This is a genomic window from Curtobacterium sp. MCPF17_031 (assembly GCF_003234035.1).
GTDB lineage: Bacteria > Actinomycetota > Actinomycetes > Actinomycetales > Microbacteriaceae > Curtobacterium.
In genome coordinates this window covers 1-56,234 of record NZ_QKSG01000008.1, presented here as the reverse complement: position 1 = coordinate 56,234, position 56,234 = coordinate 1, and the positions used below count along the sequence as shown (strand labels likewise).

The window sequence follows — 56,234 nt, the reverse complement described above, 5'->3', positions numbered from 1 at the left end:
TTCCAGACGAGCGTCACCGGCAGCGCTCCCGCAAGGGCCTCGTGCACGGCGCGGCTCTGCTCCTCGACCTGGCGGAGGGTCTCCTCGCCGTAGAGGCCCTGTGAGCCGGTGAGGAACCAGACCTCGTAACCGTCGAGCGTGGCCTGGGGGTCGACGTTGTCCTGCGTCATCGCATGGCTCCTTCGGGGTTCTGTCCGTAGACGTTCTGGTATCGGTCGAACAGGCGGTCGATGTCCTCGGGCGCGATCGGCACGAGGTCACCGCCCTGCTTCGCGATGTGGACCGTGCGTGCGACGTCCTCGCACATCACGGCGGCCTTGACCGCGTCCTTCGCGTCCTTGCCGATCGTGAAGACGCCGTGGTTCTGCATGAGGACTGCCCGGGAACGATGTCCGCCGAGGGTGTCGACGATGCCGCGGCCGATCGAGTCGTCGCCGATGATCGCGAACGGGCCGACCGGGATCGGCCCGCCGAACTCGTCCGCCATCGCGGTGATCACGCACGGGATCTCCTCAGCGCGGGCGGCCCACGCCGTGGCGTACGTCGAGTGGGTGTGCACGACGCCGTTCACCTCGGGCATGTTCCGGTACACGAAGGCGTGCGCGGCCGTGTCGGAGGACGGGCCGTGCTCGTTGCCCCAGCCCTCGGCCGGAACGCCGTCGAGGGTGCAGACGACCTGGTTCTCCGGGGTCAGGTCCTCGCTGACGACGCCGCTCGGCTTGATGACGAACAGGTCGGTGCCGGGCACGCGCTCGGAGACGTTGCCGCCGGTCCAGATGACCAGGCCGTAGCGGACGAGTTCGCCGTGCAGTCGGGCCACGCGCTCACGCGCTGCGGCGACGGCCGCTCGGGTGGTGTCGTCGGTCATGAGTTCACGTCCTGTTCCTGCTGGTGTTCGGTCGGGAGGCCTGGGCCGGCTGCCGTCGTCGGCTCGCCGCTCGACGTCGCCGCGTCTCGGGCGCCGGGGACCGCGGCGGCGATCGCCTGGATCGGCAGCGCCGCGCGGAAGCGGTCGAGGTACACCGTGAACCCGTCGACGTCGCGCTGGTCCGGGTCGACGACGTCCGAGGCCGCCGTCCCGAACACGGTCGTGTCGAGGTACTCGGCGAGGGAGGTGCCGGCGGCGTGCTCGAGGTAGGCGGCGAGGACGGCGATGCCCCACGCCCCGCCCTCGCTGGCGGTCGCCTCGAGGGCCACGGGCACGCGGAGTGCGGCGGCGAGCTGGCGCTGCGGCAGCCCGGGCGTCCGGAAGAGCCCGCCGTGCGCGGTCATCCGGTCGACGGTGACGCCCTCGCCGTGCAGGACCTCTATACCGATGGCGAGCGTCGCGAAGGCACCCATCAGTTCGGCGCGGACGAGGTTGCCGAGCGTGAAGCGGGCGTCGGGCGCGCGGAGGAGCAGCGGGCGACCGTCCTCGACACCGGTGACCGGTTCGCCGGCCAGGTAGTTGACCGCGAGCAGGCCGCCGGCGTCCGGGTCGGCGGTGGCGGCCTCGTCGAGGAGCGTGCGGAACACGGAGTCGGCGTCCGCCGGGCTGCCGGCGGCCTCCGCGAAGCGGCCGAACACGCGGGCCCAGCTGCCGATCTCGCTGGCGCCGTTGTTGCAGTGCACCATCGCGACGGCGTCGCCGGCGGGGGTGGTGACGACGTCGAGCTCCTCGTGCGGGGTGTCGAGCGGGCGCTCGAGCACGACCATCGCGAAGATGCTCGTGCCGACGCTGACGTTGCCGGTGCGCTGGGCGACCGCGTTCGTGGCGACCATGCCGGTGCCGGCGTCACCCTCGGGCGGGCAGAGCGGTGCACCCGGCTGCAACGTGCCGGTGGGATCGAGCCAGGCGGCGCCCGCCGGGGTCAGGGTGCCGGCGTCCTGGCCGGCGACGCGGACCTCGGGCAGGAGTGCGCGGAGGTCGGGGACGCCGATCAGGTCCTGCGCGGTGCTGAGCATCCCGGCGTCGTAGTCGCCGGTGGCGGGGTCGATCGGGAACATGCCCGATGCGTCGCCGACCCCGAGGACGTCCTGCCCGGTGAGCTGGCGGTGCACGTACCCGGCGAGCGTCGTGATGCCCGTGGTCTGCGCGACGTGCTGCTCGTCGTCGAGGACTGCCTGGTACAGGTGCGCGATCGACCAGCGGAGCGGGATGTTGAAGCCGAGGGCGTCGCTCAGTGCAGCCGCAGCGGGGCCGGTCGAGGTGTTCCGCCAGGTACGGAACGGCACGAGCAGCTCACCGTCGGCGTCGAACGGCAGGTAGCCGTGCATCATCGCCGAGACGCCGACGGCGCGGAAGGTCGTCGGCACCGAGCCGTGCTGCTCCTGCAGGTCGGAGACGAGTGCGGCGTACGCGGCGCGGACGCCGGTCTCGACGGCGGCCAACGGGTACGTCCAGCGGCCGTCGACGAACTCGTTCTCCCACTCGTGGGAGCCCGCGGCGATGACCGTCAGGTCCTCGCCCACCAGACACGCCTTGATCCGGGTCGACCCGAGTTCGATGCCGAGGGTCGTGCGGCCGTCCGCGATCTCGCGGGTCCGGTCGTCGCTCATGGTGGGCCTCCTGCTCTCGCCGTCGAGTGAGCGCTCACACCGTAGCGCGTGAGCGCTCACCCGACAACTCGTCCGGCCGTGTCGCGGCGGGAGCGACCCGGGTCAGGCGACGGGCAGGAACACCCGCATCGTGGACGGCCCGCGGTTGCCCCACGTCGCGTACGGCACGAGCCGGACCGTCTCCGGCTCGGTCTCCTGCACGTCGGGGTCGCCGTACGGCAGCGGCCCGACACGGTGCACCGTGCGCTGGCGCACCCGCATGCGCACCGCGTCCGGTCCGTCGTCGAGCGGGTCCGACCCGGGCTGCACCACGACGTCGCCGACGTCCCGACCGAGGTCCGTGGACTCCAGGGCGTACACGAGCGGGCCGCGCTCGACCGCGACCGTGCCGCGGACCGCATCGATCCGCGGGTCCGGCACCGTGAGCCGAGCGGCGACCGGCACCGTGAGGGTCACGCGGTCCCCGACGGCGAAGGTCCGCACGACGGTGACGGTGTCCTCCCCGTGGACGGACCGGGTGCCGTCGACCGACCGGGTGCCGTCGGGGGTCTCGAGGACGGCCTCCGACGCCCAGGACGGCACCCGGAGGCGCAGCGCCACCGGGGTCCCGCTCGCCGCGGTCACCTCGACCGAGACCGTGCCCGCGGCCGGCCACCCCGAGCGCACCCGGAACGCGGCCGTGGCGCCGCCCGGCAGGGTGGTGTCGACGTCGTAGTCGCCGTACTGGTGCAGCTGCAGGCCGTCGTCGGTCATCGTCGCGAAGACCGACTCGACGCTGGCCAGCGTCCGGGCCAGGTTCGTCGGGCAGCACGAGACCTCGAACCAGGGCGCCCGGAGGCTCGACAGTGCCCGCGCGCTGAGGTCGTCCTCCGGCGGGACCGCACCCTCGACCCGCTGGTGCATGGTGTTGGCGTAGAAGAACGCCCGCCCGTCCTCGCGCGGTGCGACCATCATCGCGTTGTACAGGGTCCGCTCGATCAGGTCCGCGTACTTGGACTCCCCCGTCTCGAGCAGCAGGCGCCAGGACACCATGTTCGATGCGATCGCCGCGCAGGTTTCGCCGTACTCACGGTCCGGCGGCAGCTCGAAGTCGGTGCCGAACGACTCGTCCTGGTGGTGCGACCCCATCGCCCCGGTCAGGTAGGTGCGGGTCGCCACGGTGTTCGCCCACTGCCGCTCGACGGCCGCGACGAGTTCCGCGTCGCCGGTCTCCACAGCGACGTCGACCGCGCCGGCCGCCAGGTACATCGCCCGGACGGCGTGCCCGCGCCAGACGTCCGCCTGGCGCACCGGCAGGTCGTCCTGGAAGTACTCCGGTCCGAACGCGATCGGGCGGAGCAGCCCGTTTCCCCGGCGGTCGATGAACAACTGCGCCAGCCGGACGTACCGGTGGTCGCCGGTCGCCCGACCCAGCTCGACGAGCGCCGGTTCGATCTCCGGGTGGCCGCACACCGCCTCCCGTCCGCCGTCCCCGAACACCTCGACCAGGTGGTCGGCGACGCGGACGGCCACGTTGACCAGCCGGCCGCTGCCGGCGGTGCGCAGCCGCGCGACGGCGGCCTGGATGAGGTGCCCCATGCAGTAGAGCTCGTGGCCCCATTCGAGGTCGGACCAGCGCGGACGCTGCCAGGGGCGACCGAACGCGGTGTGCAGGTAGCCGTCGTCGTCCTGTGCGGCAGCGACCCGGTCGACGAGCCGCTCGTACCGCTCCGCGAGCTCCGGGTCCCCGGTGCGCCCGAGCTCCCACGCCATCGCCTCGAGCAGCTTGTAGACCTCGGAGTCGACGAACTCGATACCGGCGTGCGTGAACTCCTCGCCGGTCGCGGCACCGTCGAAGTTGCCGGCCCAGCCGATCCGCTCGATCCAGTCCTCGCAGTGCCGCAGGACGACGCTGCCGTTCCGCTCCTGCCACTCGCCCCAGTAGCCGCCGGTGAGCCGCAGCGCACCGTGCGGCAGCGGGCGGAGCCGGGAGGTCGAGGGCGATACCGGGCCGGTCGAGGGAGACGTCGTCGTCATGGCGAGAGGCTACGCCGGGCGGCGCTGTCCGACGCCGGACAGCGTGGCCACGCGCGCAGGCGACTTGCCGGATCACCGGTCATCACCCGCGCCACGGGGTTGCACTTGTAAGTGCAACCCCGTAGCGTCAAGGGGAGTTCCAGCACTCGGGAGGCACCATGACACCGTCGACGACGCTCGCGATGACGCAGGGCCTCGCTGCCGACCCCACCGTCCGACGCGATGCGGTCCAGGTCATGGAGGACACCGCAGACCGCGTGGTCGAAGCGGTCCTCCTACAGCTTGACGACGGGACGAGCCCACGGGTGCCGGCGTCCCTCACCGGAGCCCTGGTCGCGTTCATGCAGGCCGCAGCCGATGGATCCGAGATCAGCATCCGCCTGATCGCATCGGAACTCACCACGACCGGCGCGGCGCAACTCCTGGGCGTCTCGCGGCCGACGGTGATGAAGATGGTCACCCGAGGGGACCTCGCCGCGCATCGCGTCGGCACCCACACACGGCTTCGTCGTGACGACGTCCTGGCACTCCGGGACCGGCGCCAGGCGGACCGAGCGGCCGCGGCGGACGAACTGCTCGCGGCAGGCGAACCCTTCGACTGACATGTGACATGGGGGTATCGTGGGAAGATGCCCAAACGCGTGTTCGTCGACGCCAACGTGCTGGTCAGCAGGACGCTCCGCGACTGGGTGTGCCTGCTCCGCGCCGAGATCCCGTGGATGTTCCAACTCCACACCACAGAGGACGTCCTCGCCGAGACGATCGCCACGCTCCGAGCCCTCCATCCGCAGCGGGACGGCGGCGCCACCACTCGCCTCCGGGCAGCGATCCTCGGGAGCATCGACGAACTCGTCGCCGACTTCCCGGGAGACGTGCCGTGGAGCGGAACGGACCCGAAGGACCGCCATGTGCACGCCGCGGCGCTCTCCGCCCGAGCAGAGGTGTTGCTGACGGAGGACCGCGGATTCCATGCCCTCGACGACCTCCCGTACGAGGTCATGTGCTGCGACCACTTCTTCGTCCTCGTGGACGACACGTTGCCGTGGGGCGTCCGCGCGACCGTTCGCCGGATGAACGGGTACTGGGCGAGCCGACCCGGACCGCACGCCGGTCTGGTCACGGCGCTCGTCCGGGCGGGTTGCCCGGCCTTCGCCCTCAGGGTGGCGGACCATCTCCGAGCAGACGACGGCGTGCCAGGTGGACGATCGGATGTCGTCGTCATCGACTGACGCCGATCACGCCGAGCGCCGCACCACCAGCTCGGGCTGCAGGAGCGCGTCGTCGTGCAGCCCGCCCTCGAGCAGCGCCCGCGCCGAGGCCAGCACCCGCTCCCCCATCGCCTGGAAGTCCTGCCGCACGGTGGTGAGCGGCGGCGTGAAGTGCGCGGCCTCCGGCACGTCGTCGAAGCCGATGACGGCGATGTCGTCCGGCACGCGGAGCCCTTCTTCCGCGAAGGCGTGCAGGACCCCGAGCGCCATCTGGTCGTTGCCCGCGAACACGGCGTCGACCGTCGCGCCGTCCATCGCCCGGCCGGCCGCGAACCCGCTGGCCGGCGTCCAGTCCCCCTCGTACACGACCGGCGTCAGGCCCCGGGCGCGCATGGTCCGCTCGTAGGTCGCGCGGCGGACCTCGGCCTCCTGCGAGACCGTCGGCCCGGCGATGTGCACGATCCGACGGTGGCCGAGGTCGAACAGGTGCTGCAGCGCCAGGGTCGCACCGGCCGCCTGGTCGATCGCGACCGCGGAGATCGTCGCCCCGCCGCTCCCGGGCACGACCAGATCGGTCGGCAAGGCGTCCCGTTGCACCGCGTTCGCGACGACGACGGGCACCGTGACCGGAAGCGTCAGCGACGCGAGGGCGTCGAGCACCCGGTTGTCGGCGGCGACGAGGACCACGGCGGCGACGTCCTGCGCCAGCAGCGTGGACAGCGCCTCGGACAGGTCGAGGGGCTTCGGGTCGTCGGGCAGCGTCGAGAGCAGCACGTGGTAGCCCGCGGTCCGGGCAGCACGCTCGAAGCCGATGGCGGTGCTCGACGGTCCGTAGAGCGCATCGCCCGCGCTGACCAGGCCGAGGGCGCGGCTCCGTCCGCCGGCGAGTGCCCGCGCAGCAGCCCGGGGCCGGTACCCGAGGGCGGCGACGGCGTCGGTGACCTTCGTCCGGAACTGCTCCCGGACCGTCGGGTCCCCGTTGATCACCCGGGAGACGGTCTGGTGGGAGACGCCCGCCCGCTCGGCGACGTCGAAGATCGTCGGGGCCTTGCGTCCCCTGCCGTTCGGCGTCGCGGTCGTCGTCATCCGGTCACCGTACCGCGACACCAGTTCGGGGACGCGACATCCCGATCTGGTCTCGACGAGTTGACACCACCCCACCGAGCCCACATGATGTGAGCGCTCACTTGGAGCATCACATCCCCAGCGGGACACAGCAGCCCCGCACCTGAACGCGTCGATGCCGACGCGAGAGGAACAGAGGTACTTCGATGAAGAAGCGCAGGATCGTCGCGGGCGCAGCAGCTCTCGGTCTCGCCCTCTCCCTGGCCGCCTGCTCTGCCGGCGGCCGTGCCTCCACCGACAACGGTGGCGGCAGCACGGACAACAAGGGTGCCCTCGTCGGCGTCGCGATGCCCACCAAGGTGTCCGAGCGCTGGATCAAGGACGGCAACGCCGTCAAGAGCGACCTCGAGAAGGCCGGCTACAAGGTCGACCTCGAGTACGCGGACAACAAGATCCCGCAGCAGGTCCAGCAGGTGAGCAACATGATCACCAAGGGCGCGAAGGTCCTCATCGTCGCCTCGATCGACGGCGGCTCGCTCTCCGACCAGCTCGACGCCGCCGCCAAGGCCGGCATCAAGGTGATCTCCTACGACCGCCTGCTCACGGGCAACAAGAACGTCGACTACTACGTCTCGTTCGACAACTACAAGGTGGGCGTCGACCAGGCGAACTCGCTCCTCACTGGTCTCGGCCTCCTCGACGAGGACGGCAAGAAGACCGACGAGAAGGGTCCGTTCAACATCGAGGTCTTCGCCGGCTCGCCCGACGACAACAACGCCACGTTCTTCTTCAACGGCGCGATGGACACCCTCAAGCCCTACCTCGAGGACGGCACGCTGAAGATCGGCTCCGGCCAGGACGGCTTCACCCAGGCCGCGACGCAGCAGTGGGACCCGGCGAAGGCCCAGTCCCGCATGCAGAACCTGGTCGCCAAGTCGTACTCCGGCGGCACCAAGCTCGACGGCGTCCTCTCGCCCTACGACGGCATGTCGATCGGCATCATCTCGGCCCTCCAGGGCGCCGGTTTCGGTTCCGGCGACCGCCCGCTCCCGACCATCACCGGTCAGGACGCCGAGGCCGCCTCGGTGAAGTCGATCGTCGACGGTCAGCAGTACTCGACCATCTACAAGGACACGCGTCAGCTGGCCGAGAAGTCGGCGAGCATGGCCGAGGACCTGCTGTCGGGCAAGAAGCCCGAGGTCAACGACACCAAGACCTACGACAACAAGGTCAAGGTCGTCCCGACGTACCTGTTCCAGCCGACGGTCGTCACGAAGGACAACTACGAGAAGGTCCTGATCGACTCGGGCTACTACACCGAGGCCGACCTCAAGTAGTCGCAACCCCCTGACGGACCGGGAGGCGCGGTGCACGCCCGCACCGCGCCTCCCGTCCTGTCTCCCCTCCACTCGCGCGCCGTCCCGGCGCCCCAACGGAAGGCGGTCCCGTGGCGGACACCATCCTCGAGATGCGCGACATCACCAAGACGTTCCCCGGCGTCAAGGCCCTGCAGAACGTCTCGCTCCAGGTCGAACGGGGCCAGGTCCACGCGATCTGCGGTGAGAACGGCGCGGGCAAGTCCACGCTCATGAAGGTCCTGTCGGGCGTCTACCCGACCGGCACCTTCGACGGCGAGATCCTGCTCGACGGCGAACCGGTCCGCTTCTCGAACATCAACGACTCCGAGGCAGCCGGCGTCGTCATCATCCACCAGGAGCTCGCACTGAGCCCCTACCTGTCGATCGCCGAGAACATCTTCCTCGGCAACGAGCGCTCCAAGGGCGGCTTCATCGACTGGAACAAGACGAACCTCGAAGCCGCCAAGCTCCTGCAGCGCGTCGGCCTCAAGGACAACCCGATCACGAAGATCGTGGACATCGGCGTCGGCAAGCAGCAGCTCGTCGAGATCGCGAAGGCGCTGTCGAAGAAGGTGAAGCTCCTCATCCTCGACGAGCCCACCGCAGCGCTGAACGACGACGACTCCGCGCACCTGCTCGAGCTCATCCGCTCGCTGCAGGACGAGGGCATGACGGCGATCATCATCAGCCACAAGCTCAACGAGATCAAGGCGATCGCCGACAAGGTCACGATCATCCGCGACGGCCAGACCATCGAGACGCTCGACATGCACGCCGGCGAGGTGTCCGAGGACCGCATCATCCGCGGCATGGTCGGCCGTGACCTCTCCACGCGGTACCCGGAGCACGAGTCGAAGATCGGCGAAGAGCTCCTGCGCATCGAGGACTGGACTGTCCACCACCCGCTGGACGCCTCCCGGGAGATCATCCACCAGGCGAACCTCAACGTCCGTGCCGGTGAGATCGTCGGCATCGCCGGCCTGATGGGCGCCGGCCGCACCGAGCTGGCGATGAGCGTCTTCGGGCACTCGTACGGCACCGGCATCAGCGGCACCGTCTACAAGCGCGGGACGCCGATCAAGACGAACACGGTCACGGCCGCCATCGACAACGGCCTGGCCTACGCGACCGAGGACCGGAAGCGCTACGGCCTCAACCTGATCGACGACATCAAGCGGAACGTCTCCGGCTCGGCGCTCGGCAAGCTCGCCAACTGGGGCTTCGTCAACGGTTCCGAGGAGACCACGATCGCGCGCAAGTTCCTCAAGGACCTGAACATCAAGGCCCCGACGGTCAACGCGATCACCGGCAAGCTCTCCGGCGGCAACCAGCAGAAGGTCGTCCTGTCGAAGTGGATGTACTCCGACCCGGACGTGCTCATCCTCGACGAACCGACCCGAGGCATCGACGTCGGCGCGAAGTACGAGATCTACACGATCATCAACGCGCTCGCCGACCAGGGGAAGGGGATCATCGTGATCTCGTCCGAACTCCCCGAGCTGCTCGGCATCTGCGACCGCATCTACACGCTCTCCGAGGGCACCATCACCGCCGACGTCCCGCGCGCCGAGGCGTCGCCGGAAGTCCTCATGCAGTACATGACCCAGGAACGGGAGACCCCAGTCAATGAACGCGCTTAAGTCCGCCGCCAGCTACCTCACCGGGCAGCTCCGACAGATCGGCCTGTTCATCGCGCTGATCGTCATCGTCATCTTCTTCCAGGTGACGACGAACGGCATCACGCTGGCCCCGATCAACGTCTCGAACCTGATCGTCCAGAACAGCTACATCCTGATCCTCGCGATCGGCATGGTCATGGTGATCATCGCCGGCCACATCGACCTCTCCGTCGGTTCGGTCGTCGCGTTCACCGGCGCCATGGCCGGTGTCATGATCACCCAGTGGGGCATCCCCTGGCCGATCGCCGTCGTCCTCTGCCTGGTCCTCGGCGCGCTGGTCGGTGCGTGGCAGGGCTTCTGGATCGCCTACTTCGGGATCCCGGCGTTCATCGTGACCCTGGCGGGCATGCTCGCCTTCCGCGGTGCCGCCCAGATCGCCCTGCAGAACCAGCAGATCTCGCCGTTCCCGGACGGCTTCCGCTCGCTCGGCTCCGGCTTCCTGCCCTCCTTCGGTACCTCGGGCTACGAGCCGCTGACGATGGTCCTGGGGCTCGCCGCCGCGGCGATCCTCGTCATCACCGGCTTCCGTGGTCGTGCGACCCGTCGCAAGTACCAGCTCGAGGACGAGCCCTTCGCCTGGTTCATCACCAAGATGGTGTTCACCGTCGCGCTGGTCATCTTCATCGCGCTGCTGCTCGCCAGCTACAACGGCACCCCGATCGTCCTCGTGATCCTCGGCGTCCTGGTCATCGTGTACTCGATGGTCATGCGCAGCGCGGTGTTCGGTCGACACATCTACGCGATCGGCGGCAACCCGCTCGCCGCGCAGCTGTCCGGCGTCAAGACGAAGCGCGTCACCTTCCTGCTCTTCGTCAACATGGGTGTCATCTCGGCCCTGGCCGGCGTGGTGTTCACGGGGCAGCTCAACCTGGCCTCCCCGAGCGCGGGCAACGGCTTCGAGCTCGACGCCATCGCGGCCGTGTTCATCGGTGGCGCTGCGGTCACCGGCGGCATCGGCACGGTGCCGGGTGCGATCGTCGGTGGTCTCATCATCGGTCTGCTCAACAACGGCATGTCGATCCTCGGTGTCGGGTCCGAGTTCCAGCAGCTCATCAAGGGCCTGGTGCTCCTGGCCGCCGTCGCGTTCGACGTCTTCAACAAGCGCCGCGCGGCCAGCAGCCGCAAGTAGGACGGGGTCGGTCGTACGACCGCTCCCCGAAAGCGACAGATCGCCGTCGGAACTCGACGGAGATCTGTCGCTTTTGCGGTCGCGGGCTGCGGCTGGGGCGCTGCGGGCTGCGGGCTGCGGGCTGCGGTCGCGGGCTGCGTCAGCGGGACAGGACGGCCCAACCGGCGGCCGGGAGGCGCAGGGTCCCGTCGCGCAGTTCCCCCGCGCCCGCCTCGAGCCGCGTCGCGTCGGCTGCGGGCAGGACCACCGGTTCGGGCGAGAGGTTCAGGGCGGTGACCACGGCCTCCCGATCGGTCGCCGTGCGGAGGACGAGCGCCGTGTTGTCCAGGTGTACCACGTCGGTGTGGGCGCGGTGCAGCCACGGGTGCCGTCGGCGGAGTGCGACGAGCGCCTGGTGGGCGTGCAGCACGTCGGCCGCCGTGCCGGTGACCTCCGGCGGACCGGCGGGGAAGGCGGGCCGCACGGCGTCGTCGCCGCCCTCGCGGTCCTCCTTGACCCCGGCCCAGGCGAACTCGTCGCCGGCGTAGACCGACGGGGTGCCGGCCACCGTGAAGAGGACCGCGATCGCGTGTCCGACGAACTCCTCCCCCACCGCCGAGGCGATCCGCGTCACGTCGTGGTTGCCGACGAACGTGCTCGGGGCGAACGTGGCCAGCAGTTCGTCGTGCCGTTCGATCGCGTGCGCCAGCTCGTAGCAGTTGCGGTCCGCGATGCCGTGCCAGATGCCCTGCCAGAGCTCGTACTGGGTGGTGGAGTCCATCGTCGACGCGCGGACGATCGCGGCGGTGTCGCCGTGGATGACCTCGCCGGAGAACCACGCCTCGGGGAAGCGCTCCCGCACGCGCGGCAGCACGCGCGCCCAGAACGCCGGCGGGACCGCGTAGGCGGCATCGAGCCGCCACCCGTCGATGCCACGCTCGAGCCAGTGCGTCATGACCTGGACGACCAGGTCCTCGGCCGCCGACGAGGAGTGGTCGAGCGCCACCAGGATGTCGTGCCCCTCGAACGAACCGACCGGCACCGGCTGCCCGGGCTGCCAGCCGTCCCAGTCGACGGCGAACAGCGGAGCGGTCTCGGCGTCCGGGCCCTGCTCGGCGAGTGCCCGGAAGGCCGGGTGCTGGCGCCCGACGTGGTTGAAGACGCCGTCGAGCAGGACCCGGATGCCGCGTCCTCGAGCTGCAGCCACCAGACGGTCGAAGTCGGCGTCGTCGCCCAGGCGCGGGTCGATCCGGAAGTGGTCGACGGTGTCGTAGCCGTGCGTCGAGCTCGCGAACACCGGCCCGAGCAGCAGCCCGTTGAGCCCGAGGTCGACGACGTGGTCGAGCCAGGCTTCCAGGCGCCCCAGGCGGTGCTCGACCGGGCGGTGCTCCACAGCGCTGTCGGGGCTGCTGCTCGGTCGGATCTCCGCACCGACGAAGCCGAGCGGGTAGACGTGCCACCACATCACGTGCTCGACCCAGGCGGGCTCGCCTGTCCTGGTCGTCGGCTCCGGGGTGCGGTCGGCGTCGTGGTCCATCCCTGCATGCTGCCAGCCGGCCCTGGTCGGAACCGCCGATCGGGGTACCGCCAGCCTGGATGCGCGTCGGTGGCGCGGACGATCATGAGCCCATGGGACGAGCCATCCGCACCGAGGACGACGCACGCCGACTCGACGCCGCACACGCTGAACGCACCTGCGCATCCTGCGGGCGGCGCATGCCCGCGTCGGCGGACACGGACACGGACACGAAGTGGTGCTCCGACGCCTGCCGTCGGCACAAGCTCGATGACACCGACCGGACGCTCGAGCGCACCATCGACGAGCTGCTCGACGCCCGGGCCACCACGTCGAGCATCTGCCCCTCCGACGCTGCCCGGGCGATCGGCGGCGAGGACTGGCGTGACCTGATGGAACCCGCCCGACGTGCTGCCCGACGCATGGTCGCCCGTGGCGAGGTCGAGATCACCCAGGGCGGGAACGTCATCGACCCGTCCACCGCCAAGGGGCCGATCCGGATCCGACGCCCGCACTGAGCGACCTGTCTGGACCGCCGCTCGGGATCGTCGGGGTACAGCACGATCGACCCTGCCGTGAGCCCGACCGACGCCATCGTGGATCGGTCAGCGGCTCGGGTCGGTCTTCTGCCGCATCGCTGCGATGAGGCGTTCGAGCGCGAGCACGAGACGACTCGTCTGCTCGCGGGTCACGCGAGCAGACGAGTACTGGAAGTTCGTCTTCTCGTCGGTCAGACGTTTGTGTTGGTTGCCTGGCTGTCGGTCAGGTGAGCAAGCCGTGTCGAGCAGGCGTCGGGCCTGCGCGTGGTCCTCGCCGACGTGGTGCTGCCCGAGGACGGCCCCGCAGATCGCGTCGGCCGCCGCGATCCCGCCGAGGACGGCGTTCGAACCGGCGGCCTTCCAGTCGGCATGCGAAGTCGAGCCGGCACAGAGAACCGCTACCTCGTAGTACGCCTCAGCCTCGTCTCGTCGCATCCGGACTGCTGTCGCATCCATCACGCGCGTCCGGAGGGGCATCAGACGAGCGATCGGATGTCGGACCCGTACACGGTGTGCGCGTCGGTGCGCCACGAGCCCACGAGTGGATCCCCTTCGGTGGCGTACCGTTCGAGGTCAGCACGAGTGACGTCGAAGACCTGGCAGTCGTTGCCGGTCCAGCGCTGCACGAGATCGCCGAGACGGACGACCACATCGACGTTCGTCTCCGCAGCGAACACCACGAGCAGGTCGACGTCCGATTCGTCAGTGGCCGTTCCCCGGGCGAGCGATCCGAAGATCGACACGGACAACACGTCGACTTCGCTCCCCGCGATGAAGTCGTGGATGCGGCGCTCCAGTTCCGTTCGCGCGCCGAGCACGAGCTCGACTGCTGGCCACAGCAGGTGCTCGCGGTTGACCTGGTAGGCGGAGTGCTGCAGACCGCGCTCCACACGCACGAGTCCGGAGTGCTCGAGTTTGTCGAGTGCGCGCTTGATGCCGGTGTGCTGTGCCGCCCCAGCGACCCTGGCGACCTGGCGTCCGGTCATGGCCGCGTCAGTCCGAGCGAGGACGCGGAGTGCGTCGGCCTGCGTGGGGCCGACGAGCGTGGCGAGGGGAGCGGCGAGTTGCATTCACCGAGTGTACCGCAGATCGGTACACGTGTACACAGACCGTGTACACGTCAGAAGGCATACCGGATCCGGCAGGACGGCAGGTCGTCGGCCACGAGCTGTCGGAAGCGCTCGATGTGCTGCGCTTTCATCGCTGCGCGGTACCGGATGTTGACGGCACCGTTCTGGGAGAGCTTCTGCTCCTGCAACTCGGGCCGCCACAGCAGGTCCTCCGCCTTCGGGTGCCAGCCCAGGTTCACCTCGTGCAGCTGCTCGTTGTGGGTGAGGAAGATGACCTCGGCTGCGAGCTGCGCCTTCGCGGCCGGGGACAGCACGTCGTCGACCTCCCGCAGCATCGCGGCCCAGTCCGCTTCCCACGTCGGGGTGAGGATCACGGGCGAGAAGTTCAGGTGCACTTCGTACCCGGCCTCGACGAAGTCGTTGACCGCCGCGATCCGTTCGGCGATCGGCGAGGTGCGGATGTCGGTCACCTTCGCCGTCTCGTGCGGCATGAGCGAGAACCGGATCCGGGTGCGGCCCATCGGGTCCCAGTCGAGCAGGTCGCGGTTGACGTACTTCGTGGCGAACGACGCCTTCGCCGTCGGCGTCATCCGGAAGAGATCGCAGAGGTCGCGCACGTTGTCGCTGAGCATCGCGTCGACCGAGCAGTCGCTGTTCTCGCCGATGTCGTAGACCCATGCGTCCGGGTCGCACTGGTTCGGTTCGGTCTTCGGACCCTGCTTGTGGATGTTCCGGGCGAGGTGCTTCGTGATCTGCTCGATGTTCGCGAAGACCGTGATCGGGTTGCTGTAGCCCTTGCGTCTGGGGACGTAGCAGTACGCGCACGCCATCGCACAGCCGTTCGCGGTCGAGGGAGCAATGAAGTCCGCCGAGCGACCGTTCGGGCGCGTCACGATCGACTTCTTGACGCCGAGCACGAGCGCCTCGGTCTTGATCCGGACCCACCGGGCGACGTTGCGCTCGTCGCCGTGCACCTCGGGAATCTGCCAGTGCGACGCGACCGGGACGATCTCGGCGTCCGGCCAGCGCCCGATGATCTCCTGTCCGCGCGGCAGTTCGAGCGCCGCGGCCTCGGCGTAGATACGCGTGACGTCGAGCAGGGGGCGCACGCGGGAGTCGGTCATCGCCCTCCGTTCTACCCGTCACCACCGACACCTCGGACGTCGCTCGGGCAGACTCGGAGCATGACCGCCGGTGTGGAGGACGACCACTTCTTCGTCGTGGGCGGTCGGCGGTGGCGGCGGACCGACCCGGCGCTCCCCGAGGACCTCGCCGCTCGGCTCCGGTCCCACCTCGGCCGCGGCCGGAACGGGGTGCGGCAGGCGAAGCAGGCCGGGGACGAGGACGCCGTCGCCCGGACCCGACACCGGAACGGCCTCGCCAAGCACGGACTCGGCGAGCGTGGGCCCGAGTGGTGGTCCCGACCAGTGCCCGAGCGGATCGCGCAGGCCGAGCAGGCCCTCGCCGACCTCGACCGGCTCGACGAGTCGCCGTGACCGACGACACCCGTCAGCCGAAGTCGCACGACGGCCGGCGGAAGGTGCGACCGCCGGTCACCCGTCCGATGGACGTGGCTCGGACGGTTCCCCACCTTCCGGATGAGGCGCGAGGGATCCTCGCGGCCGTAGGCTCGTCGCGGCGAGGACGCCGAGGAACGAGGGGGACCATGAACGACATCGTCACGCACACGGGCGCACTGGTGGGGCTGCGCACCGGCACGAGCACGGCCGGCGGCCCGGCCGGCGCCAGGGTCGGCGTCCTGCTGGAACTCTGCTCCGAGGACAGCGCCGGGGTCCGCCGCCCGTGGGAGTTGCTCGTCACGCCGGCCCAGGCGGCCGCGCTCGTCGAGGCCGAGCGGACCGAGCCCGGCGTGCTCGTCCGGTTCGCCGGCGAACGACAGGGCGACCGCGGCGGTGTCCCGGTCGTGCGGGTCGGCCGGATCGCGGTGCTCGTGCCGGAGCCGACCTGCTGACCGACATCGGCTGACCACGACGTGACGAACGGCCCCGGGCACCCCCGGGGCCGTTCGCGGTGCAGGCGGGTCAGGCCTCGGTGTGCCCGAGCGCCGGCTCGACGCACATGCAGACGGTCCGGGACGCCGATGCGTGCACCTCGAAGACGACGACCTCGTTCCGTCCGGGCCGGAGCACGGGGCCGGGGACGGCGAGCGTCGCCTGTGGGCCTCGTGACCAGTACCGGCCGAGACAGAACCCGTTGACCCAGGCGACGCCCTTCCGGAACCCGTCGAGCGCGAGGTAGCGGTCGAGGTCCGCGCCGCTCTCGGCCAGGTCGAACGACCCCATGGCGTACGCCGGACCGGCCAGGGTCTCCCCCGCCGACGTCGCCGCGGTCCGCAGGGCGTCGAGCGCGTCCTCCGGCACCGGGTCGAGTGCCAGGGGCGAGACGGTCCAGCGGGACAGGACGTCGTCGTCGATCCGGACCGCTCCGATCAGTCCCTTCGGCTCGCCGATGCGCGGCCCGTAGTCGACGCGTCCCTGGTCCTCGACGAGCAGTTCCAGGAGGCCCGTCACCGGTGGCAGGGCGATGGCACGGTCGTGGTGCTCCCGCTCCAGGACGCCGACGGTCCGACCGTCGACGCGGACGAGGGCACGGTCGCGGACCTCTTCGGCGACGGTCAGCACGCCACCCTCGGGCAGGTCGACCTCCGTCCGGTACAGGACGAACCCGGAGGCGGCGCCCAACTCGTCGAACGTCGGCGGCGTCTCGTGCGTGGTCCAGGACGTGATCGTCGGCAGGAGGCCAGCGAGCGGGAGGACGCGGTCCAGGCGGACGGCGACGTCCCAGGCGGGGGTGGGGCGTGCCTCCAGGCCGGCGACGGCGTCCGTCGTGAGCCGACCGGACCCGCCGGGCTGCATCGACGCGGGCAGGTCGGGGACCGGAGCGTGACGGGCGATGACCTGCCGGAAGGCGTGGAACTTCTCGGTGGGGCGACCGGCCTCGTCGAGCGGGGCGTCGTAGTCGTACGACGTCGCGATCGGCCGGTACACGCCCTTGTCGTTCGCGCCGTTGGTGAACCCGAAGTTCGTGCCGCCGTGGAACATGTAGACGTTCACCGAGCCGCCAGCGGCGAGCAGGTCGTCCAGGTCCGACGCCGAGGCTGCGGCCGAGGTGGTGTGATGGTGCTCGCCCCAGCTGTCGAACCAGCCGTCCCAGAACTCGGAGCACATCAGCGGACCGGTCGGCTGCGCCTGGCGGAGGCGTGCGAGACGTTCCGTGGAGCGGGAGCCGAACGAGCCGGTCTTGTGCAGCGACGGCAGCGACCCGTCCTCGAGCATCGAGCCCATCGGCTGGTCGACGCTCGTGAACGGCACGGTGAGCCCGATGTCGCGGTGCATGCGCTCGAGCTTCTCGAGGTAGACGGGGTCGGACCCGTACGCGCCGTACTCGTTCTCCACCTGCACGAGCACGATCGGGCCGCCGGCGTCGATCTGCCGCGGAACCAGGATCGCGGCGAGGGCGTCGAGGTAGCGGCCGACCGCGGCGAGGAACTGCGGTTCGTCGCGGCGGATCCCGACCGTGCGGTCGGTGAACAGCCAGAACGGCAGGCCGCCGTTCGTCCACTCGGCGCAGATGTAGGGGCCGGGCCGGACGATGGCGTGCATGCCCTCGGCGGCGACGAGGTCCAGGAACCGGCCGAGGTCGAGCCCTCCGGTGAAGTCGAAGGTGCCTGGGGTGGCCTCGTGCGCGTTCCACGCGACGTAGGTCTCGACGGTGTTCAGACCCATGAGCTTGGCCTTGCGGATCCGGTCGGCCCACAGGTCGGGGTGGACGCGGAAGTAGTGGATCGCACCGGAGAGCACCCGGTGCGGCTGCCCGTCGAGCAGGAAGTCGGTGTCGCCGATGGCGAAGCGCATGTCACGTCTTTCTGGTGGGAACACGTCTGGTGGCGACGCGTCTCGTGGGAACGCGGCCGTGCGGAGAACCCGCACGGCCGCGTCGATGTGGTGGGGCTACTTGGTCGAGACCGTGAAGCCCTGGTCCTTGCCGTACTTCACGAGGGCGTCCTGCCAGGCGGACAGACCCGACTCGAGCGACGTGCCCTTCTCGTACGACTGCCCGACGGTGTCGGCGTAGACGCTGTTCGCGTACACCTGGTACGGCAGGTAGGTGAAGTCGTTGTCCGACGCCTTGGACGCGTCGACGAGCACCTTGTTGATCTGCTGGCCACCGAAGTAGTCCGGCTTCTCGTCGAGGAACGCGGACGACTCGAGGTCGGCGGTGGTGGACGGGAAGCCGCCGGACTCCATGAAGACCTTGGTCGAGGCCTTCGACGAGTTCAGCCACTTGAGGAAGCCGGCGGCGAGGGCCGGGTTCTTCGACTGCTTCATGACGACCTCGGCGCTGCCGCCGTTGTTCGCGGTGGCCGCGGTGCCGCCGTCGTAGGTCGGCATCGGGGCGACGCGCCAGTCACCCTTGGCGTCCGCGACGCTGGCCTCGAGGTTGCCGGGCATCCAGGCGCCGGTGATCAGCGTGGCGATCTGGCCGTTGCCGAGCTGCTTGTACCAGTCATCCGTCCAGCCGACGGTCTTGGACAGGAGCTTCTGCTCGACGAGCTCGTCCCAGGTCTTGGTCCACTTCTTGGTGCCCTCGTCCTGCAGGTTGATCGTCACCTCGTCACCGTCGGTGGTGAACGGGGTGCCGCCGGCCTGGGCGATCATGCTCGTGGTGAAGCCCGCGTCCCCGGAGTCGGCCGCCAGGTACTTCTCGGGGTCGGCCTGGTGCAGCTTCTTGGCGGCTGCGACGTACTCGTCCCACGTCTTCGGCACCTCGATGCCGTACTCGTCGAAGACCTTCTTGTTGTAGAACATGGCCATGGGGCCCGAGTCCTGGGGCAGCCCGTAGACCTTGCCGTCCATCGAGACCGAGTTCCAGGTGCTCGCCGCGAACTTGCTCTTCAGGTCGCCGAAGCCGTAGTCGGACAGGTTGAGCAGCGACTCGGAGAGGGCGAACTGCGGGAGCGCGTAGTACTCGACCTGGGCGACGTCGGGGGCGCCCGAGCCGGCCTTCACAGTGTTCTGCAGCTTCGTGTACTGGTCGGCGCCGGTACCGGCGTTGACGAGCTTGACCTTCACCTTCGGGTAGGCCTTCTCGAACGCGGCGACCTGGTCCTTCGCGGAGGGGGTCCACGACCAGTAGGTCAGGGTGCCGCCCTGATCGAGGGCCTTGTCGATGTCCGAGGCCGAGCCGCCGGAGCCGGAGCCGCCGGACGCGCAGGCGGCGAGGGCCATCGCGGCGGTGACGCCGATGGCGAGGGCGCTGAGCCCGCGCCGGAGACGCTTCTGCATGGTGGTGCCTTTCACTTCATCGTGAAGAAGGTGCTTCTTCGTGGAGGAGGGACTGCTCGGTGCCGGTGCGGTCCCCGCGGGGCCGCGCCGTGCCTCCCGGCCGGGGTCCGGTGCTGCTGACCGGGGCCGGAGGGCGGGATCAGGCCTTGACGGACCCGGCCGCGAGGCCGGACTGCCAGAAGCGCTGGAGGAAGAGGAACGCCACCACGATCGGGATGATCGTGAGGAGCGAGCCGGTGACGACGAGGTTGTAGATCGGCTGCGCACCGGAGCCGGTGGCCTGCGCGTTCCACTGGTTCAAACCGACGGTCAGCGGGTACCACTTCGGGTCGCTCAGCATGATGAGCGGCAGGAAGTAGTTGTTCCAGGTAGCGACGACCGCGAACAGCAGGACCGTGACGACACCGGGTGCCAGGAGCTTCAATGCGATGGTGAAGAAGATCCGGAACTCGCCGGCACCGTCCATGCGGGCGGCCTCGATGAGTTCGGTGGGGATCGCCTCGACCGCGTAGGTCCAGATCAGGTACATGCCGAACGGGCTGATCAACGAGGGCAGGATGATCGCCCACGGGGTGTTCGTCAGGCCCACCTGCGAGAAGAGCAGGAAGGTCGGGACGGCCAGGGCGGTGCCCGGGACGGCGATCGCGCCGAGGACGATGGCGAACACCGCGCGACGGCCGGGGAACTGGAACTTGGCCATGCCGTAGCCGGCGACCGTCGCGAGCAGGGTCGCTCCCCCGGCACCGACCACCACGTAGAGCAGTGTGTTGCCGAGCCACTGGACGAAGATGCCGTCGTTGTAGGTGAGCGTGTCGACGATGTTCTGCCACAGGTTGAAGTCCCCGCCGAACCACAGGCCGAAGGTGGAGAGCAGTGACGCCTGCGTCTTCGTGCTGTTCACCAGCAGGTAGAACAGCGGCGCGAACGAGTAGACGACGAACACGACCATGACCGCGGTCAGCAGACCGGAGCGCTTCACCTTGCGTCCGTCGACGGGCTGCGCCGCCTTCCGGGAGGCTCGGGTGCGGCGTTCGCGCGGGTCACCCTGCGTCGTGGTCGCCTCGGTCACCGTGGCCGGCCCGGCGGGACCGGTGGCGGGGTGCTGCAGGGTGCTCATCGGTTCTCCTGTCGGGTGCCGCGGACCTGCACGACGTAGGCGATGACTGCGGTGATGACGCCCATGACGATCGCGACGGTGGCGGAGTAGTTGAACTGCTGGCCGCTGAAGGACAGCGAGTAGGCGTACATGTTCGGCGTGAAGGCGCTGCCGATGACGTTCGGGGCGAGGGTCTTCAGCAGGTTCGGCTCGTTGAAGAGCTGGAAGCTGCCGATGATCGAGAAGATCGTGGCGATGACCATCGGGCCGCGGAGAGCCGGGAGCTTGATCGAGAAGACGGTGCGCATCGGGCCGGCGCCGTCGAGCTCGGCGGCCTCGTACAGGTCGGCGGGGACGGTGCGGAGGGCGGCGTAGAAGATCAGCATGTTGTAGCCGAGGAACTCCCACGTGACCACGTTGCCGATGCTCGTGAGGACCCACGACGAACTGAACGGCTGCAGCAGGTCGATGCCGAGGGCGTCGTTCGCCGCTCCGGTCAGGCCGAACTGGTTGCCGTAGATGAAGCCCCAGATCAGGGCTGCGACGACCCCGGGGACGGCGTAGGGCAGGAACACCGCGATGCGGAAGAACCCGGTGCCCCAGAGGCGGGCGCTGTCGAGGGCCAGGGCGGCGACGAGGGCGAGGCCCAGCATGATCGGCACCTGCACGACGAGGAAGATCGCGACCCGTCCGAAGCCGGACCAGAACTTGGCGTCCTGGAAGAGCTGGACGTAGTTGGCGAACCAGACGAACTGGTTGCCGCCGATGAGCTGGTCGCGGAACAGGCTGAGCCAGAGGGCGTAGCCGATCGGGACGATGAGCATCAGGACGAGGACGGCGACGAACGGGCCGACGAAGAGCCAGCCGGTCATCCGCCCCCGGGGCTTCCCACGGCGACGCGGTGCGGGCGTGGTGCCCGTGCGTCGCGGCGCCGCCTCGGGGCTCCGCGCGGTGAGCGTGCTCATGTGACTCCTTCGTCGTGTCCTGACTGACGTCGACGGGTCTCCCAGCGCCGGTGGTCGTGCTGCGACCGGCCCTGATGTTGACGTCAACATCGAACGCTGGCGACCATAGCATGGCAACGTCAACATGCACTAGCGTTCGCAGGAGTGGCCGTGCGCAGGCGCCGACCCGAACCGTTCCGAGGAAGGCAGCGCGTGACCATCTCGACGACCACGGACGCTGCGGCTTCCGCCCGCCGCGCCCCGTCGCTCGCCGCCGTGGCCGAGGCTGCCGGTGTCTCGATGCAGACCGTCTCCCGGGTCGCCCGCGGCTTCGACAACGTCAGCCCCGAGACCCGCACCCGCGTCCAGCAGGCGATGGCCGAGCTCGGCTACCGCCCCAACCGTGCCGCGCGGGCCCTGCGCTCCGGACGGTTCCGGACCATCGGCGTGATCATGTTCACCCTGGCGTCCTACGGCAACATGCGCACGCTCGAGGCCATCGCCGACGCCGCAGGGGTCGCCGACTTCACCATCACGCTGCTGCCGATGGCATCGCGGACCGAGGAGGGCGTCCGCTCCGCGTTCTCCCGCCTGCACGAACAGGCCGTCGACGGCGTGGTCATCATCATCGAGTCCCACGTGATCGACACCGCCGAGGTCGAACTGCCCGACGGTGTCCCGATGGTCGTCGTGGACTCCACCGGCACGACCGACCACCCGGCGATCGACACCGATCAGGCCGACGGCGCCCGACTGGCGACCCAGCACCTGCTCGACCTCGGGCACGACACGGTCTGGCACGTGGCCGGCCCCGCGTCGTCGTACTCGGCGGCGAGGCGACAGGCCGCGTGGAGTGCCACGCTCACCGCAGCCGGACGGACGGTCCCACCCGTGCTCGAGGGCGACTGGAGCACGTCGTCCGGCTACCGCTCCGGCCTCGAGATCGCCCGTCGCCCCGAGATCACCGCGGTGTTCGCGGCGAACGACCAGACCGCGCTCGGGGTCCTGCGTGCCTGCCACGAGCTCGGCCGCGCCGTCCCGTCCACGCTCAGCGTCGTCGGCTTCGACGACTCCCCCGAGTCGGACTCGTTCTGGCCGCCGCTCACCACCGTGCACCAGTCCTTCGACGAGGTCGGGCGCCGCGCGGTCGCCACCCTCCTGCGCCAGATCGAGGGCGGTGCCGCCACGGCGGCGACCGACCTGGTGCCGGTGCGGCTCGTCGTGCGCGCGAGCACGGCCGCGCCGGCGCCGCGCTAGCCGCGCCGGCGGCCGCTGGCGGCACGGCGGCGGGCCGGCGGCCGCCGGTCCAGTCCGCGAAAGCGACGGATCACCGCGGTCCTCCGGCGCCCATGTGTCGCTTCCGCGCCCATGTCGCTGCCGGGAGGCGCGGCGCGGACCCGCCACGCGCCTCCCGGCTGGCCGACGGAGCGGCAGGCGGGGCAGGCGGTTGTGCGCGCGAAAGCGACAGAAAGCGGCCGACGAGACGCGCACATCTGTCGCTTTCTCGAACCGGACTGCTGCGGCACCACACGAGAAGGACGCCGGGCCCCCGAAGGGACCCGGCGTCCTCTGCTCACTCGACGCTCGCCGCACGCAGCGCGCGCCGAGGCGTCTACCCGATCGAGAGCGCCGTCCAGGAGACCGGCGGCAGCTCGATCGTGATCGTGTCACCCTCGCGGCGGACGGACTCGTTGGTCCGCAGTCCGACCCGGGAGGTGTTCGACAGGTCGTTCACGGCGTGCAGGTCATCGTCCCAGATGCCCTCCGCGTGCACGTCACCGTCGACGTCGAGCCCGGACAGGTCGATGGTGACCGTGGTGCTCTCGGTCTGGTGGCGGTTGACGAGGAACACCGCAGCGCGGCCGTCCTCGACCGTGGCGGCCGAATCGACGACCGGGACGGTGCCGTGCTTCCCGCCGTCGACGGTGTCACCCGAGGCGACGACGTTGAGCGAGGTCCCATGGGCCAGGCGCGAGGTGACCGAGAACGGGAAGAACGTGGTCTGCCGCCAGGCCTCGCCACCGGGCTCGGTCATGATCGGGCCGATCACGTTGACGAGCTGCGCGATCGACGCCGACGCGACTCGGTCGGCGTGCCGCAGGAGCGAGATGAGCAGCCCGCCGAGGACGACGGCGTCCGCGACGGTGTAGACGTCCTCCAGGAGGCGCGGGGCGACCGGCCAGTCCTCGAGCGTGAACGTCTTGGCCATCGCCTCCCACTTCGTGATCGACCAGACGTTCCACTCGTCGAACGAGATGTCGATCCGCTTGTCGGAGCCCTTGTGCGCCTGCACGTGGTCCGCGGCGGTCGTCACCGTCTTGATGAAGTGGTCCATGTTGGCGCCGGAGGCGAGGAACGAGGTGAGGTCCTGGTCCTCCTCGTAGTAGGCGTGCGCCGAGATGTAGTCCACGTCCTCGTACGCGTGCTCGAGGACGGTGCGCTCCCACTCGCCGAACGTCGGCATCGACGCTCCGGAGGACCCGCAGGCGACGAGCTCGAGGTCGGGCTGGATCTGCCGCATCGCCTTGGCGGTCATCGCGGCGAGCTTGCCGTAGTCCTCGGCGTTCTTGTGGCCGAGCTGCCACGGGCCGTCCATCTCGTTGCCGAGGCACCACATGGTGATGCCGAAGGGCTCCTCGCGGCCGTTGGCCTTGCGCTCCTCGGAGCGGGCGGTGCCACCCCGGATGTTCGCGTACTCGAGCAACTCGATGGCCTCGGCGGCCCCGCGGGTGCCGAGGTTCACGGCGAGCATGAGCTCCGAGCCCACCGAGTCGAGCCACTGCTGGAACTCGTGCAGGCCGACCTCGTTCGTCTCGGTCGAGTGCCACGCCAGGTCGAGTCGGCGGGGACGCTGCTCGACCGGGCCGACGCCGTCCTCCCACTTGTAGCCGGAGACGAAGTTGCCGCCGGGGTAGCGGATGGTCGTGACGCCGAGCTCCTTGACGAGTTCGATGACGTCCTTGCGGAAGCCGTGCTCGTCGGCCGACTCGTGCGCGGGTTCGTGGATGCCGTCGTAGACGTGGCGGCCGAGGTGTTCGACGAAGCCGCCGAACAGTCGGCGTCGCACGGGGCCCACCGTGAACGCGGAGTCGAGGACGAGGTGTGTGCGGGGCATGGATCTCCTTCGATCAGGCTGTGCGTCGAGCACGGGTGTTCCGCGGTGTCACGGAAGTGAGCGCTCACCTACGGGAAACGGTATCGGGTGTCGACACGGGACGGAAGGGCTGGCGCGCAGGTCGGCGCGGCGCTAACGTGAGCGCTCACGGGGCACCGACGCCCCGCGATCGGGACGACGTCCACCCGGATGGAGTCCCGCTTCGGCCCGTCCCGATGGAGTGATGCCATGCCGAACCGATCCGTCCCACCCCTCCGCGGGTCAACGTTCACCCGCAGGAGCCTGCTCGCCGCCGGAGCGGCGGCCGCAACGGTCCTCCCCCTCGCCGCGTGCTCGAGCCCGCTCTCGGCCGGTCTCGCCGGCAGTGCCCTCAATCCCGAGACCCTGGTCTTCTGGAACCTCTTCGGTGGTGGCGACGGTGTCCGCATGCAGGCGATGGAGGACGGCTACGCCAAGCAGCACGGCGGCTCGTCCGCCCTGCAGGCGACCACGTTCGCCTGGGGCAACCCGTACTACTCGAAGCTGACACTCGCGACCGTCGGGAACAAGCCGCCGGACGTCGCGATCGCCCACCTGACCCGGGCGAAGCCGCTCTGGGACGGCGACCTGCTCGACCCGATCACGGCAGAGGACCTCGCCGGCGTGGGACTGAAGGCGAGCGACTTCAACCAGAAGGCCTGGGCCGCGCAGAAGACCGACGGCGCCAACATCGCGATCCCGCTCGACACGCACCCGTTCGTGCTGTTCTACAACGTCGATGTCTGCCAGAAGGCCGGGCTGCTCGACAGCAACGGCGAGCTGAAGAGCCTCGACGGCATGGACGCGTTCGAGAGCGCGCTGGCGGCCGTGTCGAAGGTCACCGGCGGCACCGCGCTCAACGTCGCGAACGTCGTTCCCGAGACCGCGACTCCGTGGCGGTTCTTCTGGACGATGTACAACCAGATCGACGGCGCGACACCGTTCATCAGCGACGGCGGCGGGAAGCTCACCGTCAACGAGGACGCCTACAACGAGGTCACCAGCCGCACGCAGAAGTGGGTGAAGCAGGGCTGGATGAACAAGGCCCTGGACTACGCCACCGCACAGTCGCTGATGTTCGACGGCAAGGCCGGCTTCTTCATGCAGGGCGAGTGGGAGATCAGCACCGCCCAGTCGATCAAGGGGCTGAAGTTCGGCATGGCGCCGATCCCGACGCTCTACGACAAGCCCGCCACCCAGGCCGACTCGCACACGTTCATCCTGCCGAAGAAGGACCGCTCCCCGGCGCAGAAGAAGGCCGCCATGCTGTTCATCAAGCAGATGCTCGAGCAGAGTCTGACCTGGGCCGAGGGCGGGCACGTCCCGGCCTACATGCCCACGTTCGACAGCACCCAGTACAAGGACCTCAAGCCGCAGTCGAACTACGCCGCCGCCGCCGAGACCGCGGTCTTCGACGACGCCGCCTGGTACGGCGGGTCGGGCTCCACCTTCGAGGGCACGGTCGGCGCACAGCTCGCACTCGTCCAGCAGGGCAGCTCGAGTCCCGCGCAGGCACTCAGCGCGATCAAGAGCCAGCTGGCCACCTACCTGAACACCCCGAGCCCGCTGTGACCGGGCACGCGACCACCGGCCACCTGCACACCACGAACGACGTGAACACCGCGCGAAAGGCACGATGACGTGACCACAGCACCAGTTCTCGACCGGCCGACGGACGCGACCCTCGCGCCGCGGCCGCGCCGCTCATACCGGACCAGCCTCACCCGCGGGCAGGGCCGCAGCGGGTGGCTCTTCCTCGCCCCCTTCGGCCTGTTCTACGTGGCCTTCCTGCTCGGCCCGACGATCTGGATGATCGTCACGAGCTTCTTCAACACATCGACCGTGCGCACCGGCCTCGGCAGCTTCGCCGGGTTCGCGAACTACGCCGAGATGCTCGGACGCTCCGACTTCTGGTCCTCGCTCTGGCACACGCTGCAGTTCACGCTGTACACGACACCGCCGCTGGTGATCCTGGCGTTCGTCTTCGCGGTGCTGACGAACCGGATGAACAAGGGCCAGTGGTTCTTCCGCCTGGCGTTCTTCCTGCCGTTCATCCTGCCGTCCGCGACGATCTCGCTGATCTGGGTGTTCATCTTCACGCCGGCCACCGGCCTGTTCGCGACGATCCAGTCCGCGATCGGTCTGACCCCGGGTTCCGGCATGCTGTCCAGCCCGAACACGGCGATGATCGGCGTCGCCATCGCCACGGTCTGGTGGACGCTCGGCTTCAACTTCGTGCTGTACCTGGCCGGCCTGCAGGAGATCCCCCGCGAGCTGTACGAGGCCGCCGCCGTCGACGGTGCCTCGAACTGGCAGCAGATCAAGTCGATCACCCTCCCGCTGCTCGGTCGCACGACGACGCTCGTCATCCTGCTGCAGATCATCGCGAGCCTGAAGATCTTCGACCAGGTGTACCTGATGACGAACGGCGGCCCGGGCATCTCGACCCAGGTCTCGCTGCAGCTCATCACCGGTGTCGGGTTCACCGACAACCGGCTCGGCGCCGCTTCGGCTGCGTCGGTCCTGCTGTTCATCGTGATCGTCGCCATCGCGGTCATCCGGCAGCTCGTCGAGCGCGCTGCCGCCAAGCGTGAGATCGGAGCCTGACATGACCGCCACCGAGAGCATCACCACCGGACGCGCCAAGCTCCGCACCGGCGTCTCCTCGGCCGCTCCGACGAGCGCCGCGAAGATCGGCGTCAGCGGCCGCGGCTTCACGATCGCGTCGGCCGTCGTCCTGACGGTGTTCGCGATCATCTGGCTCATCCCGAGCCTGTTCGCGCTGAAGACCTCGCTGTCCGACAACGGCGTGGCAGCGCTCGGCGCGAAGTCGATCCTGTCGAACTGGAACCCGACGCTGCACTCCTACGCGTCACTGTTCCAGTCCGGCGACATCTGGAACTGGTACCTGGCCAGCGGCATCACGAGCGTCGTCACCGCGGTGCTCACGGTGATCTTCGCGTCGATGGCGGCGTTCGCTCTGTCCCGGCTCGTGTTCCGCGGTCGGAACATCGCGTTCCTGCTCATCATCCTGGGCATCATGATCCCGACGCAGGTCCTGATCATCCCGATCTTCCAGGAGCTCAACGCGGTCAACCTGCTCAACACCTACTGGTCGGTGATCTTCCCGCAGGTGCCCGCCGTGATCGCGGTGTTCATCTTCAAGCAGTTCTTCGACGGCATCCCGAAGGAGCTGGAAGAGGCAGCCCGCATCGACGGCGCCGGCATCTGGAAGATCTACTGGTCGGTCATCCTGCCGCTGTCGCGTCCGGTGATCGCCGCGGTGACGATCCTGACCTTCGTCGGGGTCTGGAACAACCTGCTGCTGCCGCTGTTCGTGCTGTCGAACCCGGACCTCATGACGATCCCGGTCGGGCTCGCCACGGTCCAGGGCAGCTTCGGTCAGCGCTACGCGGACATCCAGGCGGGTGCGATCCTGGCGGCGCTGCCGCTGATCATCCTGTACCTGATCTTCCAGCGGCAGATCGTCGAGGGTGTCACCGGCTCGGGTCTGAAGGGCTGAGGTCCGGCCCGGACGACGCGTCCGGACCACGTGACGGACGGGAGGCTCCCCACCAGCTGGTGGGGAGCCTCCCGTCCGTCGTGGGTGCGGTCCACGCCTGGTGGAACCGGTTCCGTCAGCCGGCGAGCGGCGCGAGCCGTGACCGCAGGAGGCAGAACTCGTTGCCCTCCGGGTCCTGCAGCACGTGCCACGACTCCTCGCCGGTCTGCCCGACGTCCGCCGGGCGGGCACCGAGCGCGAGCAGCCGTTCCAGCTCGGCGTCCTGGTCGCGGTCGACCGGGTTGACGTCGATGTGCAGGCGCAGGGGCTGTGTCTTCGCGTGCGGCACGCGGGACAGGATGATCGTCGGCGTCGCGCCGCCGAAGCCGGAGGCGGGGCCGATCTCGATGCCGTCCTCGTCCTTGCCGAGTTCGACGTAGTCGAGGACGGCGCACCAGAAGCGGGACAGGGCCTCGGGGTCGTCGCAGTTCAGGACCAGTTCGCTCAGGCGGCAGCTCATGGCGAGAGGATACGCGGGGCGGGGTCGGTCCGTCAGGCGAGGACGGGCTGGCGCGCCTCGTGCTTCCAGAACCCCGAGAAGGTGATGCGCGACTTCGGCAGCCCCGCTCGGTGCAGGTGGCGGCGGCCCTCGGTGGCGAGCCGGGACTCCCCCACGACGAACGCGTAGCCGAGGTCGTCGCAGGGCACGTGCCGCTGCAGTTCGGCGAGCGCCGCACGTCCGGGCACCGCGTGGGCGTCGCCGCGGACGAGCCAGGTGACGGTGACCCCGACGGGCGCGTCCAGGTCGCGGATGTCGAGCGCCGAGGGGACCTCCTGGATGATGCGGCCGATGGTGTCGCGCGGCAGGGACCGGGCGATGCCGACGACGGCGGGGAGGCCGGTCTCCTCGGCGGCGATGACGACCTCGCTGGCGTCGTCCGGGCAGTCGAAGATGCAGCCCTGGTCCAAGAGTGCGAGTTCGTCGCCGGGGCGGGCGGCGCAGGCCCAGATCGCGGCGCGGCCCTCGAGCTGGCCGTCTGCGGTGGTGTGCACCACGAAGTCGATGTCCATCTCGCCGAGTTCGGGCCGGTGCCCGGCGACGGTGTAGTTGGCGCAGTGCGGGCGCGAGGCCTCGGGGATGCGCAGGTACTGCGGCCACCACTTGGCGCCGTCGATCTCGGGCATCACGAAGGTGTCCTGCTCGGGGCGCTGCAGGAACAGGCGGAACCAGTGGTCGAAGCCCAGGAACGGGAAGGCGCGGATCTCGTCGCTCGCGATGGTGACGCGTTGGATCGACGGGGTGTGCCGTCCGGTGCGGACGACACTCGCCCGGAACAGCCGCGGGTTCTCGGGCATCAGCCTCGGGATCTTCGCCATGAGGGAAGGCTAACCTAATATGGCTTCCGTGCCACCCCCTCCCCTCGCTGTCCCGACCGCGCCGGCCGCCCTGCCCGGAGCGGTGATCGGCGCCTCCGGGGTGCACCGACGGACGGCCCGACGTCGTGTGGCGGTGCTGCTCGGGCTGGCCGTGCTGGTCCTCGCCGCGGCGGTCGCGAGCATGCTCCTCGGCAGCAACCACATCGGTGCCGACCGGGTGTTCGCCGGCCTGACCCGGACCGGATCGGGGACCGACGAGGCCATCGTCTGGGGCTCCCGTGTCCCGCGCACCCTGATCGGCGCGAGCGTCGGTGCCGCGCTCGGGATCGCGGGCCTGCTCATGCAGGGGCACACCCGGAACCCCCTCGCCGACCCCGGCCTGTTCGGCGTCTCCGCGGGCGCCGGCCTGGCGGTCGTCCTCGGCGCGTTCGTGTTCGGCGTGACGAGCACCAGCGCCTCGGTCTGGTTCGCTCTCGTCGGCGCGGTCGTCGCGAGCGTCGTGGTCTTCTCGGTGACCGTCGCCGGCAGCGGGACCGCCAGCCCGGTGCCGCTCGCCCTGGCGGGGGCCGCCGTGTCCGCCCTGCTCGGCGCGCTGACGTCCTTCATCGTGCTCACCGACCAGGATTCCCTCGACGCCTACCGCCTGTGGGTCGTCGGGTCCCTGTCCGGTCGGCAGCTCGACGTGCTCGCTGCGGCATGGCCGTTCATGGCCGTCGGCCTGGTGCTCGCGATCTGGAACACCCGCGCCCTCGACGCACTCGGCCTCGGGTCGGAGCTGGCGAAGGGCCTCGGCGAGGACCTGCTCACCGCGCGGCTCGTCGGCCTCGGCGGCATCACCCTGCTGGCCGCCGGCGCCACCGCCGCGGCCGGTCCGATCGCCTTCGTCGGCCTGACCGTGCCGCACGTCGCCCGCGCCGTGGTCGGGACCGGTCACCGGTGGACCCTGCCGGCGTCGGCACTGCTCGGGGCCGTGCTCGTCCTGGCCGCGGACGTCGTCGGGCGGCTGATCGGCGGGTTCGCCGAGGTCGAGGTCGGCATCGTCCTGGCCGTCATCGGCGGTCCGGTGTTCGTCGCCGTCGCCCGCCGCCGATCGCTGGTCTCACTGTGAGCGCCACGACGCGGGTCGACACCGGCACGCCCACGAACGCGCCCGCGCCGACGCCGGGTCCCACACCGACCGCCACCGCCCCCCGTCGCGGCATCCGGATCGGCCCGGTCGGCCTCGCCTGGCGCCCCCGCGTCCTCACCACCTCCGTCATCGCGGTCGTCGCGGCACTGCTGCTCGTCGTCCTCGGTGTCGCGATCGGCTCGACGTTCATCGCCCCGGGCACCGTCGTCCGCGCCCTGCTCGGCCTCGAGTCCGGGCCGGACCAGTTCATCGTGTCGACCCTGCGCCTCCCCCGCGTCCTGACCGGTGCACTCGTCGGCCTGACGCTCGCGGTCGCCGGAGCCCTGACGCAGACCTTCACCCGCAACCCGCTCGGGACGCCGGACATCATCGGCGTGACCTCCGGCGCGAGCGTCGGCGCGGTGGCGGCGGTCGTCCTCGGCGGCGGCAGTTCCTCGGTCAGCGCGCTGGTCCTCGGCGGCGGCATCCCCGTCGCCGCGACGATCGGTGCCCTGGTCGCGGCGACGATCGTCTACGGTCTCGGCTGGCGCGGCGGCGTGCAGAGCCACCGGCTGATCCTGGTCGGCATCGGGGTCAGTGCGACGCTCGACGCCGTGACGAGCTACCTGCTCGTCCGCGCGAAGATCACCCAGGCCACGGCCGCGTCACAGTGGTTGGTCGGCAGTCTGTCGAGCACCTCGTGGACGACGGTGTGGCCGCTGCTGGTGATCGCCGCGGTCGGGGTGCCGATCGCCCTGGCGACCTCGGCCGCACTCGGCATCGGGCAACTCGGCGACGAGGTCGCCACCGGCGTCGGCCTGGGCGTCCAGCGCCACCGGTTGCTCGTGATCGGGCTGGCGGTCGTGCTCACCGCCGCTGCGGTCGCGGCCGCCGGCCCGGTCGGCTTCGTCGCCTTCGTGGTCCCGCAGATCGCGCTGCGGATCGCGGGGACGAACCGGCCGCCACTGCTGCTGTCGGCAGCGCTCGGCGCGGTCCTGGTCCTCGGCGCAGACCTGCTCGCCCGCTCGGCCTTCCCCTGGCAGGTACCGGTGGGCATCGTCACGACCGTGATCGGCGCCCCCTACCTGATCTGGCTCCTCATCCGTCACCGCAAGGAGATGTCCCGATGACCACGACGACCCCCTCGGTCGCGCCCGCGACGCCAGCCGCTGCTCGCGAGCACGCCGCCCCCGTCCTGGAGGCCCGTGCTCTGTCCGTCGGCTACGACCGGACCGCGGTCATCCGGGACCTCGACCTGACGATCGAGCGTGGCACCGTGACCACGTTCCTCGGTGCGAACGGGTGCGGCAAGTCGACGCTCCTCAAGGCGCTCGGCCGCGTGCTCAAGCCGCAGGCCGGCGAGGTGCTCCTGGACGGCTCGCCGATCCGGAAGGAACCGAACCGGGCCGTCGCGCGGAAGCTCGCGATCCTGCCGCAGTCACCCCTCGCTCCGGCCGGGACGAGCGTGCTCGACCTGGTGATGCGCGGCCGGAACCCGCACCAGTCCTGGGCCCGCCCGTGGACCGCCGAGGACGCTGCCGTGGCCGAGGACGCCATCGCCGCCACCGGCCTGACCGACGTGGCGCACCGCGACGTCGCGAGCCTGTCCGGCGGACAGCGCCAGCGGGCCTGGATCGCCCTGGTGCTGGCGCAGCGGGCGGACACGCTCCTGCTCGACGAACCGACGACCTACCTGGACCTCGCGCACCAGCTCGACGTCCTCCGGCTCGTCCGACGGATCAACCGGGAGCAGGGCTCCACGGTCGTGATGGTCCTGCACGACCTGACGTTGGCCGCGCGCTACTCCGACCGGCTCGTCGTCCTCCACGACGGCGGTGTCGTGGCCGACGGCACACCCGCCGAGGTCCTCACCCCGGCCGTCCTCGAGCGGGCGTTCGGCCTGCACGCCCGCGTGGTCCCGGACCCGGTGACGGGGGCGCCCATGGTGGTCCCGGAGGCCGACGAACACGACGTGTGACGCGCCTCCCGGCCGGGAACCGTCCCGGAACTGGTGGATCCACTCAGGTTAGGTTAGGCTCACCTAACGTGAACACTCTCCGCCGCGGCACGGTCCGTGCCGCCCTCCTGACCGCCGTCACCGCGACGGCCCTCATCCTCACCGGCTGCTCGAGCACCGGTGGATCCGACGACGCCGGCGACGGCACGAGCGCGTCCTCCCGCGCCTGGTCGTACGAGGACGCCACCGGAGCGACCGTCAAGGTCGACCACACCCCGAAGCGCGTCGTGGTCCTCAACGACATCGCGATCTCGTTCATCGAGTACGGCCTGCACCCGGTCGGCACCTTCGGCCAGCTGACCATGGCGAAGGACCAGCGCTTCGAGGGCCTGGCCACGAAGGGCATCACCCAGCTCGGCACCGGCTACGGCGACATCGACCTCGAGAAGCTCGCGGCCCTGAAGCCCGACCTCGTCGTCACCTCGGTCTACCCGACGGACACCAAGGGCACGCTCGACACCACGCAGCCGGCCTACGGCTTCAAGGACAAGGAGCAGGAGGAGCAGGTCGCGTCCATCGCACCGATCGCCCAGGTGAAGTGGGGCGGCGAGGGCGAGGACGTCATCGAGCACATCGCCGACCTGGCCGAGTCGCTCGGGGCGAAGGAAGACACGGTCGAGGCCGCCGAGCAGGACTTCGACACCGCCAAGGGCGCCCTGCAGAAGGCAGTGCAGGAGAACGACCTCTCCATCGTCTCGATGTACGCGGACGGCGACGGCGCCTACGTCACCCGCCCGTCCGACGAGCCGACGCTGCAGATGTACACCGACTTCGGCGTCGACTTCGTCGTCCCGAAGCCGAAGGGCTGGTACTGGGGCATCTACAGCTGGGAGAACGCGGGCCAGATCTCGGGCGACATGATCCTGCTGTCGCAGCAGGGGTACCAGGTCTCGGACCTCGAGAAGCAGCCGACGTTCGCGGGCAACGCGGCCCTCGAGGCCGGCCAGGTTCACAGCTGGACCTTCCCCGCCCTCGACTACGCCTCGCAGGCCGACTACATGACGAAGCTCGCGGGCTGGATCCACGACAGCAAGCCGGTCTCCTGACGCAACCGCACGACGCAACGGGAGGATGCCCACCAGCTGGTGGGCAGCCTCCCGTCCGTCGTCCGCGCCGGCGTCAGCCGCGCAGGGCCGCGACGGCCGTCCGGGTGGCCGCGGCGACGAGCGCGTCGTCCGGCTCGGCGTCCGCCGTCGACCGGCTGGTCATCACGACGAGGACGATCGGGGCCCCGCCGGGTGGTGTGACGATCCCGACGTCGTTCCGCACCCCGTGGGAGCCGGTGCCGGTCTTGTCCGCGACGGTCCAGCCCGTCGGCACCCCGGCGCGGATCGTCGCGTCGCCGGTGGTGGTGCCCGCCATCGTGTCGACGAGCAGCTCCCGGTCGTCCGGCTGCAGGGCGTCGCCGAGCAGGACCGTCCGCAGGTCCGCGGCGAACTGGGCCGGCGTGGTCGTGTCACGGTCGTCGCCCGGGGTGGCCTCGTTGAGGTCCGGCTCGATCCGGACGACCTGTGTCACCTGGTCACCGATCCCGCGGAGCCACTGCTGCACGACCGACGGGCCGCCGACCCGCGCGACGAGCAGGTTCGCGGCCGTGTCGTCACTGGAGCGGAGCATCGCGTCGAGGAGCGCGCGGACGGTCATGCCCGAGCCGACGTGCTGCGAGGTCACCGGGGCGTACGAGAGCAGGTCGCGCTGCTCGATCGGCACGACGGCGTCGAGGTCGGCGGGTGACGCGTCGTCGAGCACGGTCGCGGCGATGAACACCTTCGCCGCCGATGCGAACGCGAAGCGCTCCCCGGCCCGGTGCGTGACCGTGGCCCCGCTGCCGGTGTCGATCGCGACGACACCGAGGCGGGCGTCGTGCGCGCCCTCGAGCCCGTCGAACGCCCGCCTGGTTGCGGCACTCATGGTGGCTGCCGGCGCCGGCGAGGCACTCGCGCTCGGCGTCCGGTCCGCGACACCCACCGGCGCCGTGGCTGTCGGCTGGCACCCGGCGACGCCGAACGGCAGACCGAGCGCGAGCCCTGTGACGACGGCGAGCGCGACGGAACGCCTCACGGTCGCTCCGGCCGGGTGGTGGTCCGCAGGGCCAGCGACCAGGGAGCAGTGGGCGCCGCGGTCACCTGTCCGAGCGCGAGCAGGGCGCACTGGGTGCCCTGCTCCTCGAGCGCCTGGTGCACGCTCGTCAGCCCGTGCTGCGCAGCCTCCGGGGAGTCGTCCCAGCCGCTCACCGCGACGTCCCCCGGTGTGCTCCGGCCGGTCTCGGTGAGGACGTCGAGCACCGCGAGGGCGAGTTGGTCGCTCATCGCGACGACGGCGTCCGGCGCGGACTCCTGGGCGTCGGCACCGCCGAGCAGTTCCTCGATGACGGGTCGGGCGTCCTGGCGGTGGTTCCGTCCGACGACCGCGACGGGGACGTCGGCCCAGCGGTGTCCCGCGGCCTCGACCGCGTCCCGGTAGCCGCGGAGCCGCTGACGGGCCCCGGGGAACCGGACGTCGTCGAGGGCGGGACCGTGGACCACCGTGGCCTCCTGCTCGTCCTCGAGGGCGAAGCTGACGACGGCCGGACGTGCGGCGCCGGCGAAGGTGGCGGTGGCGACCGCTGCCGCCGCTGACCGGTCGTCGATCGTTACGACGTGCACCCGACCCGCGACCTGGTCGACATCGGGCCGCGCTCGGAGCGAGTCCGGCTCGGCGCCCTGGATCGCGACCCGCCGCCCGGAGGCGACGACGGCGTCGAGCAGGGGTCCGTCGGACACGCCGGTCCAGAGGACGAAGGCGTCGGCGGCGGACTCACGGATCCGATCGGCGTCCCGGGCGTCACCGTTCACCGGCACCAGGGTCAGGCTCTGCTGGAACTCGACGCACACCGACGCGACGCCGGCCAGGAACCGGCTCGACTCCGGGTCGTCGAAGGCGTAGGTCAGCCCCTCGCCGACGACGACGGCGATGCTGTTGCTCCGACCCTGGCGCAGGGAGCGGGCGGCCGGGTTCGGTCCGGCGTACCCGAGGGCCGTCGCGGAGGTCTCGACGCGGGCCCGGGTCCCCGGGGAGACCCGGTGCGGGGCGCTGTAGGCGTAGGAGACCGTCATCACGGACACGCCCGCAGCACGTGCCACGTCGGCCATCGTCACCCTCGTCCGGTCCGGCACCTTCCCACGATAGTGCGGGCCGCCTGCCGGTCCCCCGTGGGCTGTACCGCGTGCCGGAGCGGCACCTGCCGCCGGACCGTCGGTCCGGCGGCCGGTCGTCACTCGTCCCCGCTGCCCGGGGTGGCGCCCTCACCGCTCATCCGGCGCCGTCGGACCACGGCCGCCGTCAGACCGGCGGCCAGCAGGACGGCTGCGAGCACCGACAGGGGCACCAGGAGGTCGCTCCCCGTGAAGGCCAGTGATCCGGGCCTCCCGTCGGGGACCGTGCCGCCACCCGTGCCGGCACCCGGGCCGGTCCCGTTGCCCGCGCCCGGGTCGGTACCGCCGCCGGCGCCGCCGCCGGCGCCACCACCACCGGCACCGGCGCCACCACCACCGGCACCGGCGCCGTCCGTCGCTCGGGTGATCGTGACCGACCGCGAGGTCGCGGTGCCGTCCTCGGAGCCGGGACGCGACGCGGTGACCCGGACCGCGATCCGGTGACCGGCGTCGGCCGCGGCGACCAGGTAGGTCGCCGGCGACGACGCCGCCCGCGCCCGCGCCGCGGCGACCGGCTCGCCGTCACGGAGCCACTGGTACCGGAACGTCAGCCCGTCGGTCGACCACGTACCGGGGTGCGCGGTGAGGGTGCTGCCCACGGTCGGCTGACCCGAGATGGTCGGCAGCTCGGTCGCCGTGGGGGCCGGTGTCACAGTGGCTTCTCCGAGACCGATCGTGACGGACTCCGTGCCCTTCGGCAGCGTGACCGTGCCGGCTGCCCGGTCGACCGTCGCGCCCGGGACGTCGACGCTGGCGATGTTCCCCTCGAGGGCGAGGAGTTGCACGCTGATGCTCGGGACACGGTCCAGGTCGCCCGAGAACGTCAGGTGCACGGAGTCGTCGTCGGCGGTCATGGCGTACCCGACACGACCGCCGTCCTGCACCGGGAAGCGGTCGAGCGCGACCTGCTTGCCCGTGGAGACCCAGTCGGCCGGGACTCCGCGGCCGACGATGAGCGAGCCGTCGGACTTCAGCGAGAGGAGCGAGTCGAACAGGACCTTCGTGCCCATCGCCTGGCCCCACATGTGCTGGTCGGACCCGCCGCCGCCGGACGCGTGGTCGATGTCCCACGGGGAGTCGGCCTTCGGTTGGTCCACGCCCTCCCACCAGCCGAACGGGCCGCTCTGGGAGTGCTCGATCATGAACTGGTAGGCCTTGATCCCGATGTCGCGGTGGTCCTCGCCGCGCAGTGCCGCCCCGCCGTACCCGGCGTTGTACGCGCTGGAGTAGTAGCCGTGCGGGTACCCGCCGAAGTTCGCCGGGGAGTCCGACACGTCCTTCCGTCGGTCGATGCCGTAGGCGTAGGTCTCGTCGATGCTGTCGAGCATCGTGCCGGACTGCGGCATGTCGTAGAGGTAGCTGTCCCACGCCCAACCGCCGAACAGGAACATCGACGCCCAGTTCGCGTCCCGCGGGTCGCTCCGGGGGCCGGTCTCGTTCGGCTCGTCCATCGCCATCGGCATGTAGTCGATGCCGAACTCGCTGCGGGTCGCGTCGAGTCGTGCGTTCGCCGCCGCCATCAGGCTGTCGTACTCGGACTGCGCCCAGCTCGCCTCGGCGTCGTCGCCCAGCCGCTCCGCGAGGTAGCGGTAGGTCGACAGGCCGTAGAGCGCCGACCAGTTGTCGACCGTCCAGTGGCCGTCGGAGTCGATGGCGTTGGTGATCTTGATGATCCCGGTGCCGTCGTCCTCACGGTCGCTGGCGATCGTGTGGGTGTTCTCCCGGATCGTGGCGAAGTGGTCGCGGACGAAGGTGTCGTCCCCGGTCCGCTCGAGGTACATCGCGTACGGCGCGCTGTACTTCCACTTGGCGTCCTGGTACTGCAGCTCGGCGGGCAGCGTCGCGAGGTAGTCCTTCGCGTACGCGAAGTCACCCATGTTGAGCAGGTTCGAGACGATGCCGATCGTGTCGTGGTCGAACATCTCGTCGTACCCGTTCTCGCCCACGTGCAGCTGCTTCTGCCCGTCGACGTCGTCCCGGATGATCAGCGTGTAGATGTAGCCGGCCTTGTAGGCGTCGATGAGGCCCGGGTCCGGCAGCGCCGTGATGTCGGCGACGGTGGCGAGCCGGTCGTTCCAGTAGGTCCGCATGTGGGCGTAGTGGTCGTCGTAGCTGCCGAGCCCGGCGATCTGCGCGTCGGTGGGCCAGGCGTACGTGCCGCCGAACCGGTCTGCTCCGACGGCGTAGTCGCGGACGACGGTGGCACCCGGGTCGACGGTCGTGGCGCGGCTGGAGCCGTCGAGCGGCACCAGCGCGGACGAGACCCGGGGCAGCGTGGCGGCGGTGTCCGTCGTGTTCGTCACGGTCATCCGCGAGTACGCGACCTCGTACCGGTTGCCGCCCACGGTGACCTCGTCCGCGAAGCTCTGCACCGAGATGTCGAGCCCGGCCTTGGCGTAGCGGCTGACGAATGCCGGCAGGTAGCCCTCCGCGTTCTCCCAGCTGATCTTGCCCGGGATGTCCGGCACGCCGAAGGTGATCATCGTGTCGCCGTGGTCACGGAGGCGGTAGCTGCCGTCGATGAACGCGATCGGAGCGTCCACGTCCCCCTCCCACCCGAACGAGCTCGTGAGCCCGGGGTGGCTCTGCCAGGTGTACCGGGCACCACTCGCACTCGCGGTGACGGCGGCCAACGCCGCGCGGAGCAGGTGCGTCGCACTCTGGACGTCGGCGTCGCTCGAGCCGGCGTCGTCGAGCAGCGCCGAGGCCGTCGCGGTCTCCGCCTCGAGCTGCGCGACGCTCGGCTCGTCGGCGGTGGCCAGGTCGACCGCGCGCGCCTGCTGCACCAGTCCGGTCAGTTCCGCCCGGTGGTCCTGCGGCGCGAGGGCGACCCCGGCCAGGGTGACGTTCCCGTTCCCGCCGGACTCCGTCGTCGCGGTGAGCTGCGCGCTGACGCGTGCCGCGGCCCCCGCCGGGATCGTCAGCGTGTACAGGTGGCTCACCGCGGAGCCGCCCGCCGTCAGTCCGGTGTCGGTGAGGACGGGCTCGGCCGTGTCATCGAGGGTGACGCTCAGCCTGGCGCTGGCCTGCCAGACACCGGCGACGAACTGCAGGGTCCGCGGTGCCCGGTCAGCCCGCACGGTGAGGTCCCAGCCGGACGGCTTCGTGGCGTCGTCGCCCGGAGCGAGGAAGACGCCACCGGTCCGGGTACCGTCCTGCGTCGCCGTCGGGACGCCGTTCGTCCAGCTGTACGTCGTCGGGTTGTCGCCCTGCTGCTTGATCGTGCCCGCCGGGTCACGGTTCACCACGCCCAGGGAGCCGTCGCCGTCCCGAGCCCGGTCCACGGTGGCACCGTCGAGGTGCAGCCAGTCGCTGGTGCCGGCAGCCGTGAGGTCGAGCCGCTGCGGTGTCGGTCCGGCCGTCAGCTGCGGCCCGTCGTCCAGCGAGCGCAAGGCCGCGCCCATGAACGAGACGTTGCCGTCCCGCCCGGTGATCGTCCGCAGGGTCGCGGTGACGACCGCGCCCTCCCCCGGCCGCATGGTCACGGTGGTGCGCTGGACCGCGGCGGACCCACCGGCCGACAACCGGCTGGTCTGGACGGTGGCGCCGTCGGTGGTCGCGACGGTCAGGTCGGCGTCGGCCTGCCAGATCCCGCCGACCAGGGTCAGCTGGCGGGTACCCTGGCCGCTCGGCACGGTGAGGCGGAAGCCCGCGTCGTGCTCCGTGGCGTCGCCGACCGTGGTCAGGTCGTAGCGGTACACGGCTCCGGTGGTCACCCCCGTCGCGGTCTCCTGCCGCGCTCCGTCCGACCACGCGAAGGCGACCGGGCTGTCGGAGAGCGCCACCGTCGGTGTCTCGGGACGGAGGCTCGCCAGCGTCATCGCGTCGATGCGGTCCCGCTTCGTCTCGGTCGCACCCCCGTCGGCGTGCACCCAGTCGAGCCCACCCTGCGCGGTCAGGTCCGTCGTGCCGGCGGCGCCGGCTCCGCCGGGAAGTCGTTCCGCGCCGACGACGAGGGGCTGTGGCGGCTGCGCTGCCGCCGTCGCGGTGAGGGCGGGCGACGCGATCGCCGCCACCACCGCTGCCGCCGTCGTGATGGCCGCGAACGCGCGTCCACGTCTGGTCGTTCTCATCGTCATCTGCTCCAACACCGTCGTCGGGGACTGGCGAGGCAGACGTCGTCGTCCACCCTCCCGGCCCCTCGACGGGGGTCGGCACCGTCACGCTAAGCGGGTCGGAGGCCGGAAGGCAAGCGATTTGTGTATCGATACATGGCGGGCATGAGAACGGGCCGTTCCGGATGGGATCGGAACGGCCCGTTGCCCGGAGCACCAGATCCGGGTTCACGAGCATCAGCTCGCCGGTGCGCCCCTCCCGGCCGAGGACCGGGAACGGCGGGCGACGTCAGGTCAGTTGGAGCGCCCGTTGCCGTCGCGACGGTCGTCGTCGTCCTCGGGCTTGCGCACGCCGGCCTTCGCGATGCCGCGGCTGAGGATGTAGGCCATCGTCACGAGCGCGACGTAGAACCAGGCCTGGTCGGCACCGAAACCGGTGTGGCCCTCGTCGGCGTTGTCGACGACCGCCGACGCGATGAGGATGGCGAGCGACACCACGATCCACGCGTAGAACTCCGTGGTCTTCAGTGCGGACTTCGTCTCGTTCCAAGTGCGACGGACGACGTTGTCGTGTCGTGCGGGGTTTCCTGCCGTGTTCGACATGGGTGTCTCCTTCACATTCTGTGCCACCGGACCCCGGCGGCATCGTTGCGGTCCACACTTGTCTCGCGTCGCTGATTACCAACCCAGTTCCACTTCCCAGGGACCGGTGGGAGCATCGACGGAACGACGAGGGCGGTGTGCCGATGGGTACCGACGACAGGACCAGCAGTTCGCAGCACCTCTACGCCGCGCAGCCGCGGACCGCTGCCGGTGCGGCAGCGCTCGCGAGTCTGCAGTCGCTGAGCGACAGCGTCCACGACGCCGACGAAGGCGCCCTCCGCGCGCTGCAGATGCGCCCGATCGACGCCTTGGCACTGATGCACCTCGTCGACGCAGGCCGGATCGAACGGTTCCTCAGCCCGACCGACCTCGCGCTCAGACTCCGCTTGTCCACGGCGGGAGTCACGAAACTCGTGGACCGCCTCTTCCGGGACGGCCGCGTCGAGCGCCGTCCCCATGTGCACGACCGCCGGCGCGTGGTGCTCGTCCCGACCGCCACGGCGAGTGCCGACCTCGCGAGGGCCTACGGTCACATCCACACGCCCGTCACGGCCGTGATCGACGAACTCAGCGACGACGAAGCCGCCGTCGTCGGGCGCTTCGCCGCACGTCTCGCCGATGCACTCCGTCGCGAGAACACGCCGTCCACGGCGGCGCTCCCGCCCGTCTGAGCCGGAGCACGCGGTCAGTCCAGCCCGTTGGTCGTCTCGAACCCGATCCCCAGGACCTCGGCGAGTCGTCGACCCGACTCCTCGGCTTCCGCACGGGTGTCCACCCGGATCAACGGCGTCTTCCCGACCGACAGCAACCACTGTGTCCCGGTCGACCGCGCGCTGATCGAGTTCCGTCCCACGGCTACGCCACCCCTCGGAGTGCCGTCGGGTGGTACCCGCCCACTCCGCGGAAGCAGGACTCACCCAGGTCCTGTGCCAACGGCGAGGAGCGGAGGCGCCGGACGCGGAGGCCCGCGGACCACTCCGGGAGACCGAGCGAGCGGTCGGAGACGGGAGCAGGGGCGAGATGGGAACTGTCGACTTGGAACACGGGTGCCTTCCTGAGGCTGTGTCGTGCGCATCGAACCGGAGTCAACAGTGCTCGATGTGGCTGACGGGGGCTGGGCCAGCTGTTCCAGGGTACGGATCCACACGCCCCCGACCAGGGGGTGGACGGATCCGCGATCATGTGTTGTCATCCACGCCTCGGCGAGCCTCGTGCTCGGCCATCGAGGGTCGAACCTGTGGATCACCCCGGTCTGGATGCACCCAGTGCATCGTTGCACCTAGTGTCTTCTCGTGACCCTCTCACCCGACCGCCGTGCTGCCCTCAAGGCGCGACACCGGGAAGCGATCCTGCAGGCTGCCCGCGATCTGATCGAGGAGCGCGGGGAGTTCAGCGTCGACGAGCTCGCGGCCCGCGCCGACGTCGCCCGCCGCACGGTCTTCAACCACTTCGCCTCGCTCGACGAGATCCGCCTGTCCGTGTGCGAGGAAGCCCTGTCGGTGATCATCGACCGGTTCCTCGCGGAGATCGCGAACACCCCGATGGGGGACGGCTCACGCGCAGCGATGTTCGACGAACTCGAGTCCGCCGCCCGCGGTACCGACCTCGCCGGCGCCATCGTCCGGCTCCACCGGATCCTCGGCGAGCCGGAGGAGGACGACCCGAAGGCGGCTGCCCTCACACAGACCGCGTTCGCCCGGGTCACCGGGCGCCTCCGGAGCGAGGTGGCCCGACGGCACCCCGCAGCTGATGCCCTGGACACCGCACTCCTGGTGGACTCGCTGATGAGCGGCATCGTCGTCATCGCCGAGCACTGGTTGGTGACCACCGGCCCCCGCCTGGACGAACAGGCCCGGGACGACTGGGACGCCCTGCTCGGACGGCTCGTGCACAGCGTCCGCAGCGGGTACCTGCCCGACCACTGACCACATCGACGTCCTCCCTGGGGTCCACCGGCGCACCCCGTTCGACAGCACACCCACGACGAAAGGAACGGGGCCCAGCATGGCCGGTCTCCTCTACCGCCTCGGTCGCTTCGCGGCCCGCCGACACTGGACGGTGATCATCGCCTGGATCGTCCTCCTGGCGATCGCCGGTGTCACCTTCAGCCTGTTCTCGGGCACCATCTCGTCCTCGATCACGATCCCCGGCACGAAGACCAGCCAGGTACAGGACGAGCTGGCCGACAAGTTCCCGAGCGCGAACGGCGGCAACGGCACGCTGGTCTTCCAGACGACCGACGGCAAGGCCTTCACCGACAGCCAGCAGGACGAGGTCAAGTCGTTCCTCACCGACCTCGAGGACCTGCCCGGCGTCAAGGGCACCACCGACGGGTTCGCCACCCAGCAGCGGCTCGACGACCAGCGGCAGAAGATCGTCGACGGTCGCAAGGAGATCGCGGACGGCCGTCAGGAGCTGGAGGACGGACAGAAGGAGCTCGACGCCCAGAAGGCCCAGCTCGCGTCCGGCCAGCAGCAGATCGCGGACGCCCAGGCCCAGCTCGACGCACAGAAGGCGCAGGCACAGGTCCAGGCACAGGCCGCGGGAGCCGCCGCGGCCGCCAGCGCCGCAGCACAGGCACAGGCGCAGGCCGGCCAGCAGCAGCTCACGCAGGCGCAGGCGCAGATCGACGCCCAGAAGCAGCAGCTGACCGCGGGTGAGCAGCAGATCGCCGACGCCCAGAAGACCATCGACCAGAACACGCAGAAGCTCGAGGACAGCGAACGCGACCTCGAACAGGGCTCCGACCTGCTCGACCTGTCGAAGGACATCCGGTTCGTCTCGTCGAACGACTCCGCGGCCATCGGCACGGTGCAGTTCACCAAGTCGACCTACGAGGTGCCGCAGACCACGAAGCAGGAGATCTCGGACCGTGCCGATGCCGCGAAGATCAGCGGCGTCGACGTCTTCGTGTCGAACGACATCGCGCAGGGCGTGCCCTCGATCCTCGGACCGGGCGAGATCATCGGCGTCATCATCGCCGCCCTCGTGCTGTTCCTCATGCTCCGAACGGTCATCGGCGCCGCGATCCCGCTGCTCAGCGCCGTGCTCGGTGTCGGCGTCGCGACCCTCGCCTCACTGTCCTTCTCCGACCTGGTCGAGTTCATCTCGGTCACGCCGGTGCTCGGGGTGATGCTCGGCTTGGCGGTCGGTATCGACTACTCGCTGTTCATCCTCAACCGCCACCGGACCCAGCTGAAGCAGGGCATGGGCGTGCACGAGTCGATCGGGCTCGCGAACGGTACCTCCGGCAACGCCGTGGTCTTCGCCGGCACGACGGTCATCGTCGCGCTGCTCGCGCTGAACATCACCGGCATCCCGTTCCTCGGCCTGATGGGCACGGTCGGTGCGGTGGCGGTCCTGTTCGCCATCCTCATCGCGACCTCGTTCACGCCGGCACTGCTGTCGCTGCTCGGCTTCCGGATCCTCCGGAAGAAGGAGCGTCAGCAGATCGGGCACACCGGCTCGGTCCAGGTGCCGAACAAGCCGATGTCGACCTGGCGTGCCGTGATCACCCTGGTCGCGGGCGTCGCCGTCCTCGGCACGATCGCACTGCCCGCGACGCAGATGCGCCTCGGCCTGCCGTCGGGTTCGTCCGAGGCCGTCGAGTCCAGCCAGTACAAGGCATACAAGACACTCGAGAAGGAGTTCGGCGCCGGCCAGAACGGCCCGCTGCTCGTCGTCGCCACCCTGCCGAAGGCCATCAGCGAGGACGACGTCACCGGCACCGAGGTGACCATCGGCCAAGCGCTCGCGAAGAACGGCGACGTCGACGCTGTCCTGCCCATCGGCGCGTCGAAGGACCGCACGATCATCGCCTTCCAGGTGAAGCCGGACGGCGGTCCGGACAGCGTCTCCACCGAGGAGCTCGTCAAGGACCTCCGCACCCAGAGCGTCTCGACCGACGACGGACGGGTGGAGCTCGGCGTCGCCGGCAACGCCAGCGCCAACATCGACGTGTCCGAGAAGCTCGCGAACGTGCTGCCGCTCTACCTGGCGGTCGTGGTCGGACTGTCGCTGATCATCCTGATCATCGTGTTCCGGTCGTTCCTGGTCCCGATCACGGCGACCGCGGGGTTCATCCTGTCGGTGCTCGCCTCGTTCGGTGGTCTGACCGCGATCTACCAGTTCGGCTGGCTCGGCAGCGTGTTCGGCGTGCACGACCCGGCACCGATCCTGAGCTTCCTGCCCATCATCGAGATCGGCATCCTGTTCGGTCTCGCGATGGACTACCAGCTGTTCCTGGTCTCCGGCATGCGTGAGGCGTACGCGCACGGCGCCAGCGCGAAGGTCGCGGTCCAGCGCGGTCTGCACGCCGGCCGGGCGGTGGTCACGGCGGCCGCGATCATCATGATCTCGGTCTTCGCCGGGTTCATCTTCTCGGAGTCGTCGACCATCAAGCCGATCGGCTTCGGCCTGGCGTTCGGTGTCCTGCTCGACGCGTTCGTGGTCCGCATGCTGCTCATCCCGGCCGTGATGCACCTGCTCGGCAAGAGCGCCTGGTGGATCCCGAAGTGGCTCGACCGGATCCTGCCGGACGTCGACGTCGAGGGCGCCAAGCTCGAGCGCATGCAGCCGGCCGCGCAGCACGGGTCGTCGGCCCCGACGGACGACCGCGGCGCCCACCACGGGTCGCATGCGGCTCCGGCCGAGCCGGACGCGCCGACCCACGACTCGGGTCATTCGCCCGCGCACCGCGCGTAGGCACCAGCGTCACCGACGCACGGCCGGTGCCGGTCCACGAGACCGGCACCGGCCCTCCCGTCCGTGGTCCACCCCGGCAAGACACCGGTGTTCGTCGGTCACATCGCGCAGATGCGCGGCGCAACAGACGAACACCGGTGTTCCGCAGCCCGTCCGCGACGCTTCGTGCACGAAGGGTACGGTGGACGCATGCGCTCCACCGAGACCGATCCGCTCTCGCTCGACCGGCAGCTCTGCTTCGCCCTCGCGGCCACGAGTCGCAGCGTCGTCGGGCTCTACCGGGAGTTCCTCGAGCCGTTGGGTCTCACCCATCCGCAGTACCTCGTGATGCTCGCCCTGTGGGAGCGCGACCCGCGGTCGGTCCGTGAGATCGCCGGCGAACTCCGGCTCGAGTCGGCGACCCTCAGCCCACTGCTCAAGCGACTGGAGGCCTCCGGCTACGTCCGCCGCAGCCGGAGCACCGAGGACGAGCGCCAGCTCGCGGTGTCCCTGACGACCGCCGGACGGTCGCTGCGTGACCGTGCCGAGGCCGTCCCGGTCGCGGTGGCCGCACGGCTCGGCTGGCCGGTGTCCCGGCTCGAGGCGCTGAAGGACGAGCTGACGGCACTGCTCGAGGTCGTCGACCACTCCTGACCACGGATGACGAGTACACTAACGATGAGGGCACGAACGGAAGGGTCGTCATGGGACGTTTCGCAGACTGGTACGGGCGCTGGAACACGACGCTCATCGACAAGATGGGCCCGTCGCAGATCGGTGCGGGCCACCCCGAGGGCCTCGACGACCGCACGATCGACCGCGGCTGCCCGATCTGCCACCAGCCGCTGTCCCTGCACACCGTGATCCGCCCCGAGGGTCAGGTCCGCTCCTCCACGCTGGTGTGCCCGCGCCCCTGACTGTCCTTCCGCCGAAGTCGGAATGTGCAACACGCACTCGACGTTCCCGCCCGACGTGAAGCTCTTCGAACCCACCGCGCTCGGCGCCCTCCGACTCAGCAACCGCATCGTCATGGCCCCGCTCACCCGCACCCGCGCCGGTGAGCACGGGGTCCCGAACGACCTGCTCGTCGAGCACTACGCGCAGCGTGCGACGCTCGGCATGATCATCACCGAGGGCACCTGGCCCGTGCAGGAGGGCCGCTCCTACCCTGGACAGCCCGGCATCGAGACCGACGAGCAGATCGCCGGCTGGCGCCGCGTCGCCGACGCCGTCCACGAGCGCGGCGGCACGATCGTCATGCAGCTCATGCACGGTGGTCGCGTCTCGCACCCCTCGATCTCCCAGACCCCGCGGATCGTCGGCCCGAGCGCCGTCGCCGCCCCCGGTCAGACGCACCTGGCCGACGGTTCGAAGGCCGAGATGCCGGTCCCCCACGCGCTGACCACCGACGAGGTCGCCGAGGCCGTCCAGGCCCACGTGCAGGCTGCTCGCAACGCCATCGCAGCCGGGCTCGACGGCGTCGAGGTGCACGGTGCGAACGGCTACCTGGTGCACCAGTTCATGTCGCGCCACTCGAACACCCGCACCGACCAGTACGGCGGCTCGCCGGAGAACCGTGCCCGCTTCGCCGTCGAGGTCGTCACCGCCGTCGCCGCGGCCGTCGGCGCGGACCGCACCGGCATCCGCCTGTCGCCCGAGCACGGCATCCAGGGCGTCATCGAGGACGACGCCGCCGATGTGCGTGCCGTCTACACGGCGATCGCCGAGGGCCTGGCACCGCTCGGCCTGGCCTTCATCGACGTCCTGCACGCCGAGCCGGCCGGTGAGCTCGTGCAGGGCATCCGCCGCACCGCGGGAGCGCCGTTCGTCGTCAACTCGGGCTTCAGCGTCATGACCGACCGCGACGAGGCCATCGCCGTCATCGAGGGCGACGTGGCCGATGCGATCGCCGTCGGCCGTCCCGCCATCGCCAACCCGGACCTCGCGGAGCGCTGGGAGCAGGACGCCGAGCTCAACCAGCCGCGGCCGGAGCTGTTCTACGGCCAGACCGGCGAGGGCTACACCGACTACCCGACCCTCACCGAGGTGCGCGCGTCGGTCGCGTAGTCCACACATGACGGGAGGCCCGTGGCGAGTCCGCCACGGGCCTCCCGTCGTGTCCGGGTCAGGTGACGCCCACCCCCGCGCGGTCCTGGTCGGCTCCGTCCCAGAGGTCGCTGCACTCCACCGGCCGCGTGCCGGCCGACCGGAGCCAGTGCCCGGCTCCTCGGTCCTCCCCGGCTGCCGAGCCGAGGGACTCCCGGAGCGCGTCCCAGTGGTCGCGCCCGATGAGCACCGGGTGCCCGGGCCGGCCGCCGTGCACCGCCCGTCGGAGTGACGCGCGGTCCGCAGCCACGCGACCGCGGTCGTCGAGCACCCGACGCACCGCCCCCGCCGGCAGCCCCGGCAGGTCCACGAGCGTGACGAGCACGGCGGTGACGTCCGGGTCCTCCGCCGCGGCCACCAGGCCGGTCAGCAGTGAGGCGGACGGCCCGCGTTCCCAGTCGGCGGCGACCACGGTGCGGACCGCCGGCCGCTCGGGGACCAGGGCACGGGCCTCCCGGCTGGCGGCACCGAGGACGACGACCACCGCGTCGCAGCCGCCGTCGAGCAGGGCCGCGACCGCCAGGTCGACCCATGGTCGACCGTCCGGTCGACGCACCAGTGCCTTCGGACGGCCCATCCGGGTGCCGGCGCCGGCCGCGAGGACGACGCCGACCACCCGGCCCGGTCGCGTGTCGGCGGCCATCACGTCGGATCGTCAGACGAAGCCGGGCACCGCGAGCCAGGCTGCGGGAGCCTCCTCGACGCCGTCCCGGACGACCGTGCCCGAGATGAGGCCGTAGGGGCGGTCCGCGGCGAAGAAGACCTCGCCCGGGTTGTCGAGGCCGAACGGTGCCAGGTCGACCAGGAAGTGGTGCTTGTTCGGCATCGAGAAGCGCACCTCGGCGATCTCGGGGAACGCCTCGATCGCGGTGCGCCCCATCGCGAACAGGGTCTGCTGCAGCGCGAGCGAGTGCAGGTCGGCGAAGGTCTCGAGCATCCGCGCGAGGACCCCCGCGTGCACGGCGCCGTAGTCGATGCCGGCGGCGACCGCGTCCGGTAGGTACCGCCAGCGGGCCGTCACGGAGGTGGCGAGGATCCGGTCGTCGGTCTCGGCGAGGGTCGTGTACCCGTCGCGGGGGAAGCCGTGGAACTCGCTGCCGGTCGACTTCAGCACGGTCAGGTCGGTGACGCCCGCGATCACGTGGACGTCCTCGCCGTCGACCTGCACGACGGCGGTGCGCGTGCCGGCGCCGGCCCGGACGAAGGCGTGGTCGTGCTCGCGGCCGGCGACCGCGATGCGCTCCCAGGTGTGCTGCTCGGCGGACAGCGTCGCCCCGTCGTACCAGTCGAACGCGGTCGTGAAGTGCCGGCCGAGGCGGAGCAGGAACTCCTCGGGGCTGTGCACGCCGTGCTCGCGGGCGAAGGCGTAGACCGTGTTCTTCTGGCTGTCGGTCGCCAGGACCTTCGCGTTGTCGCCGTCCGTGTACGAGTCGACGAGCGCCGTGCCGCGCAGCTGGGTCGTGACGGTGAGGTCCTCGATCTCGTGGCGGTCGGTGCCGCGGGTGATGCGGACCAGGCGGACCTCGGCCTTGCCGTACTGGTTGGCGCCGAGGTGGACGGCGGTGGGCACGGCGGTGCTGGTGTCGGGTGCGGTGCTGGTGTCGGTCATGGTGGGTCAGCTCCCTCGGTAGGTGGAGTAGGCGAACGGACTGAGCAGGAGGGGGACGTGCAGGTGCGGGGCGGGATCGTCCGGTGTCAGCCCGTCCGGCTGCTCGGGCACGGTGATGGTCACGGTGACGCGGGGGTGGAACGTCCCGGTGTCGAGCGCCGCCCAGTACGCGCCGGTGGCGAAGGACAGCGTCCACTCCCCCGGCGTGAGCAGATCCGGCCCGAGGCTGCTGATCCGACCGTCGCCGTCGGTGCGCCCGGAGGCGACGAGCGCCCCGTCGGCGTCGGTCAACGAGACGGCGACCCCGGCGGCCGGCCAGCCGTTCGTCGTGTCGAGCACATGGGTGCTGAGGTGGCTCATCGGACGCTCCTGTCGAGTCGGAGGAGGGCGATCTCCCGCAGTTGGTCGGCGACCTCGGCACGCTCGGTGGTGTCGTCGGCGTCCAGACGGCGGTGCAGTTCGGCGAGCACCTCGTCGGCACTCCGGCCGGCTGCCCGGATGAGGAACACCCGGTCGAAGCGCGCCTCGTAGGCGGCGTTGCCCGCCCCGAGCGCGGCCGCGGTGTCCGCGTCCGGGTCCGCCGAGGCGGCCTGCTCCAGCCGGGAGGCTGCTGCCGCGGCCCCGTCGCCCACCGGCCGGTCCCCGATCCGTGGATGTTCGGCGAGGGCGGCCTCCACCTCGTCGTCGGTCCAGGTCCGCGCGAGCCGGTCGGCCTCGGCCGTGAGGGCGTCCGCTGACCTGTACGGACGGCCGGCGAGGACGGCGTCGATCCACCGGGGCACGGCGGCCCACGACGTGACGAGTGCCCGGGCAGCGTCGTCGTCGAGCCGGTCGAACGCGAGCACGCTGCCGGGGTCGCCGGCGGGTCCGGGCGACGCGGCGCCGGTGTCGGGCGGTGGAACGGTCATGTCCCGGAGGATGGCACCCGCGTGTTTCGGGGAGAGGTCGAGCAGGTCACGGGTCCGGTGCACCGCCCGACACCGGCTGTTGCTTCCCCGTAACGACGCTGAAACACCGGTTCCCTAGCGTGGCGACATGGCATGGAACCGGGGCATGATCGCGCACGGCCGACGAGTCGGTGCGCTCGTCGTCCCCTGCCGCCCTGCCCCGATCGGACCCGTCCATGGACCTCGTCTCCGTCCGCACCGTGCGGACACCGTCGCACCGCGACGACCTCGCCTTCGCACCCGGTGACCGCCCACTCGGCGGCGGCACCTGGCTCTTCTCCGAGGAACAGCCCGGCCTGACCGGGCTCGTCGACCTGACGACCCTCGGCTGGCCGGACGTCGAACGGACGCCCGGCACCCTGACGATCGCGGCGACGTGCACGATCGCCGCGCTGCTCCGCGTGCAGGCGGACGCCGCTTGGACCGCCTGGCCGCTGGTGGACCGGTGCGCCAACGCGCTGCTCGCCTCGTTCAAGGTGTGGAACGCGGCGACCGTGGGCGGGAACGTGGCGGTCGGACTGCCGGCGGGCGCGATGACGGCGCTGCTCGTGACACTCGACGCGACCGCGGTGGTGTGGACGCCCGACGGCGGGGAGCGCCGGATCCCCGTCGAGCGGCTCGTGCTCGGGGTGCGGACGCTCGACCTCCGGCACGGCGAGGTGATCCGGGCGTTCGACCTGCCCGAGCGGGCACTCCGGGCGACGACCGGGTTCCGCCGGGTGTCGCTCAGTCCGCACGGTCGGTCGGGCTCGCTCGTCACCGCTCGGTGGTCGGCCGCGGGCTTCGTGCTCGTCGTCACGGCGGCGACCCGGCACCCGGTGGTGTTCCGCTGGCCCGTGGTCCCGACGGCCGACGAGGTGGACGCGGCGCTCGACACCGTGCTGGGGTCCGACGCGGACTGGTACGACGACCCGCACGGATCTCCCCGGTGGCGACGGGCGGTGAGCAGCGTCTTCGCCCACGAGCTCCGGGCCGAAGCAGCCGGAGCAGCCGGAGCGGGTACACGATGAGGCTCGAGGTGGACGGCGCCCCGCTGGACGTCACCCCGCAGCCCGGCCAGGTCCTCCGCACGCTCCTCCGCGAGCACGGCGTGACCTCGGTGAAGAAGGGCTGCGACGCCGGCGACTGCGGTGCCTGCACCGTCCTCGTCGACCAGGTGCCGGTGCACTCCTGCATCACGCCCGCGCACCGGCTCGACGGCAGCACGGTCACCACGGCCGCCGGTCTCGGCAGCCCGGAGCACCCGCACCCCGTCCAGCGGGCGTTCGCCGAGGCACCCGGGTTCCAGTGCGGCTTCTGCACGGCGGGCTTCGTCGTCACCGCCTCGACGCTGACCGAGGACGACCTGGCCGACCGGCACCGGAAGCTGAAGGGCAACCTCTGCCGCTGCACCGGGTACCGGGCGATCGAGGACGCGCTCGACGGCGTCGTCAACACCACCTGTGCAGCACCGGGTGCGGCGATCGGCACCTCGGTCGCGGCACCGGCAGCCCGGCGCATCGTCTCCGGCAGCGAGGAGTACACGCTCGACGTGCCCGACGGCCTGCTCTCCGGCTCGGACGACGGGCTCCGGCGGACCCAGGCGCTCCTGCACCTCGCCGTCCTCGGCAGCCCGCACCCGCACGCCCGCATCAGGTCGATCGACACCGTCGCGGCCGAGGCCCTCCCCGGCGTCCACGCCGTGTTGACGTACCGGGACGACCCCGGCGTGCTGTTCTCCACCGGCCGCCACGAGTCCCGGCTCGACGACCCGGACGACACCCGCGTGCTCGACCGGGTCCTGCGGTTCCGCGGCCAGCGCGTCGCAGCCGTCGTCGCCGACAGCGTGCGGATCGCCGAGCAGGCGTGCGCCCTGGTCCACGTCGACTACGAGGTCCTCGACAGCGTGCACGACCCGGACGCCGCACGCCGACCGGGCGCCCCGCTCCTGCACGGCGACAAGACGACGGCCGAGCACCGGATCGGCGAGCCCGCCCGGAACGTCGTGGCGAGCCTCCACGGCGGCACCGGCGACGTCGAGACCGCACTGTCCGCGTCGGCCGCGACCGTCGACGGCGTCTGGACCACCGGCCGCGTCTCGCACGCGGCCCTCGAGACGCACGCCACCCGCGGGTGGGTGGACCCGGACGGGAGGCTCGTGCTCCGGACCGCCACACAGGTCCCGTTCCTCGTGCGGGACGAGATCGCCCGCGTGTTCTCGCTGGACCCGGCCGGGGTACGCGTCGTCGCCAAGCGGGTGGGCGGCGGGTTCGGCGGCAAGCAGGAGCTGCTCACCGAGGACCTCGTCACCCTCGCGGTACTGCGGACCGGCCGCACCGTGCAGTTCGAGTTCAGCCGACGTGACGAGTTCACGGTCGCCCCCACCCGGCATCCGATGCGCGTCCGGGTCCGGCTCGGCGCCGACGCGGACGGCACGCTCACCGCCCTGCACGTCGACCAGACGATGGACACCGGGGCGTACGGCAACCACGGCATCGGCGTCATGTTCCACTCCGTCAGTGAGTCCGTCGCGGTGTACCGGTGCCCGGTGAAGCGCGTCGACGCGGAGTCGGTGTACACGAACAACCTGCCTTCGGGGGCGTTCCGCGGGTACGGGCTCGGACAGGTGGTGTTCGCGATCGAGTCGGCCATGGACGACCTCGCCCGTGAACTGGGCATCGACCCGGTCGAACTGCGACGGCGGAACGTCGTGGTGCCCGGCGACCCGCTCGTCGTCACCGACCCGCACGAGCAGAGCGACCTGCGGTGGGAGGGCAGCTACGGGCTCGACCAGTGCCTCGACCTCGTCGAGGACGCCCTGGCCGGACCGCTGCCCGAGGTCCCCCGGATGGACGGCCCGGAACTGAGCGGCCCCGGCCTGGACCATGCCGCGGACTGGGCGTTCGGGACCGGGATGGCCCTCGCGGCGATCGCGACCATGCCGCCCCGCGGACACCACGCGCACACGTCCGTCGAGCTGCTGCCCGGCGGACGGTACCGGATCGGCGTCGGCACGGCGGAGTTCGGCAACGGCACCACCACCGTGCACACGCAGCTCGTGGCCACCGCGCTCGGCACCACCCCTGACCGGGTCGACGTGCACCAGTCCGACACCGACGCCACCCGGCACGACACCGGGGCGTTCGGGTCGGCCGGGGTGGTCGTCGCCGGTCGCGCGCTGTACGCCGCCGCCCGGATGCTCCGGGACGACCTGACCGCCCGTGCGCTCGCGCTCGTCGCGGCCCCGACGCCGAGGACCTCGTCGGGCGTGCTCGGACCCGCCGTCGCCGTCGAGCCCGAGGGGGTCCGCGTCGGGGACGAACTCGTGGGGCACGCGGAACTCCTCGCCGAGGGTCCGCTGATCGCCCACGCCAGCCACGACGGCACCCCACGGTCGCTCGCCTTCACGGTGCACGGCGCACGGGTCGCGGTGCACCGGCCGACCGGCGAGGTCCGCGTCCTGCAGAGCGTCCAGGCCGTCGACGCCGGCACGGTCCTCAACCCCGAGCAGCTGCGCGGCCAGGTCGAGGGCGGCGCGGCGCAGGCGATCGGGTCGACGCTGTACGAGGAGGTCCTGCTCGACGCCACCGGCCGGGTCACCACCGACGCCTTCCGCTCCTACCGGGTGCCGAAGATCTCGGACGTGCCGCGGACGCAGGTGCTGTTCGCAGACACCCACGACCCGCTCGGACCCCTGGGAGCGAAGTCGATGAGCGAGGCCCCGTACAACCCGGTCGCCCCGGCGGTCGCCAACGCCGTGCGGGACGCGATCGGCATCCGGCCGTACCGGCTGCCGATGACCCGCGACCGGGTGTGGGCGCTGCTGGCGGACGCGACCGACGCCGGGGGTGCCTGATGTTCGAACTGGCACCGCGCCTCCTGGCCGTGCTCGAGGCCGGCGACCCCGTCGTCGTCGCGACCGCCGTCGACGTCCAGGGCAGTGCACCGAGCGGGACCGGTACCTCGATGGCGGTGCTGCCCGGCGGCGAGGTCGTCGGGACGATCTCCGGTGGATGCGTCGAGGGGTCGCTGTACGGCACCGCCGAGGAGGTCTTGGCGACCGGCGTCCCGGTCCTGGAACGCTTCGGGTTCGAGGACCCGTCCGGACCGATTGCGGACTGGGCACCCGGCCTGCGGTGCGGGGGCCGGGTCGAGGTCCTCGTCCACCGGGTCCTGCCGGCCGACACCGTCGTGCTCGACGCGCTCCGCACCGCCGCCGCCGGGACGCCGACGTCGCTCGGTCTGTCGCTCGACGCCGCCTCGCTCGGCACGGTCGTGCCCTCGTCGGACGGCTGCCGCACCCGCGTCTTCACCGAGTACGCGGGCGGCCGGGCGCGGTGCATCGTCGTCGGCGCGGTCGAGTTCGCCGTCGCCGTGACGAACACCGCGGCGATGCTCGGCTACGCGGTGACCGTCGTCGACCCGAGGCCGGTGTTCCTCACCGACCAGCGATTCCCGGCGGCGCAGGAACGTGTCGTCGGGTGGCCGCCGCGGGTCCTCGCCGACACCGCGATCGGACCGGACACCGTCGTCGTCGTGCTCACGCATGACGACCGGTTCGACGCCGAGGTGCTCGACCTCGCGCTCCGTCGGGGCGCCGGGTACGTCGGGGCGATGGGCTCCCGGGCGACGCACGAGCGGCGGATGGCAGTACTGCGCGAGCTCGGGACGCCGGACACCGAGCGGCTGCGGTCCCCGATCGGTCTGGACATCGGGGCGGAGACCCCTGCCGAGATGGCGCTGTCGATCATGGCCGAGGTGGTGGCGGTCCGCCGGGGCGCTCCGGGCGGGGCGCTCGTCGACGGGAGCGGGCCGGTGCACCGGCGGGCGGTGCCGGTCCTCTGAGGGTCAGGTCTCGTCGTCGTCCCGGAGGAAACCGGTGGTCGGGTCGATCTCCGCCAGGAAGGCGTGGATGTTCCGGCGCATGTGCTCGTCGTCGCCCACGGTGGCAGCGACGACAGCCTCGATCGACTCGGCACTCATCCCGCGGCTGCCGCCGAGCGTCCCGCCGTAGCCGTATCCGGCGTTCGGTCCGCTGAGCCACGTGACCTGGTGGCTGGTGCCCTGCACGGACACGAGAAAGACCTCCCCGTCGACCACGAGTTCCCGTTCCGCGGGTACGGGCAGGGGGCCGTCCGGACCGACCGGCCGCCCTCCGTCGTGCCAGCCGAACGGGCCGGCGAGTGCGTGGAGCCGGGCGTGCTCGACCTGGTCGGAGAGCCGCCACCCGTAGTTCTCAGCGATGACGTGACTCGCGCCATCGATCGTCGTCCTGGCACGTGTTCCACCCAGACCGTCGGTGTCCACCTCTTCGTCGGTCCAGGTGATGAACTGACCCGCCCAGTCCCCGGCGTCCTCAGGAGGGGCGTGCAACCACCACTGCGGTGCCCCGGTCGAGGGCAACCGGACCCGCAGGTGCGCCTTCTGCCCGCCGGCCTGCTCGATCACCATGCTCGCGACACCGTCGACCGCCTCCACCTCGGCGATCGTGTAGTCGCGAGTGTGGGCCGCTCGGAGCGCGGCGACGATCTCGTCATCGGTGAGCACGCTCGATATTCCCACGCGACCACGCGGGGCGGCGCTCCCCCCGGGACGCGTCAACCGAGGACGCCGGTGTGCTCCAGCACGATCTGCACGCCGATGAGGATGAGCACCACACCACCGGCGATCTCGGCCGGCTTGCCGAAGCGGGCACCGACGCGGCGTCCGACGGCCACCCCGACGAAACTCAGCAGGGCGGTCGTGATGCCGATGAGCAGGACCGCCCACCCGATGGACACCGGAAGGAACGCCAGGGTGATCCCGACCGCGAGCGCGTCGATGCTCGTCGCGATCGCCAGCACCAGCAGTTCGCGGATGCGCAGTCGGTCGGTGTCCTCCGCCGTGTCCTCGTGCCGACTAAAGGCCTCCCAGAGCATCTTGCCGCCGACGAGCGCGAGCAGCCCGAACGCGACCCAGTGGTCGTAGTCGGCGATCGCTCCCGCGAAGGTCGTGCCGAGGAGCCACCCGAGCAGTGGCATCACCGCCTGGAACAGGCCGAACACGAGAGCGATCACCACGGCCTGGCGGACGGCGAACCGCCGCATGTGCAGGCCCTTGCCGAGTGCGACGGCGAAGGCGTCAGCGGAGACGCCGAGCGCGATCAGGAACAGGGCCCAGAACGACATGGGGGTGGTGCCTCTCGAGGTGACGGAGGAGACACCGGCGTCTCGGAACTCGACGATCCTGCCATGCCCCAGCGGACCTCCCGACCGGAAAAGACCTGATCAGAGGGATTCGGGACGACGAATTCGCGCGTTCGCTCCGCCGCCACTCGGAGGCCGGTTGTCACAGAACGGTAACGAGGACAAACCGACCCAAACCAGTTCGTGGACGGCCCCGAACCACTGTCACAAGCCGGGAAACACCCGCAGCGCTCACCAGCAGCTCACCGCTGGTTCTCCACCCCTTCGCGGGGTGTGTTCGGCGCGCTGTCACC

The 56,234-nt window shown here is 70.8% G+C and carries 52 protein-coding genes (1 of these 52 running past the window's edge); 25 read left to right on the top strand and 27 right to left on the bottom strand.

Annotated elements, in window-relative coordinates; all coding sequences use genetic code 11:
* From araA to DEJ31_RS12135, 4 genes are all read right to left on the bottom strand, one after another.
* Positions 1–170, bottom strand: the 5' portion of a protein-coding gene (gene araA / locus DEJ31_RS12150) for an L-arabinose isomerase (protein ID WP_111121987.1). The gene continues 1,360 nt to the left of window position 1, outside the view; only the first 170 of its 1,530 coding nucleotides appear in the window; the start codon lies at positions 168–170; the stop codon falls past the left edge of the window.
* Positions 167–868 carry an L-ribulose-5-phosphate 4-epimerase gene (locus DEJ31_RS12145; protein ID WP_111044065.1) on the bottom strand — a complete coding sequence of 234 codons (702 nt, stop codon included), beginning with the start codon at positions 866–868 and terminating at the stop codon, positions 167–169. Before DEJ31_RS12145 ends, araA begins: the two co-directional genes overlap by 4 nt.
* Positions 865–2,538, bottom strand: coding sequence for a xylulokinase (locus tag DEJ31_RS12140; RefSeq protein WP_111121986.1), 1,674 nt, complete (start codon positions 2,536–2,538; stop codon positions 865–867). Before DEJ31_RS12140 ends, DEJ31_RS12145 begins: the two co-directional genes overlap by 4 nt.
* Positions 2,539–2,640: 102 nt before the next feature.
* Positions 2,641–4,554 carry a glycoside hydrolase family 127 protein gene (locus DEJ31_RS12135; RefSeq protein ID WP_111121985.1) on the bottom strand — a complete coding sequence of 638 codons (1,914 nt, stop codon included), beginning with the start codon at positions 4,552–4,554 and terminating at the stop codon, positions 2,641–2,643.
* Between the two features lie 158 nt (positions 4,555–4,712).
* Here DEJ31_RS12135 and DEJ31_RS12130 point away from each other — a divergent pair, with 158 nt between their 5' ends.
* Together DEJ31_RS12130 and DEJ31_RS12125 are read left to right on the top strand one after the other, a co-directional pair.
* Entirely contained in the window at positions 4,713–5,156 is a 444-nt protein-coding gene (locus DEJ31_RS12130; RefSeq protein ID WP_111121984.1) for a helix-turn-helix domain-containing protein, read from the top strand.
* A gap of 27 nt (positions 5,157–5,183) precedes the next feature.
* Positions 5,184–5,783 carry a PIN domain-containing protein gene (locus DEJ31_RS12125; RefSeq protein ID WP_111121983.1) on the top strand — a complete coding sequence of 200 codons (600 nt, stop codon included), beginning with the start codon at positions 5,184–5,186 and terminating at the stop codon, positions 5,781–5,783.
* A 6-nt stretch (positions 5,784–5,789) separates the two neighbouring features.
* On the opposite strand, the gene DEJ31_RS12120 is transcribed toward DEJ31_RS12125, so the two are convergent.
* Positions 5,790–6,848, bottom strand: coding sequence for a substrate-binding domain-containing protein (locus tag DEJ31_RS12120; protein ID WP_111122049.1), 1,059 nt, complete (start codon positions 6,846–6,848; stop codon positions 5,790–5,792).
* A gap of 185 nt (positions 6,849–7,033) precedes the next feature.
* Here DEJ31_RS12120 and chvE point away from each other — a divergent pair, with 185 nt between their 5' ends.
* From chvE to mmsB, 3 genes are all read left to right on the top strand, one after another.
* On the top strand, positions 7,034–8,164 hold the full coding sequence (chvE, locus tag DEJ31_RS12115; protein WP_181433521.1) for a multiple monosaccharide ABC transporter substrate-binding protein: 1,131 nt from the start codon (positions 7,034–7,036) through the stop codon (positions 8,162–8,164).
* A gap of 110 nt (positions 8,165–8,274) precedes the next feature.
* Positions 8,275–9,825 (top strand): multiple monosaccharide ABC transporter ATP-binding protein, encoded by a 1,551-nt coding sequence (gene mmsA / locus DEJ31_RS12110; protein ID WP_111044059.1) that lies wholly within the window; start codon positions 8,275–8,277, stop codon positions 9,823–9,825.
* Complete coding sequence (mmsB, locus tag DEJ31_RS12105; RefSeq protein WP_111044058.1) at positions 9,812–10,993, top strand: multiple monosaccharide ABC transporter permease; 1,182 nt, start codon at positions 9,812–9,814, stop codon at positions 10,991–10,993. Before mmsA ends, mmsB begins: the two co-directional genes overlap by 14 nt.
* A 139-nt stretch (positions 10,994–11,132) precedes the next feature.
* Here the strand turns inward: mmsB and DEJ31_RS12100 are convergent, their stop codons facing one another.
* Positions 11,133–12,509, bottom strand: coding sequence for an alpha-amylase family glycosyl hydrolase (locus DEJ31_RS12100; RefSeq protein ID WP_111121982.1), 1,377 nt, complete (start codon positions 12,507–12,509; stop codon positions 11,133–11,135).
* Between the two features lie 92 nt (positions 12,510–12,601).
* Between DEJ31_RS12100 and DEJ31_RS12095 the strand changes: the two genes are divergently transcribed.
* The gene (locus DEJ31_RS12095) at positions 12,602–13,006 is read left to right on the top strand and encodes a DUF3253 domain-containing protein (protein ID WP_111121981.1); all 405 of its coding nucleotides are present in this window, start codon (positions 12,602–12,604) and stop codon (positions 13,004–13,006) included.
* Positions 13,007–13,093: 87 nt separating this feature from the next.
* Here DEJ31_RS12095 and DEJ31_RS12090 read toward each other — a convergent pair whose 3' ends face one another.
* The 3 genes from DEJ31_RS12090 to DEJ31_RS12080 are packed head-to-tail and all read right to left on the bottom strand — an operon-like array spanning position 13,094 to position 15,221.
* Entirely contained in the window at positions 13,094–13,462 is a 369-nt protein-coding gene (locus DEJ31_RS12090; RefSeq protein ID WP_111121980.1) for a hypothetical protein, read from the bottom strand.
* A 41-nt stretch (positions 13,463–13,503) separates the two neighbouring features.
* A complete protein-coding gene (locus tag DEJ31_RS12085) occupies positions 13,504–14,097 on the bottom strand; it encodes a nucleotidyltransferase domain-containing protein (RefSeq protein WP_111121979.1) in 594 nt (197 codons plus the stop codon).
* A gap of 50 nt (positions 14,098–14,147) precedes the next feature.
* Complete coding sequence (locus tag DEJ31_RS12080; protein WP_111121978.1) at positions 14,148–15,221, bottom strand: spore photoproduct lyase family protein; 1,074 nt, start codon at positions 15,219–15,221, stop codon at positions 14,148–14,150.
* Positions 15,222–15,281: 60 nt separating this feature from the next.
* On the opposite strand from DEJ31_RS12080, the gene DEJ31_RS12075 reads away from it, so the two are divergent.
* Together DEJ31_RS12075 and DEJ31_RS12070 are read left to right on the top strand one after the other, a co-directional pair.
* Positions 15,282–15,593 (top strand): biopolymer transporter Tol, encoded by a 312-nt coding sequence (locus DEJ31_RS12075; RefSeq protein ID WP_111121977.1) that lies wholly within the window; start codon positions 15,282–15,284, stop codon positions 15,591–15,593.
* Between the two features lie 170 nt (positions 15,594–15,763).
* Positions 15,764–16,069: a hypothetical protein gene (locus DEJ31_RS12070; RefSeq protein ID WP_111121976.1), complete on the top strand. Its 306-nt coding sequence runs from the start codon at positions 15,764–15,766 to the stop codon at positions 16,067–16,069.
* A gap of 70 nt (positions 16,070–16,139) precedes the next feature.
* Here the strand turns inward: DEJ31_RS12070 and DEJ31_RS12065 are convergent, their stop codons facing one another.
* The 4 genes from DEJ31_RS12065 to DEJ31_RS12050 form a co-directional block, all read right to left on the bottom strand.
* Complete coding sequence (locus tag DEJ31_RS12065; RefSeq protein ID WP_111121975.1) at positions 16,140–17,972, bottom strand: beta-galactosidase family protein; 1,833 nt, start codon at positions 17,970–17,972, stop codon at positions 16,140–16,142.
* Positions 17,973–18,068: 96 nt separating this feature from the next.
* Positions 18,069–19,403: a sugar ABC transporter substrate-binding protein gene (locus DEJ31_RS12060; RefSeq protein ID WP_110904343.1), complete on the bottom strand. Its 1,335-nt coding sequence runs from the start codon at positions 19,401–19,403 to the stop codon at positions 18,069–18,071.
* A gap of 139 nt (positions 19,404–19,542) precedes the next feature.
* Positions 19,543–20,520, bottom strand: coding sequence for a carbohydrate ABC transporter permease (locus DEJ31_RS12055; protein ID WP_111121974.1), 978 nt, complete (start codon positions 20,518–20,520; stop codon positions 19,543–19,545).
* Positions 20,517–21,464: a carbohydrate ABC transporter permease gene (locus tag DEJ31_RS12050; protein ID WP_111044050.1), complete on the bottom strand. Its 948-nt coding sequence runs from the start codon at positions 21,462–21,464 to the stop codon at positions 20,517–20,519. The genes DEJ31_RS12055 and DEJ31_RS12050 overlap by 4 nt, the downstream gene beginning before the upstream one ends.
* 198 nt (positions 21,465–21,662) lie before the next feature.
* Here DEJ31_RS12050 and DEJ31_RS12045 point away from each other — a divergent pair, with 198 nt between their 5' ends.
* Positions 21,663–22,700: a LacI family DNA-binding transcriptional regulator gene (locus DEJ31_RS12045; protein ID WP_375537627.1), complete on the top strand. Its 1,038-nt coding sequence runs from the start codon at positions 21,663–21,665 to the stop codon at positions 22,698–22,700.
* A gap of 355 nt (positions 22,701–23,055) precedes the next feature.
* Here the strand turns inward: DEJ31_RS12045 and DEJ31_RS12040 are convergent, their stop codons facing one another.
* Complete coding sequence (locus tag DEJ31_RS12040; RefSeq protein WP_110904339.1) at positions 23,056–24,558, bottom strand: alpha-N-arabinofuranosidase; 1,503 nt, start codon at positions 24,556–24,558, stop codon at positions 23,056–23,058.
* 228 nt (positions 24,559–24,786) lie between these two features.
* On the opposite strand from DEJ31_RS12040, the gene DEJ31_RS12035 reads away from it, so the two are divergent.
* The 3 genes from DEJ31_RS12035 (at position 24,787) to DEJ31_RS12025 (ending at position 28,099) form a co-directional block, all read left to right on the top strand.
* Positions 24,787–26,148: an extracellular solute-binding protein gene (locus DEJ31_RS12035; RefSeq protein WP_110904338.1), complete on the top strand. Its 1,362-nt coding sequence runs from the start codon at positions 24,787–24,789 to the stop codon at positions 26,146–26,148.
* Positions 26,149–26,217: 69 nt separating this feature from the next.
* A complete protein-coding gene (locus DEJ31_RS12030; protein WP_110904337.1) occupies positions 26,218–27,183 on the top strand; it encodes a carbohydrate ABC transporter permease in 966 nt (321 codons plus the stop codon).
* Between the two features lies 1 nt (position 27,184).
* On the top strand, positions 27,185–28,099 hold the full coding sequence (locus DEJ31_RS12025; RefSeq protein WP_110904336.1) for a carbohydrate ABC transporter permease: 915 nt from the start codon (positions 27,185–27,187) through the stop codon (positions 28,097–28,099).
* 115 nt (positions 28,100–28,214) lie between these two features.
* On the opposite strand, the gene DEJ31_RS12020 is transcribed toward DEJ31_RS12025, so the two are convergent.
* Both DEJ31_RS12020 and DEJ31_RS12015 read right to left on the bottom strand, forming a co-directional pair.
* Entirely contained in the window at positions 28,215–28,598 is a 384-nt protein-coding gene (locus tag DEJ31_RS12020) for a VOC family protein (protein WP_110904335.1), read from the bottom strand.
* Between the two features lie 32 nt (positions 28,599–28,630).
* Positions 28,631–29,455 (bottom strand): siderophore-interacting protein, encoded by an 825-nt coding sequence (locus DEJ31_RS12015; protein ID WP_111121972.1) that lies wholly within the window; start codon positions 29,453–29,455, stop codon positions 28,631–28,633.
* 28 nt (positions 29,456–29,483) lie between these two features.
* Here DEJ31_RS12015 and DEJ31_RS12010 point away from each other — a divergent pair, with 28 nt between their 5' ends.
* The 4 genes from DEJ31_RS12010 (at position 29,484) to DEJ31_RS11990 (ending at position 33,626) form a co-directional block, all read left to right on the top strand.
* Positions 29,484–30,563, top strand: a complete 1,080-nt coding sequence (locus tag DEJ31_RS12010; protein ID WP_258366280.1) for an iron ABC transporter permease — start codon at positions 29,484–29,486, stop codon at positions 30,561–30,563.
* Positions 30,560–31,693: an iron chelate uptake ABC transporter family permease subunit gene (locus tag DEJ31_RS12005; protein ID WP_110904332.1), complete on the top strand. Its 1,134-nt coding sequence runs from the start codon at positions 30,560–30,562 to the stop codon at positions 31,691–31,693. The genes DEJ31_RS12010 and DEJ31_RS12005 overlap by 4 nt, the downstream gene beginning before the upstream one ends.
* On the top strand, positions 31,690–32,541 hold the full coding sequence (locus DEJ31_RS12000) for an ABC transporter ATP-binding protein (RefSeq protein WP_110904331.1): 852 nt from the start codon (positions 31,690–31,692) through the stop codon (positions 32,539–32,541). Before DEJ31_RS12005 ends, DEJ31_RS12000 begins: the two co-directional genes overlap by 4 nt.
* Positions 32,542–32,609: 68 nt before the next feature.
* Positions 32,610–33,626 (top strand): ABC transporter substrate-binding protein, encoded by a 1,017-nt coding sequence (locus tag DEJ31_RS11990; RefSeq protein WP_146243148.1) that lies wholly within the window; start codon positions 32,610–32,612, stop codon positions 33,624–33,626.
* A gap of 73 nt (positions 33,627–33,699) precedes the next feature.
* On the opposite strand, the gene bla is transcribed toward DEJ31_RS11990, so the two are convergent.
* The 4 genes from bla to DEJ31_RS11965 all read right to left on the bottom strand — a co-directional run bounded on the left by bla (position 33,700) and on the right by DEJ31_RS11965 (position 40,432).
* Complete coding sequence (gene bla, locus DEJ31_RS11985) at positions 33,700–34,641, bottom strand: class A beta-lactamase (RefSeq protein ID WP_111121969.1); 942 nt, start codon at positions 34,639–34,641, stop codon at positions 33,700–33,702.
* A complete protein-coding gene (locus DEJ31_RS11980; protein WP_111121968.1) occupies positions 34,638–35,711 on the bottom strand; it encodes a LacI family DNA-binding transcriptional regulator in 1,074 nt (357 codons plus the stop codon). The genes bla and DEJ31_RS11980 overlap by 4 nt, the downstream gene beginning before the upstream one ends.
* Before the next feature lie 122 nt (positions 35,712–35,833).
* Entirely contained in the window at positions 35,834–39,847 is a 4,014-nt protein-coding gene (locus DEJ31_RS11970; RefSeq protein WP_181433520.1) for a sugar-binding protein, read from the bottom strand.
* A 276-nt stretch (positions 39,848–40,123) separates the two neighbouring features.
* Positions 40,124–40,432, bottom strand: coding sequence for a hypothetical protein (locus DEJ31_RS11965; protein WP_110904327.1), 309 nt, complete (start codon positions 40,430–40,432; stop codon positions 40,124–40,126).
* 143 nt (positions 40,433–40,575) lie between these two features.
* Here DEJ31_RS11965 and DEJ31_RS11960 point away from each other — a divergent pair, with 143 nt between their 5' ends.
* Complete coding sequence (locus DEJ31_RS11960; protein ID WP_111121967.1) at positions 40,576–41,103, top strand: MarR family winged helix-turn-helix transcriptional regulator; 528 nt, start codon at positions 40,576–40,578, stop codon at positions 41,101–41,103.
* Positions 41,104–41,117: 14 nt separating this feature from the next.
* On the opposite strand, the gene DEJ31_RS17245 is transcribed toward DEJ31_RS11960, so the two are convergent.
* Positions 41,118–41,285, bottom strand: coding sequence for a hypothetical protein (locus tag DEJ31_RS17245; protein WP_181421628.1), 168 nt, complete (start codon positions 41,283–41,285; stop codon positions 41,118–41,120).
* A 439-nt stretch (positions 41,286–41,724) separates the two neighbouring features.
* Between DEJ31_RS17245 and DEJ31_RS11955 the strand changes: the two genes are divergently transcribed.
* From DEJ31_RS11955 to DEJ31_RS11935, 5 genes are all read left to right on the top strand, one after another.
* On the top strand, positions 41,725–42,357 hold the full coding sequence (locus tag DEJ31_RS11955; protein ID WP_110904325.1) for a TetR/AcrR family transcriptional regulator: 633 nt from the start codon (positions 41,725–41,727) through the stop codon (positions 42,355–42,357).
* Between the two features lie 79 nt (positions 42,358–42,436).
* Positions 42,437–45,136 (top strand): MMPL family transporter, encoded by a 2,700-nt coding sequence (locus tag DEJ31_RS11950; RefSeq protein ID WP_111121966.1) that lies wholly within the window; start codon positions 42,437–42,439, stop codon positions 45,134–45,136.
* A gap of 189 nt (positions 45,137–45,325) precedes the next feature.
* Positions 45,326–45,769, top strand: a complete 444-nt coding sequence (locus DEJ31_RS11945; RefSeq protein ID WP_111044042.1) for a MarR family winged helix-turn-helix transcriptional regulator — start codon at positions 45,326–45,328, stop codon at positions 45,767–45,769.
* Between the two features lie 50 nt (positions 45,770–45,819).
* Positions 45,820–46,032 carry a hypothetical protein gene (locus DEJ31_RS11940; RefSeq protein ID WP_110904323.1) on the top strand — a complete coding sequence of 71 codons (213 nt, stop codon included), beginning with the start codon at positions 45,820–45,822 and terminating at the stop codon, positions 46,030–46,032.
* A 55-nt stretch (positions 46,033–46,087) separates the two neighbouring features.
* Positions 46,088–47,182: an alkene reductase gene (locus DEJ31_RS11935; RefSeq protein ID WP_220034866.1), complete on the top strand. Its 1,095-nt coding sequence runs from the start codon at positions 46,088–46,090 to the stop codon at positions 47,180–47,182.
* 58 nt (positions 47,183–47,240) lie between these two features.
* Here DEJ31_RS11935 and DEJ31_RS11930 read toward each other — a convergent pair whose 3' ends face one another.
* From DEJ31_RS11930 to uraD, 4 genes are read right to left on the bottom strand one after another with little or no spacing between them, the layout of a single operon-like run.
* The gene (locus tag DEJ31_RS11930; protein ID WP_111121964.1) at positions 47,241–47,864 is read right to left on the bottom strand and encodes an NTP transferase domain-containing protein; all 624 of its coding nucleotides are present in this window, start codon (positions 47,862–47,864) and stop codon (positions 47,241–47,243) included.
* A gap of 12 nt (positions 47,865–47,876) precedes the next feature.
* Complete coding sequence (gene pucL / locus DEJ31_RS11925) at positions 47,877–48,830, bottom strand: factor-independent urate hydroxylase (protein ID WP_111121963.1); 954 nt, start codon at positions 48,828–48,830, stop codon at positions 47,877–47,879.
* A gap of 6 nt (positions 48,831–48,836) precedes the next feature.
* The gene (gene uraH / locus DEJ31_RS11920; protein WP_110904319.1) at positions 48,837–49,190 is read right to left on the bottom strand and encodes a hydroxyisourate hydrolase; all 354 of its coding nucleotides are present in this window, start codon (positions 49,188–49,190) and stop codon (positions 48,837–48,839) included.
* A complete protein-coding gene (gene uraD, locus DEJ31_RS11915) occupies positions 49,187–49,738 on the bottom strand; it encodes a 2-oxo-4-hydroxy-4-carboxy-5-ureidoimidazoline decarboxylase (protein WP_111122047.1) in 552 nt (183 codons plus the stop codon). The genes uraH and uraD overlap by 4 nt, the downstream gene beginning before the upstream one ends.
* A gap of 215 nt (positions 49,739–49,953) precedes the next feature.
* Between uraD and DEJ31_RS11910 the strand changes: the two genes are divergently transcribed.
* Genes DEJ31_RS11910 through DEJ31_RS11900 form a run of 3 tightly spaced genes read left to right on the top strand, consistent with a single transcriptional unit; the run spans position 49,954 to position 54,601 of the window.
* Positions 49,954–50,787, top strand: coding sequence for a xanthine dehydrogenase family protein subunit M (locus DEJ31_RS11910; RefSeq protein WP_111121962.1), 834 nt, complete (start codon positions 49,954–49,956; stop codon positions 50,785–50,787).
* The gene (locus DEJ31_RS11905; RefSeq protein ID WP_111121961.1) at positions 50,784–53,612 is read left to right on the top strand and encodes a molybdopterin cofactor-binding domain-containing protein; all 2,829 of its coding nucleotides are present in this window, start codon (positions 50,784–50,786) and stop codon (positions 53,610–53,612) included. Before DEJ31_RS11910 ends, DEJ31_RS11905 begins: the two co-directional genes overlap by 4 nt.
* Positions 53,612–54,601 (top strand): XdhC family protein, encoded by a 990-nt coding sequence (locus DEJ31_RS11900; protein WP_111121960.1) that lies wholly within the window; start codon positions 53,612–53,614, stop codon positions 54,599–54,601. Before DEJ31_RS11905 ends, DEJ31_RS11900 begins: the two co-directional genes overlap by 1 nt.
* A gap of 3 nt (positions 54,602–54,604) precedes the next feature.
* On the opposite strand, the gene DEJ31_RS11895 is transcribed toward DEJ31_RS11900, so the two are convergent.
* Entirely contained in the window at positions 54,605–55,318 is a 714-nt protein-coding gene (locus DEJ31_RS11895) for a hypothetical protein (protein WP_146236783.1), read from the bottom strand.
* A gap of 35 nt (positions 55,319–55,353) precedes the next feature.
* Positions 55,354–55,923, bottom strand: a complete 570-nt coding sequence (locus DEJ31_RS11890; RefSeq protein WP_111121959.1) for a manganese efflux pump MntP family protein — start codon at positions 55,921–55,923, stop codon at positions 55,354–55,356.
* Positions 55,924–56,234 lie beyond the last annotated feature (311 nt).

Coding starts and splice junctions, on each gene's coding strand:
- DEJ31_RS12025 (WP_110904336.1), top strand. CDS start 27,185: ATGACCGCCACCGAGAGCATCACCACCGGACGCGCCAAGCTCCGCACC.
- DEJ31_RS11965 (WP_110904327.1), bottom strand. CDS start 40,432: ATGTCGAACACGGCAGGAAACCCCGCACGACACGACAACGTCGTCCGT.
- DEJ31_RS12135 (WP_111121985.1), bottom strand. CDS start 4,554: ATGACGACGACGTCTCCCTCGACCGGCCCGGTATCGCCCTCGACCTCC.
- DEJ31_RS12020 (WP_110904335.1), bottom strand. CDS start 28,598: ATGAGCTGCCGCCTGAGCGAACTGGTCCTGAACTGCGACGACCCCGAG.
- DEJ31_RS11950 (WP_111121966.1), top strand. CDS start 42,437: ATGGCCGGTCTCCTCTACCGCCTCGGTCGCTTCGCGGCCCGCCGACAC.
- DEJ31_RS11960 (WP_111121967.1), top strand. CDS start 40,576: ATGGGTACCGACGACAGGACCAGCAGTTCGCAGCACCTCTACGCCGCG.
- mmsB (WP_111044058.1), top strand. CDS start 9,812: ATGAACGCGCTTAAGTCCGCCGCCAGCTACCTCACCGGGCAGCTCCGA.
- DEJ31_RS12075 (WP_111121977.1), top strand. CDS start 15,282: ATGACCGCCGGTGTGGAGGACGACCACTTCTTCGTCGTGGGCGGTCGG.
- DEJ31_RS12055 (WP_111121974.1), bottom strand. CDS start 20,520: ATGAGCACCCTGCAGCACCCCGCCACCGGTCCCGCCGGGCCGGCCACG.
- DEJ31_RS11970 (WP_181433520.1), bottom strand. CDS start 39,847: ATGAGAACGACCAGACGTGGACGCGCGTTCGCGGCCATCACGACGGCG.
- DEJ31_RS11940 (WP_110904323.1), top strand. CDS start 45,820: ATGGGACGTTTCGCAGACTGGTACGGGCGCTGGAACACGACGCTCATC.
- DEJ31_RS12130 (WP_111121984.1), top strand. CDS start 4,713: ATGACACCGTCGACGACGCTCGCGATGACGCAGGGCCTCGCTGCCGAC.
- DEJ31_RS11900 (WP_111121960.1), top strand. CDS start 53,612: ATGTTCGAACTGGCACCGCGCCTCCTGGCCGTGCTCGAGGCCGGCGAC.
- pucL (WP_111121963.1), bottom strand. CDS start 48,830: ATGACCGACACCAGCACCGCACCCGACACCAGCACCGCCGTGCCCACC.
- DEJ31_RS12015 (WP_111121972.1), bottom strand. CDS start 29,455: ATGGCGAAGATCCCGAGGCTGATGCCCGAGAACCCGCGGCTGTTCCGG.
- DEJ31_RS11905 (WP_111121961.1), top strand. CDS start 50,784: ATGAGGCTCGAGGTGGACGGCGCCCCGCTGGACGTCACCCCGCAGCCC.
- DEJ31_RS11930 (WP_111121964.1), bottom strand. CDS start 47,864: ATGGCCGCCGACACGCGACCGGGCCGGGTGGTCGGCGTCGTCCTCGCG.
- DEJ31_RS12035 (WP_110904338.1), top strand. CDS start 24,787: ATGCCGAACCGATCCGTCCCACCCCTCCGCGGGTCAACGTTCACCCGC.
- DEJ31_RS12000 (WP_110904331.1), top strand. CDS start 31,690: ATGACCACGACGACCCCCTCGGTCGCGCCCGCGACGCCAGCCGCTGCT.
- DEJ31_RS12065 (WP_111121975.1), bottom strand. CDS start 17,972: ATGCGCTTCGCCATCGGCGACACCGACTTCCTGCTCGACGGGCAGCCG.
- chvE (WP_181433521.1), top strand. CDS start 7,034: ATGAAGAAGCGCAGGATCGTCGCGGGCGCAGCAGCTCTCGGTCTCGCC.
- DEJ31_RS11945 (WP_111044042.1), top strand. CDS start 45,326: ATGCGCTCCACCGAGACCGATCCGCTCTCGCTCGACCGGCAGCTCTGC.
- DEJ31_RS12085 (WP_111121979.1), bottom strand. CDS start 14,097: ATGCAACTCGCCGCTCCCCTCGCCACGCTCGTCGGCCCCACGCAGGCC.
- DEJ31_RS12090 (WP_111121980.1), bottom strand. CDS start 13,462: ATGCGACGAGACGAGGCTGAGGCGTACTACGAGGTAGCGGTTCTCTGT.
- DEJ31_RS12095 (WP_111121981.1), top strand. CDS start 12,602: ATGGGACGAGCCATCCGCACCGAGGACGACGCACGCCGACTCGACGCC.
- uraD (WP_111122047.1), bottom strand. CDS start 49,738: ATGACCGTTCCACCGCCCGACACCGGCGCCGCGTCGCCCGGACCCGCC.
- DEJ31_RS11980 (WP_111121968.1), bottom strand. CDS start 35,711: ATGGCCGACGTGGCACGTGCTGCGGGCGTGTCCGTGATGACGGTCTCC.
- DEJ31_RS12100 (WP_111121982.1), bottom strand. CDS start 12,509: ATGGACCACGACGCCGACCGCACCCCGGAGCCGACGACCAGGACAGGC.
- DEJ31_RS11890 (WP_111121959.1), bottom strand. CDS start 55,923: ATGTCGTTCTGGGCCCTGTTCCTGATCGCGCTCGGCGTCTCCGCTGAC.
- DEJ31_RS12050 (WP_111044050.1), bottom strand. CDS start 21,464: ATGAGCACGCTCACCGCGCGGAGCCCCGAGGCGGCGCCGCGACGCACG.
- DEJ31_RS12060 (WP_110904343.1), bottom strand. CDS start 19,403: ATGCAGAAGCGTCTCCGGCGCGGGCTCAGCGCCCTCGCCATCGGCGTC.
- DEJ31_RS12145 (WP_111044065.1), bottom strand. CDS start 868: ATGACCGACGACACCACCCGAGCGGCCGTCGCCGCAGCGCGTGAGCGC.
- DEJ31_RS12040 (WP_110904339.1), bottom strand. CDS start 24,558: ATGCCCCGCACACACCTCGTCCTCGACTCCGCGTTCACGGTGGGCCCC.
- DEJ31_RS12140 (WP_111121986.1), bottom strand. CDS start 2,538: ATGAGCGACGACCGGACCCGCGAGATCGCGGACGGCCGCACGACCCTC.
- DEJ31_RS12070 (WP_111121976.1), top strand. CDS start 15,764: ATGAACGACATCGTCACGCACACGGGCGCACTGGTGGGGCTGCGCACC.
- DEJ31_RS12125 (WP_111121983.1), top strand. CDS start 5,184: ATGCCCAAACGCGTGTTCGTCGACGCCAACGTGCTGGTCAGCAGGACG.
- DEJ31_RS12120 (WP_111122049.1), bottom strand. CDS start 6,848: ATGACGACGACCGCGACGCCGAACGGCAGGGGACGCAAGGCCCCGACG.
- DEJ31_RS11910 (WP_111121962.1), top strand. CDS start 49,954: ATGGACCTCGTCTCCGTCCGCACCGTGCGGACACCGTCGCACCGCGAC.
- DEJ31_RS12080 (WP_111121978.1), bottom strand. CDS start 15,221: ATGACCGACTCCCGCGTGCGCCCCCTGCTCGACGTCACGCGTATCTAC.
- uraH (WP_110904319.1), bottom strand. CDS start 49,190: ATGAGCCACCTCAGCACCCATGTGCTCGACACGACGAACGGCTGGCCG.